Here is a 55,561-nt window from a genome sequence, read left to right on the forward strand (position 1 = left end):
ATCGACGTCGCCCGGGGCCTGAAGACCGCCGCCGTGCTCGAAGGGCCGCTGCCCGCCAAGCGGGTCGGCCTGGTCGACATGAGCACCGGAAAGGTCGCCCGCTGGATCGACCTCGGCCGTGCGGCGGGCGGTGTGGCCTGGTCCCCGCAGGGCGACAAGCTCGCCGTCACCACGTACGTGGCCAAGAAGACGGTTGAGGAGAACTGGCATTCATCAGATGCCGCAGGTTCGGATATCCCGTTCTATTGGACGTTGCGCGGGAGGTTCTGGGGCATCGAACGCACCGGCTACTACGTCGTCGACCTGGCGGGCGGGACGTCGGCGTGGCGCAGCTACCCGGTGTCGAAGGGGGCGCACGAGGCGCCGTTCGCGGCCCGGATCGAGGACGCCGAGTGGACGCGTGACGGCAGCCTGATCATGTTGAGGGACGCAGAGAAGAGACGGATCATCACGTTCTACGATGCCCAGGGACGGCAGCGTCCCGGACCTGCGGGCGAGTCCCCGATGCTCTTCGGGCCCGGCCTGTCGCCGGACGGACGGCTGACCGGCGATCCCGTGATGCCCCTTCGGCCCACGAAGGTTCTCGACGCCAGAACCGGCAAGACCGCCGGCACCCAGAGGACGGACGAACTGCTCGCCTGGGCGGACAACCATCGTGTCCTCGCCTGGGAGACGTACGGCAAGGGCTGCGCCGAGAGCCAGTTCTGTCAGCGCCTGGTCGTGGTCGACATCGACGGCAAGCACCTGAAGCCGCTGACCACCTCCCGGACGCCGCGGCCCGGCCAGGCATGGGAGCCGGTGTTCACCCGCCGTTGACTGCTCCGGCCATGCGCAGGGCGCCGAGGGCCATGACCTTGCCGCCCTGCGCATGGCTCGATGCCGAAGAGCGGTATGGCCGGCCGGGGCCGGGCGAGCACCGGGCGAAGGCGGTCGAGTGCCGCGCGCCGTTGTCGGCATGGGCGCTTCGGGACCGTGGGGCGTGTCGACCGGTTCACTGTCCTGACACTGCGCCGCGACGATAGCCGCGGCGGCCACGGCCCTCCCGGCGTCCACGGAGTGGTCCGTGGCGCCCACGGTGCGGGTGAGCACTGCCTAGTCCGGCGGCAGGGGAACGGCCGGCCCCTGCGGCGACGCGAGGAGCACGTTGTGGATGTAGTCCTCGACCGCCGCGTCCAGGCCCACGTCGCCCTGGGCCCGCTCCGACATGAGCCAGCGGTGCTCCAGCAGCTCGTGGTAGATCTGCGCGGTGTCCAGCGAGCCGCGCAGCTCGCGCGGCACGGCGCGGACCGTCGGGCGGAAGACGTCGCGCACCCACCGGTGGGCCAGCACCTCCGGGCGGGCGCCGAGCGGGTCGCCCGGGGCGTAGTCCTCCTGGCCCGCCATCCACGTCTCGAGGTCGTTGAGGAGGCTGCGGGCCTGGTTCTCCTCGGCGTCCAGGCCGGTGAGGCGGAGCAACTGGCGCTGGTGGTGCCCGGCGTCCACGACCTTGGGCAGGAAGGTGACGTCGTCCCCGTCGGGCGACTTCTGGATCTGCATCTCCGCCACGTCGAAGCCGAGCTCGTTGAGCCGCCGGATGCGCCGGTCGATGTAGTGCCGCTTCGCCACCGGGTACACCGACTCGCGGGTGAGCTCGTGCCACAGCTCCTCGTAGCGGTCCGCGATGGCCTGCCCGAAGGTGACCGGGTCCACCGACGGGTGCAGCGATCCGCCCGCCTCCAGGTCCATCAGCTCGCCCGCGATGTTCACCCGGGCCACCTCGATGTCGTACTCCCGCTGGCCGCGCGAGAGGGTGGGCTGGATCTGCCCCGTCTCCGCGTCCACCAGGTAGGCGGCGTAGGCGCCCGCGTCACGGCGGAAGAGGGTGTTCGACAGCGAGCAGTCGCCCCAGGCGAAGCCCGCCAGGTGCAGCCGGACCAGCAGCACCGCGAGCGCGTCGAGGAGCCGGTTGACCGTGCCCGGGCGCATCGTCGTCTCGAACATCGAGCGGTACGGCTGCGAGCCGCCCAGGTGGCGGGTGATCAGCACCGGCTCCAGGGGCTCGCCGCGGTCGTCGGTGCGGCCGGTGACGACGGCGAGGGCGTCGACCGCGGGTATGCCCATGCGGTCCAGGTCGCGGAGCAGACCGTACTCGCGGACGGCCGCCCACTCGCCGACCTCCTTGACCGCCACGACCTCGTCGCCGGCCAGGGCGAAGCGGACGACGTGCCGCGAGATGCCGCGCGGCAGCGCCACCAGGTGCTCCTCGGGCCACTCCTCCAGCGGCACGTCCCACGGCAGGTCGAGGAGGGTCGCCGGATGGTCCGGGGAGGTCGCGGTGATCTGCAGGTCCATGCCGCCCAGTCTGCGGCAACGGGTTGACCGGGCGGGACACCGGGGGCGGCGCATACGCTGCGGGACATGAGGGAACGGCTGGTGGTCATCGGTGGGGACGCCGCGGGGATGTCGGCGGCGTCGCAGGCGCGCAGGAGGAAGGGGCCGGACGAACTGGAGGTGATCGCCTTCGAACGCGGGCGGCGCACCTCCTACTCGGCCTGCGGTATCCCGTACTGGATCGCGGGCGACGCCGCAGGACCGGAGAAGCTGATCGCCCGCACCCCCGAGAAGCACCGCTCGCACGACATCGACGTCCGGCTCGGCACCGAGGTCGTCGAGATCGACCGGGACCGCGGGCGGGTGCGCACCCGTGACGTCCTCGGGGCCGAGGAGTGGACGGGGTACGACCAGCTCGTCATCGCCACCGGTGCCGTGCCCAAGCGCCCCCCGATCCCCGGCATCGACGCGGACGGCGTGTACGGGGTGCAGATCCTCGACGACGGCGAGGACATCATCGACGCCCTCGCCGAGAGGTCCCCGCGGAACGCCGTCGTGGTCGGCGGCGGCTACATCGGCGTGGAGATGGCCGAGGCCATGCTGCGGCACGGGCTGCAGGTCACCCTCGTGGAAGCCGCCGAGCAGCCCATGGCGACCCTCGACCCGGACATGGGCCGGCTCGTGCGGGAGGCCATGGAGGGGCTCGGCATCACCGTCGTCACCGGAGCGCCGGTGCGCGAGGTGCTCACCGGGACGGACGGACGGGTCCGCGCCGTCGCCACCGACGGGGGCGAGTACCCCGCGGACGTCGTCGTGCTCGGCCTCGGTGTCGCGCCCAGCACCGGCCTCGCCCGCGACGCGGGGCTGCCGCTCGGCGCGTACGGCGGGCTGCTCACCGACCGCGCGATGCGCGTGCGCGGCGAGGAGGCGATCTGGGCGGGCGGCGACTGCGTGGAGGTCCTCAACCTGGTCTCCGGCGCCTTGCAGCACATCCCGCTGGGCACCCACGCCAACAAGCAGGGCCGGGTCATCGGCACCAACATCGGCGGCGGTTACGCCACCTTCCCCGGCGTCGTGGGCACCGCCGTCAGCAAGGTCTGCGACCTGGAGATCGCCCGCACGGGACTGAAGGAGTCGCAGGCGCGTGCCGCCGGGCTGCAGTACGTCACCGCGGTCATCGAGTCGACCAGCAGGGCCGGCTACTACCCCGGCGCCGCCCCGATGACGGTCAAGGCCATCGCCGAGCGGCTCACCGGGCGGCTGCTCGGGCTGCAGATCGTCGGTCGCGAGGGCGCGGGCAAGCGGGTGGACATCGGCGCGGTGGCGCTCACCGCGGGCATGACGGCCGAGCAGATGACCGCGCTGGACCTGGGCTACGCCCCGCCGTTCTCGCCGGTGTGGGACCCGGTCCTGATCGCCGCGCGCAAGGTCGACGGCAAGGTCCGGGCGGACGGCCAGGGTGCCTGACGGCACGCGTGCGCGCTCAGGAGGGGCGTACGGCCAGCTTCTCCAGGGACTCCAGCAGGCCGGGGAGCTCCGGCCCCCGGCCGACCGGCAGCACCTCGCCGGGCTCCTCGTCGAGCAGCACGAAGGCGATGTCGTCCGTACGGGCCACCAGGCTCCAGTCCTCGCCGTCCACGCGCAGGGTGCGGACGCCCTCGCCGGCGGCGGTCGAGCGTATGCGGCCGGGGGGCGGGGGCGTCCGCAGGTACTCCTGGGCGGCCTCCAGTGCGCGGCGGACCCCGGGGTGGAGGCCGCCGGGCTCGGGGGCACCGGGCTCGGCGGGCGCGGGTTCGGCGGCCTTGGGCCCGGTGCCGGCGGGCCCGGTGCCGGCGGGCCCGGTGCCGGCGGGCCTCTTGCCGGAGCCCTCGGCGGAGTCCTTCCCGGACGGCTCAGGGGACCGCTCCCCGGAGTCCTTGCCGGCCTGCGCGGTCGTACCCGGCGCATCGGAACCGACGGTGCCGCCGGTGTCCTTCGCCTCGCCGTCCTCGTCCGAGACGTCCGAGGTGTCCGACTCGTCCCCCGCGTCGAGCTGTTCCCGCCAGACCCGCCAGCGGAGCGCTATCTCGTCGGCGCCGAGGCGACGCTGTGCCGGGCCCCACGTCGTGGTGTCCGGCGGCGAGAGCGGCGGGCCGCTCTCCTCCTCCGGCGGATCATGGGGGTCGGGGACGCCAGGCGCCGCCACCGCGACCGGCAGCGGCCACCCGGGCAGCGCGGCGACGACGGAGTGTGCGTCGGGGGAGAGGTCGTACTCCAGCCCGCAGTCCCACGCGGCGAGGGCGCACGCCACCATCGCCGTGTCGCTGATCGCCACCGTCCACCGGGCGCCCGCCCCGTCCTGGCCGAAGACGAGGCCGTAGCCGTCGTCCACCGGCTGCAGCCCGAGTTCGGCGCAGGCCGCCGGATAGTCGTCGGCCAGGACGCCCGGGAACTGCGCGGGCGTCAGCATCGCCGCCGTGAGCACGAACAGCGCTTCGTCGTCCGTCGCGGACACGGGCATCCCCTCTCCGGTGTGTTCGCAGTGGTGGGCGCACCCTAACCACCGGGTAACACCCGCGTCGAGACCGGGGCCGGGCCTGTGGAAAACCGTTCGGCGGCCGGATCGCCGCCTTCTAGGCTCATGGCATGGTCAACTCCCGCCCCCACCACGGCGGCCGCCCGTGAGGAAACGGCGCCGTCGCCTCCGCTTCGACGGCCGCGAGTTCGTGTGGACGGCCCGCATCGGGCACGCCGGCCAGTCCGACGGCACCTGCCGTCGTGTGGTCCTCGTCCGCGTGACGGACGCCGCCGCCCCCGGTGGCCGTGCCCTCGTCGCCGATCTCGTGTCGGCCTCCGGGCCCGGACCGTGGGGGTACTGCGTCACCGACACCGCCCATCCCACCCCGCGGGACGTGCGCCTGCTCGTGGAGCACGCGCTCTCCGCCGGCTGGGATCCCACCGTCCGCGGAGCCCCCCTCGTGCTCACCGCGGGCGACGGCGACCCCGGACTCCCGGGGTTCCGGCTGCCCGCGGACGGGAACTCCCCTGGGTGAGAGGGGTGATGCGGATGGCCACCTGGCTCCGGAGGTTCACCGACGCGCGGCCGCCCGGGAGGTCCGCGAAGCCCCCGCCGCCCGGCGCGGAGCCGTCACGCCGCGCGTCCCGCGAGCGCAACCTCTTCGAGGCGGCGGCAGCCCATGTCGCGGCCTCCGTCGAAGGGGACGAGGAGGCGGTCGAGGCCGCTTCGGCGCGTGTCGCACCGGAGGCGCTGATGTTCGGGATCAGTGAACTCGCGCGGCGCGCAGTCGTGGTGCTCGCCCAGGAGCGCGGCGTCCCGCCGCGCGTGGTCGCCCGGTCGCTGCTCGGGCTCCCCGAGGTCTGAGGCGCCCGCCGCCCGGGTGCCGGGGCCCCGGCCGGGCCGTCAGCCCCGGGCCTCCACGACGGGCGTGGCCGCGGACTCCCGGGGGCCGTACCCGGGGAGGAAGAGCCGCATGGAGCAGTGGTCCTCGGCCTCCACGCCGACCTCCGTGCCCCAGTAGGCGCTCAGCCGGTGGGCGACGTCGACCAGCCGTCGCCGCTCCTCGGGCGAGTACGCCGGGAAGCGCACCCAGCCGCGGTCGGAGACGGCGCGGCCGAGGTCGTTGAAGAGCGCGGACCGTGCCCGCTGCTCCTCCTCGTCCGTCAGCGGGGTCGGGTCCCCCTCGCGGGGCACCAGCCGGACGTTGTACAGCTCTCGGGTCACGGGCGGCCTCGCACTTCTCGTCGTTCGGACGTCCGCAGGCTACCGCCGGGGCGAGGGAAGGGGGCGGTCAGCCGAGTTCCGTGCGCGCGATGGGGCGGGCGATCGGCGGCGCGACTGTCGTGACGGTCCCGCTCCCGGTCGTCGGCGCCGGTCACGAGATCGTGGTCGGCAACCCGCCGCCTACGCCGTCGCCGTCGCCATTGCGAGGAACCGCTCGTCGGTGTCGGTGTAGGAGGTCATGGTCCATCCCGAGGACTCCAGCAGGGGCCCGAGGTTGGGCTCGGCGCGCAGGTCGTCCGGGGTCAGCTCACGGCCCTGCCGGGCGGCCAGCGCCGCCCGGCCGATCGGGTGGAAGAGGGCCAGCCGGCCGCCGGGCCGGGTGACCCGGGCCAGCTCCCGCAGGCAGGACCGAGGTTCCGGCAGGTGCCCGATCAGCCCCGCGGCGAAGACGGCGTCCATGGTGGCGTCGCGCAGCGGTAGCCGGGCGCAGTCGGCCAGCAGCAGGGCGCCGTGTTCCCGGCGCCCGGCCCGTACCGCGGCGCCCAGCATCTCGGGGGTCAGGTCGGCGCCGACGACCGTCCCTGAGGCGCCCACGGCCGCGCGCAGGAAGGGCAGCGCCCTGCCGGTGCCGCATCCCGCGTCGAGCGCCGCCTGGCCGTCCCGCAGGCCCAGTTCGGCCACGCCGGCCCGGTAGGCGGGCGCGTCGTCGGGGTAGCGCGTCTCCCAGTCGGCGGCGCGGGCGGCGAAGAACGCGCGGATCTGCGCGGGGTCGGTGTGCACAGCGGTCCACCTCCGGTTCGGGGCGCGCCCCGGGGCGCACGGGACGCGGGGCATCATGGTCGCATGATCCCGTTCCGTTCCGTCGTCCTGTTCCTCCTCGCCGCGACGCTGGAGATCGGTGGCGCCTGGCTGGTCTGGCAGGGGCTGCGGGAGCACCGGGGATGGGCGTGGATCGGGGCCGGCGTCATCGCCCTGGGCCTGTACGGGTGCGTCGCCACCCTGCAGCCGGACGCCGAGTTCGGCCGCATCCTCGCCGCCTACGGCGGGGTGTTCATCGCGGGCTCGCTCGCGTGGGGGATGGTGGCGGACGGCTTCCGGCCCGACCGTTACGACGTGACGGGCGCGCTGGTGTGCCTGGTGGGCGTCGGAATCATCATGTACGCGCCGCGGAGTGGCTGAAACACGCTTCCCTTGTGCAGGTTCGTGCCGCACGCGATCGTCGGGGACCGCATCCTGAAAGCACGCTGTCAAATAAGGCAGGGTTACGACATGGCCCGAGCGTGCGACCACCCCCGCACTAGCGTCCCGGGGCCATGGGACACATCGACCACGCCGCCTTCGGCTGGCTGACCCCGCTGCTCTCGTACGCCATGGCGTGCGTCGGCGCCGCGCTGGGGCTGCGCTGCACCGTACGGGCCCTGGCCGCGACCGGCCGTTCCCGGCGCAACTGGCTGCTCACCGCCGCGAGCGCCCTCGGCACGGGCATCTGGACGATGCACTTCGTCGCCATGCTCGGCTTCCGCGTCACCGGCACCGAGATCCGCTACAACGTCCCCCTGACCGTCCTCAGCCTCGTCGTCGCCATGGTGGTGGTCGGCCTCGGAGTCTTCGCCGTCGGTTACGGCGGCGGCCGCTTCCGGGCACTCGTGGCCGGCGGCCTCACCACGGGCGTCGGCGTGGCCAGCATGCACTACCTGGGCATGGCCGCCGTCCGGCTGCACGGAGCGGTGTCCTACGAACCGTGGCTCGTGGCGCTGTCCGTCGTCATCGCCTGGGCCGCCGCGACCGCCGCCCTGTGGGCCGCGCTCACCATCCGTCGCCCCGTGGTCGTCGCCGGCGCCTCCCTGGTGATGGGCGCCGCGGTCAGCAGCATGCACTACACCGGGATGCTGGCCGTGCAGGTCCGGGTCCGGCCCTCGGCGGAGGTGCTGCCCGGTTCCGGCGCGACCGCGTTCCTCTTCCCCCTCATCGTGGGTCTCGGCTCCTACCTCTTCCTGACCTCCGCGTTCGTCGCGCTCTCCCCGACGGCGAGGGAACGCATCGCCTCCGCGACCGCCCAGCGCGTCGGCGAGGGGGCCCTGTGACGCCGCCACGGGGCCGCAGAGCGCACGCCGGGCTCCCCGCGCACGAGGAGGCCCCGGGCATGACCGACGGCACAGGGGGCGAGGGGACGCGGGGTCGGCTGAGCCTGCGGCCGCGTAGCGTACGCGCGAAGATCGTGTCCCTCCTGATGGTGCCCGTCGTCTCCCTGATGGCGCTGTGGGCCTTCGCCGCCGTCACCACGGCCCAGGACCTCTCCGGGCGGCTGCGTGCACAGCGCATTGCAGAAACGATCCGCGAGCCGGTCGCCGACACCGTGACCGCCCTGCAGGCCGAACGCCGCGCCGCCACCCGCTACCTGGCCCGTCCCACCAGCGGGGCCGCCGCCGAACTGAGCAGACGCGCCACGGCCACCGACCGGGCCGCCGCCCTGCTGCAACTGGGCGGCGGCCACACCGTCGCCGACGGCACCGGTCTGCCGGGCACCGCGGCCGTACGGGTCCGCACCTTCGTCGGCGACCTGCGGCGCCTGCGGGCACTGCGCCCCGGCATCACCCGCGGAGCGGCGGACTGGCGGCAGACGTACCGCTCCTACACCGACGCCGTCACCGACGGCTTCGCGATCGGCGGCGCCCTTGCGACGTCCCGAGGCGAGCGCACGGCCCTGGAGATCGGCCGCGCCGCGGAACAGCTGTCCCGGGAGGACGCCCTGCTCGCCGCGGCCGCCCTCACCCGCGACCTGCCCACGGACCGCTACCGCGACCTGAGCGGCGCCGTCACCGCGCGCCGCGTCCTGCTCGCCGGCTCCGTCGCCGACCTCGGCGGCGACGCGCGAACCGCCTGGGAACGGCTGACCCGCTCCACCGCGTACACGGACCTCGAGGCCATGGAGGACGCCGTCCTCGGCGCCGGCTCCGGCAAAGCGGCCGCGGCCGGGGTGACATCCGACTCCTGGGACCAGGCCGCGGCACAGGTGCTGTCCGGACTCGGCAAGGTCGCCACCTCCGCCGCGCCCGCCGACCGGACCGTCGTCCAGGGGCTGTTGAGCACCTCGGGCATCGCCGTCCTGCTCGGCCTCCTGGGCGTCGTCGCCTCCCTCTTCATCTCCGTACGGATCGGCCGCGGCCTCGTCGTCGAACTGATCGGCCTGCGCAACACCGCGCTCGAACTCGCCCGCCGCAAACTGCCGCGGGCCATGCGGCGGCTCCGCGCCGGCGAGGAGATCGACCTCGGCAAGGAGGCGCCCCTCGGCAGGCACGGCGCCGACGAGATCGGCCAGGTGGCCGAGGCGCTGGCCACCGTGCAGCGCGCCGCGCTGCGTGCCGCCGCGGAGCGTGCCGAACTCGTCAACGGGGTCTCCGGGGTCTTCGTCAACCTCGCCCGGCGCAGCCAGGTGCTGGTGCACCGTCAGCTGGCGCTGCTGGACAGCATGGAACGGCGCACCGAGGACCCGGGCGAGCTGGAGGACCTGTTCCGGCTCGACCACCTCACCACCCGCATGCGGCGGCACGCCGAGGGCCTGATCATCCTCTCCGGCTCCGCTCCGGGCCGCGCCTGGAGCAGGCCGGTGCCCCTCACCAATGTGGTGCGCGCCGCCGTTGCGGAGGTCGAGGACTACGCCCGTGTCGAGGTACGCCGGCTGCCCCTGGCGGCGGTCGTCGGTTCCGCCGTCGCCGACCTCACCCATCTGATCGCCGAACTCGTCGAGAACGCGACCCAGTTCTCCCCGCCGCACACCAAGGTGCGCGTCTACGGCGAGCAGGTCGGCAACGGCTACGCCCTGGAGATCGAGGACCGCGGCCTCGGCATGGGCAAGGAGGCGATGGCCGAGGCCAACCGGCGCATCGCGCAGACCCAGGCGCTCGACCTGTTCGACAGCGACCGGCTGGGACTGTTCGTCGTCAGCCGGCTCGCCCGGCGGCACGACGTCAAGGTGTCCCTGCGCTCCTCCCCGTACGGCGGCACCACCGCCGTCGTCCTGCTGCCCACCGCCCTGCTCGACATGAGGGCACCCGAGGCCCGCGCCCCACGGGGTGCCGGGACGGGGGGCGCGGCGTCCGGCCCGCACGGCTCCCGCCCGGGGGCCGCGGAGGTCCCGCCCCCGGCGGCCGCCTCCTCGCGCGGCGACGGCGACGGGCTGCCGCGCCCCTCCGCGCCCCGGCCCGTCCGCCGGCCGGAGCCCGCGACGGCGTTCGTACCCGCCCCCGCCCGCGGTGGCGCGCCCGCTCCCGCCGCTGTCGGCGTCCCCGGGGCCGCGCCTGCCACGGACGGCGGACTCCCGCGCCGGGTACGCCGCGCGAGCCTCGCTCCGCAGCTCCTGGAGCCCCGCGCGCCCGAACACGTCCCCGGGCGGCAGGAGACGGGGCACGACGTCCCCGAGCGGACCGCGGAGCAGGCGCGTTCGACGATGGCCGCCTTCCGCCGCGGCTGGATCCGCGGCGGCGGTGCCGGAGCCCGCGACGCCGCCGACGGCGGGCCGGGCGGCGCGCGCCCTCCGCGGCCCGCCCCGGACCACGGCGGCACCCGGCCCGGACCCGGAGGTCCCGGCCACGGGCACGGCACGGACCGAGCGGACGGGGACGGCGAGCAGGACGCCGCCCGCACCACCGACCCGGCACCCCGCGAAGGAGAGCATGGATGATCGACGCATCGAACCGGTCCGTTGAACTGGACTGGCTGCTGGACGACCTGACCGACCGGGTGGCCCACGTCCGTCACGCCGTGGTGCTGTCGGGCGACGGCCTGGCCGTGGGCTCGTCACGCGGGCTGACCCGGGAGGATGCCGAACACCTGGCGGCCGTCGCCTCGGGCTTCCACAGCCTCGCCAAGGGCGCCGGACGCCACTTCGCGGCGGGCCGGGTCCGGCAGACCCTGGTCGAACTCGACCAGGGCTTCCTCTTCGTGGCCGCCGCGGGCGAGGGGTCGTGCCTCGCGGTGTTCACCGGTGCGGACGCCGACGTCGGGCTGATCGCCTACGAGATGGCGCGCCTGGTCAAGCGCGTGGGCGAGCACCTGCACACCCCGGCGCGCCTCGGCGCCGCCGGACCGGCCGCCGGCTGACCGGCGTACGGGTGATGGACCGCGGTTACCCACGCGGGCCGGACGGCCGCTGGTACGACGACGCGGCCGGGCCCCTGGTGCGTCCGTACGCCTTGACGGGCGGCCGCACCCGGCCCGGCACCGCGGTCGCCGCTCTGGACCTGATCGCCCTGGTGCTGGCCGAACCCGGCGCCGCCGACGATCCCGCGCTCGAACCGGAGCACAACGCGCTGCTGGCGCTGTGCCGTGACGAGCCCCTGTCGGTCGCGGAGCTGGCGGCCGACACCGACCTGCCGCTGGGGGTCGTCCGCGTCCTCCTCGGCGACCTCCTGACGCTCGGCAGCGTGCGGGTGAGCACCCCCGTGGCGCCGGCGCACCTACCCGACGAGCGCATCCTGCGAGAGGTGATCGATGGACTCCGGGCACTCTGAGACGCCGGTCATGGCACTGAAGATCCTCATCGCGGGGGGCTTCGGGGTCGGCAAGACCACCATGGTGGGCGCGGTCAGCGAGATCCGGCCGCTGCGCACCGAGGAGCAGCTGACCGAGGCCGGACGGCATGTGGACGACACCCTGGGTGTCGAGCGGAAGTCCACCACCACCGTGGCGATGGACTTCGGCAGGATCACCATTCGGGCGGGGCTGTCGCTCTACCTGTTCGGCACTCCCGGCCAGGACCGCTTCTGGTTCCTGTGGGACGAACTGTCACAAGGGGCGCTCGGCGCGGTGGTGCTGGCCGACACACGTCGCCTGGAGGACTGCTTCCCGGCCGTGGACTTCTTCGAGCATCGCAAGATCCCGTTCGCCGTCGCCGTCAACCGCTTCCCCGGAGCGCTGGAGCACCGCCCCGAGGACATCGCGCGCGCCCTCGACCTGCAGGACGGCACACCGGTCGTCCTCTGCGACGCCCGGGACCGGGCCTCGGGCAAGGAGGTGCTGATCGCCCTCGTCGAGCACGCGGGGCGGATGCACGCGGCCCGCCTCCTGGAGTCGGTGCGCTGACGCCCCCTGCACGAAGCGGGGCACCCTAGCAGAACGGGACCCGCGATGAAGGAATTCACAGTGCATTGAGAGAGGGCCGAACCGGGTGCGTACAGGTGGCCAGACGGGGCGCACGGGCCCCGACGCCCCTACCGCTCAAGGAGTCCAGATGCACAAGCGGATCGGTGCCGCAGTCGCCGGAACGGCCGCTGCCCTCCTCCTCGCCACCGCCTGCGGCGGGTCGAACGGCTACAACCAGGCCAGCAGCGTGGCGCCGGCGGCCCAGCAGCAGGACGCGGTCCAGTCCGCCCAGCCGGGCACCGGGTCCTCCTCGGGCGACTACGGGTACGACAGCGAGACCTCGGCCGACCCCTCCTCGGGCACCGGTGACGGATACGCCGGCGGCACGGACGACAGCTCCGACAGCGGCACCACGGACGCGGCCTCCGACAAGAAGTGGCCCATCCTCTCCGTCGTCAACGACGCCAAGCTCGGAGACATCCTCGTCGACGCCAAGGGCCGCACCCTGTACCGCTTCGACAAGGACACCGACTGGCCGATGGTGTCCAACTGCACCGGCGAGTGCCTGAAGAAGTGGCCGGCCGCCAAGCCCGTCACCAAGGCGCAGGCCGAGGCCGCCGGCCTCAACCCCAAGCTCGTCAGCACCTACACCCGGCCGGACGGCACCAAGCAGCTGTCGTACAACTGCTGGCCCGTCTACTGGTACGTCGGCGACACCAAGCCCGGCGACACCAACGGCCACGGCGTGGGCGGCACCTGGTGGGCGATGGGCGCCAACGGCAAGAAGGCCAACGGTGGCAAGCCGATCCGCTGACGCGGGCCGGGCTTCGGCCCGAGGGGCTCAGTCCGCCACACCGGACTCGGCGAGCACCTTGTCGATCCGCATCCGCACGAGGAGTTCACCGGGCACCCCATTGCGGGCCCCGAACGCCTCGGCGGCATCCTCGCCCATGTAGCGGGCGGCGATGCGGGTGGCCCACTCCCGCAGGGGACCGGGATGCTCGCTCACCTCGGCCCGCCCCTGCAGCACCACGTACGCGAACGGCGGCCGGTCATCGTCCACGCACAGGGCGATCCGGCCGTCGCGCGTGATGTTGCGGCCCTTGACCGTGGCCTTGCCCGTGTTGAACACGACGTCGTCGCCGTCCAGCAGGAACCAGACGGGCGCCACATGAGGCGTGCCGTCCGCCCGCGTCGTCGCGAGCTTCCCCGTGCGCGTCCCGGCGGAGACGAAGGCCCGCCACTCTTCTTCGGTCATCCTGTGTCCCATGCCCCCATCCTGCCCCGGACGGCGCCCGGCGGCCTCAGGACCCGCTGGAGGGGTGCGGAGGCTCGACCTCCTGGTAGAGCGGCACGTCCACCCGCCCGTGCCGCAGCAGCCGGCGCCAGAGCACCGGGTCGTACTCCTGCGGCGTGGTGGTGGCGAGGAAGTCCTCCAGTACGTCCACGAAGCGCGCGGGTGCGTCATGGTGCGGGAAGTGCCCCGCGTCCTCGAACAGTTCCAGCCGGCTGCCCGGCATCGCCGTGTGCGCCCGCAGCGCGTGGCGCACCGGGATCACCCCGTCGTGCTCGCCCCACATGATGAGCGTCGGCAGTCCCGCCGTCAGGTAGCTGCGGTCCATCATCGTGATGACCTGGCCCCGCACGTCGACGCCCGCGCGGAGGGTCCGCAGGAAGGCCTGACGCGCCATGGAGCTGTCCAGCATGAGGTAGCGCTCCAGGATGTAGTCGAAGTCGTGCCGGCCCAGCCCGAGCCCGCCGGTGCTCCGCAGCAGCGGTGCGAGCAGCCGCAGCGTCCTGCGCACGGGCGGTGAGGTGGCCAGCGGCAGCGTCACCTCGGAACCCGGGCCCGCCGCGAGCCGCAGCAGCGGGTGCACCTCGATCCCCAGACCGCCACCGCCCACGATCACCAGGCGTTCGCACCGCTCCGGGAACTGGTAGGCGAACTGCATGGCGACGCCCGCCCCGAGCGAGTGCCCGACGACCGACACCCGGTCGACGTCCAGCACGCCCAGCAGGTCCCGCATGCCGCACGCGTAGGCCGCCACCGCGTAGTCGGCGCGAGGCTGCTCGCTGTCGCCGTGACCCAGCAGGTCGGGCGCGATGACCGTGTGCCGGTGCCCCAGGCGGGGCAGGATGTGCTCCCACGTCGCCGACGAGTCGCCGAGGCCGTGGATCAGCAGCAGCGGCGGCCCGCTGCCGCCCAGCCGGAACGCCCGCCGGTAGCCGTGGATGTCCCGGTGGACCAGAGGGACGCCCTGTGAACCGTCCTCAGCGTCCCCGGCCGGACCGTGGACCTGGCGCAGGACCTGTCCCCGTTCCATGCGTCCAGCGTGCGGCAGCGTGGTTTCCCCCGCAATGCCGCGCCGTTAGGGCGACGTGAACGCGCTTGCTGCGGCCCTGTGGAACGCGGCAGGGTACGCCGGTCCCTCGCGTGCCGCACCTGAGAGCGCCGCAGGGAAAGGGATTGTGAGATGTCACAGTCGGCGTCACCAAGGGGGCATTCTTGGGCCAGACTGTGCCCCTCCCCATCGAACCCATGGTCGACCGAGGACCTCACGCATGCGCCTGCGCCCCCGCACCATCCGCACGCAACTCGTGGTACTTCTCCTGGTGCCGCTGATCTCGCTGGCGGGTCTGTGGACATACAGCACCCTCACCTCGGTGCGCGGGGCCTTCGCCCTCATGGGGATCGCGGACACCTACCGCTACTACGGAACCCCCGCGGACGACCTCGGACGGGCCCTGCAGGTCGAGCGGCGGCTCGCCGTCGCCTACGTGGCGTCCGACGGTGAGACCGGCGGTACGGAACTCGAGAGCGCCGAGCGCACCACCGACCGGCTGCTCGCCGTCGTCCGGGAGCACGCGCGCCGGCAGGCGCAGGGCACCGAACTGGACCTCGCCCAGCGGCAGCGGCTCAGCGAGCTGATCACCGCCGCCAAGGACCTGGAGCCGCTGCGCGAGGACGTCAGGAAGCGCGACGTCGGCTGGTCGATGACGCTCCACCGATACTCGGCTGTGATCGACCCCATCTTCCGGCTGCGCGGATCCCTTGCCGCGCTGCAGAGCGGCGAGGTGGCCCGGCAGGGCGGTTTCGTCATCGACCTCGTACGCGCCAGGGAACTGCTGTCCCGTGAGGACGCCATGCTCACTGCGGCGCAGGTCGGCCCGCCGATGACGGCCAGTCAGTACCGCGAGTTCATCGGCACCATCGACGGACGCAAGCTGCTGCACTCCATCGTCGACCCGGAGTTGACGAAGGCCGCCAAGGAGAGGCTCGACGAGTTCGAGGGCGGCAGCGTCGCCTGGACGCTGGACTCCATGGAGACCGCAGCCCGTTCGGCGGGTGCCAAGGACGTCGGCCTCGTCGTCTCCCGGGACCGCTGGCGGCAGAACGCCGACCGTGCGCTGACCGAACTGAGCGACATCAACATCGCCGCCGCCGCCAGGGTGGGCGAGCAGGCGCGTGACGACGGTATGGACGTGCTCGTGCGGACCGGCGCGGTCAGCTTCGCCGGACTGTTCCTGGTCGTGCTGTCGGTCGTCATCTCCCTGCTCATCGGGCGCGGCATCGCCCGCCGGCTCACGCTGCTGCGCAACCAGGCCCTGGAACTGTCCGGGAAGCGCCTGCCGGAGGTGCTGCGCAGGCTGCGCGCCGGCGAGGAACTCGACGACGACGCCGTCGCCCGGGCCGCCCCCGATCTGCGCTTCGGCGCCGACGAGATCGGACAGGTCGGCCGGGCCTTCAACAACGCCCAGCGGGCCGCCGTCCAGGCGGCTGTCGACCAGGAGAAGCTGCGCCGCGGCGTCTCGGCCGTCTTCACCAACCTCGCCCGCCGCAGCCAGGTGCTGTTGCACCGTCAGCTGACGCTGCTGGACGCGATGGAGCGCCGCTCCGGCGACCCGGAGGACCTGGACGACCTCTTCCGCGTCGACCACATCGCCGTCCGCATGCGCCGCCACGCCGAGGGCCTGCTGATCCTCTCCGGCAACGCACCCGGCCGCGCCTGGCGGCGCCCGGTGCGGCTCGCGGAGGTCGCGAGGGCCGCGGTCGGCGAGGTCGAGCACTACCAGCGGGTCACCGTCCGGCGCATGCCCCGGGTGGCGCTGACCGGCCCGGCCGTCGCCGACGTGCTGCACCTGCTGGCGGAACTCATCGACAACGCCACCGCCTTCTCGCCGCCCGACACCAAGGTCGAGGTACGCGGCGAGGTCGTCGCCGGCGGTTACGTCCTCGAGGTCGAGGACCGCGGTCTGGGCATGAGCGCCGAGCGGCTCGCCGAGGCCAACAACGAACTCGGTGAGGCCGGCGGCGGGACGGAGCTCCCCGAGACCGACCGTCTCGGACTATTCACCGTCGGGCGGCTCGCCGCCCGGCAGGGGGTGCGCGTCACCCTGCGCCGCGGACGGTTCGACGGCACCGTGGCGGTGGTGTTCGTCCCGCAGTCGGTGCTCGTGGACGCCTCGGGCGACGACGTCGAGACCGGCGAGCACGTGCTCCGGCCGCGAGCCGTTCCCGAACCGCCCGGGCCGGACCGCGCGGACGCGGGTCCGCGCACGCCGAGGCCCCGGCGTGGACCGACCCGGCCGCGTGAGGAAGGTCGCACGGGTACGGGGTTGCCGAAGCGCCAGCGGCAGGCGAGTCTCGTGGCCCAGTTGAGGGACGACGGGGTGCACCAGAGCCCGGCGGAGCCGCCGGGCGGGGGAGACGAAAGGGAACGATCTCCGGAAGAGGCTCGTTCCACCATCACGGCGTTCGCCCGCGGCCTGGCCCGCGGCAGGGACGCCGCAGCACCGCAAGGGACAGCGGAGACCGGGGAGAACGGGGGATGACGGTGAGCAGTGGACTCACGTGGCTGATGGACGATCTGACAGAGCGGGTGCCGCACGTCAGGCACGCGCTGGTGCTCTCCGGCGACGGTCTGGTGACCGGGGCGAGCACCAGTCTGGACCGTGCCACGGCCGAGCACCTGGCCGCCGTCTCGTCCGGGTTCCACAGCCTCGCCAAGGGCGCGGGCCGGCACTTCGACGCGGGCGGCGTACGCCAGACGATGGTGGAGTTCGACGACGGCTTCCTGTTCGTCACGGCCGCGGGCGAGGGCAGTTGCCTCTCGGTGCTCAGCGGGGTGCAGGCGGACGTCGGGCAGATCGCCTACGAGATGACCCTCATGGTCCACCGGGTCGGTGAACACCTCGGTGTCACGCCGCGCCGGCACGACGCGGCGGCACCGGGGGAGTGATGAAGCATGAACCCGAGCCCGCCGGGAGACGAGGGCGCGCTCTGGTATGACGACGAGGCCGGTCCGATGGTGCGCGCCTACACCATCACCGGCGGTCGCACCCGGCCGGACTCCGACGGTGACGTCGACCTGATAGCCGTCATGGTCCCGGCCGTCGGTACGGCCCCGGACGACGACCTCGACGAGGAGCACCTGGCCCTCCTGGACCTGTGCCGGGACGGCCCGCTCACCGTGGCCGAACTGGCCTCGGAGGCCGACCTCGCGCTCGGAGTCGTCCGCGTGCTGCTCGGGGACCTCCTCCGGGACGGCCACCTGCGGGCCATCCGGCCCGTTCCGCCGGCCGAGCTGCCCGACGTGGGGCTCCTCAAGGACGTCATCGACGGCCTGCGCGCCTTGTGAACCGGGCCGCCGGTCAGGCGGCGTTGTCGGACCCCGGACGTACGGTGACCCCATGGAGGGGATCACCTACGTCCGGGGGGACGCCACCGCGCCGCAGGGCAAGGGCGTCAAGTTGATCGTCCACGTCTGCAACGACGTGGGCGGCTGGGGCAAGGGGTTCGTCCTCGCGCTCTCCCGCCGCTGGCCGGAGCCCGAGGCCGCGTATCGGCGATGGCACCGCGAGCGTGCCGGCAACGACTTCGCGCTGGGCGCCGTCCAGTTCGTCCGGGTCGGCGAGTGGATCTGGGTGGCCAACCTCGTCGGGCAGCGCGGCATCCGCAGGGGGAGCAACGGCGTTCCCGTGCGGTACGAGGCGATCGACGCCGGGCTGGCCCTGGTGGCGCGGAAGGCCGCGGAGCTCGGCGCGTCCGTGCACATGCCCCGCATCGGGTGCGGGCTCGCGGGCGGCCGGTGGGAGCGGGTCGCGCCGTCGGTCGAGGAGCGGCTCGTGGGCCGCGGGATCCCCGTGACCGTGTACGACCACGGGGCGTGACGAGAGTTATCCACAGGCCCCGGCGGATGTCGCCGTGAGGACCTATCGTCGTGACTGTCAGTGATGAGTCGCTACGGAAGGTCAGGGGGAGTGGCATGGCTGTCAAGGAGACCGCCGCCCGCGAGGCGCTCGGCATGCAGCGCGCCCGGGAGGAACTGTGCCTGGAGGCAGAGGAGTTCGAGGTCGCGCTGCAGACCGGCGAGGTGCGTACGGCGCCGGCCGTCGGCGGACGCCGTCGCGTCGTCCGTGAGGACGTGGACCGGCTGCGGGAGGAGGAGGGCTTTCCCGACCGCCTGCGCGCACGGCTGGAACTGGTGGGCGGCATCGAGGGCGCGGCGCTGATCGGGATCAGCCGGGAGCGCTTCGCCCGGCTCGCCAGGGGCGGCTTCCTCCGCCCCGTCCGCTGGTACGTCAACCGCTACCGCGCCGTGGTGTGGCTCTACCTCGCCGAGGACGTGCGGAGGTTCGCCCGGGCCCATCCGGAGCTGCTGGAGGGCCGGTTGCCCGCCGAGCTGCGCGACGCCCTCGACGAGGGCGAGGACCACCGCGCCCGCGGCTGGCGGGCCCGACGCGTCGAGGAGCTCGTACGGGACGCCGCGGACGCCTGGGCCGAGGCGTCCGCATGGTCCGCCCTGCTGGGCCCGCAGGCGGCCGCCGACGCCGTGCCCGACGCCCGCGAACGGGCCTACCTACGCCGGCTGTGCCCGGCGCTCCCCGCCGGCAGCCCGGGCTCGTACGCGACCCGCGAGCTGATCGAGGGCCAGACGGTCGCCTCCCACCCCGACGAGGTCACCTTCGCCCAGGTCTCGCTCGCGGACGCCCTGCTCAGGGCCCGCGCCGCCCGCCCCGCCCCGCACCCTGATCGCGGCGAACCCCCCGCCCGCCCGGCCACCCCACCGCCCCCGCCCGAGCCCGCGCCCACTACCCCACCCAGCCGCTGGCGCCGCCTCCTCGGACTGGGGTGACCGGGCGTGTGTGCCGAAAAGCAGGTGCGGGCCGGCGGCGGCAAGGGTGAGACTTCTCGGGCCGGCCGGCGCCCGTCGAATGCCCGCCACCCCTCGATCCCCAAGGAGCCCGCGCTTGCAGGGTGTTGTCACCGTCTCGCCTTCCCAGGTGCCCGAGCTGCTGCTCAACCTGGCCACCGTGCGCCCGGTCTTCCTGTGGGGCGCACCCGGCATCGGGAAGTCCTCCCTGGTCAGGGAGTTCGCCGACTCGCTGGGACTGGAGTGCGTGAGCCTCATCGGAACGCAGCTGGCCCCGGAGGACCTCATCGGCGTTCCGCAGATCGTCGACGGCCGCTCGCGGTTCTGCCCGCCGGAGACCATCGCCCGCGACGAGCCGTACTGCCTCTTCCTCGACGAGCTGAACGCGGCCACCCCGGACGTGCAGAAGGCCTTCTACTCGTTGATCCTCGACCGGCGCATCGGTTCGTACGAGCTGCCGCCCGGCAGCATCGTCATCGGTGCGGGCAACCGGGCCACCGACAACGCCCTGGCGCGTCCCATGGCCTCCGCACTGGTCAACCGGCTGGCGCACATCCATCTGCAGGCGTCCGCCGCGGACTGGCTGGTGTGGTCGGCCGGCGCCGGCATCCATCCCTGGATCACCGACCATCTCACCGACCGGCCGGACCACCTGTGGTCCGCACCGCCCAAGACCGAGGAGCCGTTCTCCACCCCACGCGCCTGGCACATGCTCTCCGACGCGCTCCACTCCTTCGGACCCGCCCTGGACGAGGAGACGCTGAAGGTGCTGGCCTACGGCACGCTCACCCCCGCACACGCCACCGCCTTCTGCGGCTACGTCAAGATCGTCCGGCACTCGTACGGTCTGGAGGCCATCCTCAAGGGCGACGCCTCCTGGCCGCGCCGCATCGAGGACCGCGACCTGCTCTACTACCTCGCCGACTCCTTCCGAGGCCGACTGGTCAAGGAGTTGCCGGCGCAGCGGGAACACGCCTCCCCGGCCGTGCGGCAGATGGCCTACCGAGCCAAGGCCCTGCTGGTCCAGTTGGCCGAGATCTCGGTCGAGGTCGCCCAGACCGTGATTGCCGACGGCGACGACGGCAACCCGGTGCTGCCCTCCTGGTTCCTCCTCGAGGCCGCCCGGGACATGCCGCGGCTGGTCGAGGCACGCCGGTGAGCGGTGCGCGCGGTGACAGGTCCCGGGCCCGGTCGGTGCCCCGCAAGGATCCCGCCGGCGAGGCGTTCGCCGCCGGGGTGGAGCTGCTGCGCCGCAACACCGCCCTCGCCGCGCTCTCCGCCGTCAACGGCCGCCTGTGTCGCAGCGAGGAGTGCGAGGAGCACCCCCGCGGCGGCTGGGCGGCGGTCACCTCCAACGGCGTCGTGCACGTCGACCCCCTGCGTCACGCGGCGCCGGAGGAATGGGCGTGGGTGCTGGCGCACTGCCTCCTGCACCTCGGCTTCGGGCACCTCCCTGCCGCCAGGGGTCCACGCGAGCAAATCGACCGCTTCGACCTGGCCGCCCGCTGCGCGGTGGTCAACCGCTTCCTGGGCACCTTCCCCGTGGGCCGCGCACCCGTCACCCTCCCGCCGGACTTCCCGGACGGCGACGAGGAGCAACTCGCGGCGCGCTGGCGCCGTGAGGGCATCCCGGCTGCGTTCGCGACGTGCGGCACCGGAGGCCCGGAGCGCGATCAGGTGCTCCACCCCTGGAAACAGTCCTGGATCCCGGAGGACTGGACCGTCGCCTTCGCGAGCGCCCTCACCCGCACGATGTCGGCGGCCATGGACGTCGCCGCCGGCCGTCGCGAGGAGCTCACCGGGGCGAGGCGTCCGCTGCGCCCCTGGGAGCGTGCCCTGAGCTGGTTCGTCTCCTCCTACCCGCTGCTCGGCGGCATCGCCGCCGGGATGACCCTGGTCGCCGACGCCGAACTCGCCCGCGCGCAGCGGATCTCGGTGGCGGCGGTCAACGCCGAGGCGGGGGAGATCTACCTCAACCCGCTGTGCCGGTTCGAAGACGAGGAATGGCGGTTCATCCTCGCCCACGAGATGCTGCACGCCGCGCTGCGCCACGGCGAGCGCCAGGGCGGCCGGGACCCGTACCTGTTCAATGTCGCAGCGGATTACGTGATCAACGGCTGGTTGCTGGAAATGGGCGTCGGGCACATGCCCGAGGGCCTGCTGCACGACCCGGCCCTCGCCGGACTGTCCAGCGAGGAGGTCTACGACCGCATCGCCCGGGACCAGCGGCGGTTGCGCCGTCTCGCCACGCTGCGCGGCAAGGGCCTCGGGGACGTCCTCGGCGAGCCGCTGCCACGCCCTGGGGAGACCGCGCCCTCATGGGTGGACCTGGACGAGTTCTACCGGCGCGGGCTGCTTCAGGGGCTCGAACTGCACCGCCGTGAACGCGGCCTGCTCCCCGCCGGACTGGTCGAGGAGATCCGCGCGCTGTCCCAGCCGCCCCCGCCGTGGGACGCCAGGCTCGCCCGCTGGTTCGACGAGTACGTGCCCCGCCCCGAGGCGGTGCGCAGCTTCGCCCGTCCCGCCCGGCGGCAGGCCTCCACCCCGGACATCCCCCGGGCCGGCCGCAGCCACCCGCCTCAGGAAGTGGCCCGCTGCACCTTCGGCGTGGTGCTGGACACCTCTGCGTCCATGAGCCGCACCCTGCTCGGCAAGGCGCTCGGCGCCATCGCGTCCTACGCCACCGCCCGCGACGTGACCGCCGCGCGGGTGGTGTTCTGTGATGCCGCGCCCTTCGACGCGGGCTATGTGCCGGTCACCGAGATCGCGCACAAGGTCCGCGTCAGGGGCCGCGGCGGCACCGTGCTGCAGCCCGGTGTCGACCTGCTCCAGCGCGCTCCGGACTTCCCTCCGACGGCCCCGGTCCTGCTGATCACCGACGGCGAGTGCGACGTCCTGCGGATACGCCGCGAACACGCCTTCCTGATACCCCACGACGCCGGCCTGCCGTTCACGCCGCGAGGCCCGGTCTTCAAGATGCGCTGACGGCCGGCCCGCGGAACGACGCCCGGTGCAGCCCAGCGCCCCGGCGCGGGGGGTTCAGTCGCCGTGTTTGCGGAACAGTCCCTCCTGGACCACGGAGACCAGCAGGCGGCCCTCGCGGTCGTAGATGCGGCCGCGGGCCAGGCCGCGCGCCCCCGTCGCGACGGGGGACTCCTGGTCGTACAGGAACCACTCGTCGGTGCGGAACGGCCGGTGGAACCACATCGCGTGGTCCAGCGAGGCCATGTCGAAGCCGCGCGGCCCCCACAGCGGCTCGACCGGCACGCGCACCGCGTCCAGCAGCATCATGTCGCTGGCGTACGTCAGGGCGCAGGTGTGGACCAGGGGGTCGTCGCCGAGCGGGCCCACCGCGCGCATCCAGACCGCGCTGCGCGGCTCGGCGCCCTCGACCTCCGCGGCGGTCCAGCGCAGCCGGTCCACGTAGCGGATGTCGAACGGCTGCCGCCGTGCCATCCGCTCCAGCTGCTCGGGGAGTTCGCCGAGGTGCTCCCGCAGCTCGTCGCTCAGCTTCGGCAGGCTCTCCGGGTCCGGGACCTCGCGCATCGGCAGCTGGTGCTCGAACCCGGGCTCCGGCACATGGAAGGAGGCGGTCAGGTTGAAGATCGTCCGGCCCTGCTGCACCGCGACCACGCGCCGCGTGGTGAAGGAGCGGCCGTCGCGGATCCGCTCCACCTGGTACACGATCGGCACGCCGGGACGCCCCGGGCGCAGGAAGTACGCGTGCAGGGAGTGCACCGGACGGGTGCCGTCCGTCGTGCGTCCGGCCGCGACCAGCGCCTGGCCCGCCACCTGGCCGCCGAACACCCGCTGGAGGCGTTCCTGCGGGCTCTGCCCGCGGAAGATGTCCTCCTCGATCCGCTCCAGGTCGAGGAGGTCCACCAGCCGCTCGGCGGGGTTGGTCATCGGGTGCGCTCCTTCGTGCGGGTGGCCGGTCGCGAGTCCCCGGAGGCCCCTGAGGTCCTCCCCGAGGTCACAGTGCCCCCACCGCCGTCACCTTGACCACTGCGCGGCCCTCCTCGTCGGAGGCGGTGAGGTCGACCTCGGCGGAGATGCCCCAGTCGTGGTCGCCCTCCGGGTCCGCGAAGGTCTGGCGGACCTTCCACAGCCCCTCGCCGGGACGCTCCTCGATCTGCAGCAGCTTCGGACCGCGCGCGTCGGGCCCGGTGCCCAGGTCCTCGTACTCGTCCCAGTAGGCGTCCATCGCCTCGGCCCACGCGTCCGCGTCCCAGCCGGACGCGGCGTCCATCTCGCCGAGTTCGCCGAACCGCTCCAGCGCCGCCAGCTCCACCCGGCGGAACATGGCGTTGCGCACCAGGACCCGGAAGGCGCGGGCGTTGGCCGTGACGGGCTTGACCTGGTCGGCCCGCTCCTGGGCCTCCTCGGCCGTCATCTCGCCGGGGTTGGCGAGCTGCTCCCACTCGTCGAGCAGGCTGGAGTCGACCTGGCGGACCAGCTCGCCGAGCCAGGCGATGAGGTCCTGCAGGTCCTCGGACTTCAGGTCGTCCGGGACGGTGTGCTCCAGCGCCTTGTACGCCCCCGCCAGGTAGCGCAGCACGATGCCCTCGGTCCGGGCCAGTTCGTAGTACGAGACGAACTCGGAGAAGGTCATCGCCCGTTCGTACATGTCGCGCACGACCGACTTGGGCGACAGCGGGTGGTCGCCGACCCACGGGTGGCTCTTGCGGTAGACGCCGTAGGCGTGCGACAGCACCTCCTCCAGCGGCTTGGGGTAGGAGACGTCCTGCAGCCGCTCCATCCGCTCCTCGTACTCGACCCCGTCGGCCTTCATCGCCGCGACGGCCTCGCCGCGTGCCTTGTTCTCCTGGGCGCCGAGGATCTGCCGGGGGTCGTCGAGGGTCGACTCGATCACCGACAGCATGTCCAGTGCGTAGGAGGGGGACTCCGGTTCCAGCAGCTCGAACGCGGCCAGCGCGAAGGTGGACAGCGGCTGGTTGAGCGCGAAGTCCTGCTGCAGGTCGACCGTCAGCCGGACGATGCGCCCCTCCTCGTCGGGCTCGTCCAGCCGCTCCACGACCCCGCCCGCCAGCAGCGAGCGGTAGATCGCGATGGCCCGCCGGATGTGCCGAATCTGGGACCTGCGGTCCTCGTGGTTGTCCTCCAGCAGCCGCCGCATCGCGTCGAAGGCGTTGCCAGGGCGGGCGATGACCGACAGCAGCATCGCGTGGGTCACCCGGAAGCGGGAGGTGAGCGGCTCGGGGTCGGAGGCGATCAGCTTCTCGAAGGTGTTCTCCGTCCACGCGACGAAGCCCTCGGGCGCCTTCTTGCGGACCACCTTGCGGCGCTTCTTCGGGTCGTCGCCGGCCTTCGCGAGGGCCTTCTCGTTCTCGATCACGTGCTCCGGCGCCTGGGCCACCACGAAGCCCGAGGTGTCGAAGCCGGCGCGCCCCGCGCGGCCCGCGATCTGGTGGAACTCACGGGACCGCAGCACACGCACGCGGCTGCCGTCGTACTTGGTGAGGGCGGTGAAGAGCACGGTGCGGATCGGCACGTTCACGCCGACGCCGAGGGTGTCCGTGCCGCAGATGACCTTGAGCAGTCCCGCCTGCGCCAGCTTCTCCACCAGGCGCCGGTACTTGGGCAGCATGCCGGCGTGGTGCACACCGATGCCGTGCCGGACGAACCGGGACAGGTTGCGGCCGAACGTCGTGGTGAAGCGGAAGTTCCCGATGAGCTCGGCGATGGCGTCCTTCTCGGCGCGCGTGCACATGTTGATGCTCATCAGCGCCTGCGCCCGCTCCACGGCGGCCGCCTGCGTGAAGTGCACGATGTAGACGGGGGCCTGGCGGGTCTCGAGCAGCTCGGTCAGCGTCTCGGTCATGGGGGTGAGCCGGTACTCGTACGACAGCGGCACCGGCCGCGTCGCCGAGCGCACCACGGAGGTGGGCCGGCCGGTGCGGCGCGTGAGGTCCTTCTCGAAGCGCGTGACGTCGCCGAGCGTCGCCGACATCAGCAGGAACTGGGCCTGCGGCAGCTCCAGCAGCGGGATCTGCCACGCCCAGCCCCGGTCGGGCTCGGCGTAGAAGTGGAACTCGTCCATGACGACCTGGCCGATGTCGGCGTCCTTGCCGTCCCGGAGCGCTATCGACGCCAGCACCTCGGCCGTGCAGCAGATGACGGGCGCGTCCGGGTTCACGGAGGCGTCCCCGGTGAGCATCCCGACGTTCTCGGTGCCGAAGAGCTTGCACAGGTCGAAGAACTTCTCCGACACCAGGGCCTTGATCGGCGCGGTGTAGAAGGTGACCTCGTCCCGGGCCAGCGCCGCGAAGTGCGCACCCGCCGCGACCAGGCTCTTCCCGGAACCCGTGGGGGTCGACAGGATGACGTTCGCACCCGACACGACCTCGATCAGCGCCTCCTCCTGGGCGGGATAGAGCGTGATGCCCCGGCCCTCCGCCCAGGACGAGAAGGCCTCGAAGAGGGCGTCGGGGTCGGGCTCGGAAGGCAGCTGATCGATGAGGGTCACACCACCATCTTGCCTGCCTCCCGGACCGGGGGGTGAACCGGCGGCGCGCACGAAGATCGGCCGACGGTATGGTGTGCCGTCGACTGGGCGTCAAGTCCGCTGTCAGAGCGGGCCGAAAGGGCGGGACACACACCATGATGGGACCGGCACACTCCATCTCCGGAGCGGCAGCGTGGCTGTCCGTGGGAGCAGTCTCCGCGGGGCTCGGTCATCCGATGCCGTGGCCGACCATCGTGGTCGGCGCGCTGATCTGCGCCGGCGCGGCGCTCGCCCCCGACCTGGACCACAAGGCGGCGACGATCTCGCGGGCCTTCGGCCCCATATCGCGCGGGCTGTGCGAGATCATCGACAAGCTGTCGTTCGCCACCTACAAGAGGACCCGGAAGCCCGGTGACCCCGTACGCCAGGGCGGACACCGCACCCTCACCCACACATGGCTGTGGGCGGTCCTGATGGGCGCCGCGGCCTCCGGCCTGGCCCTGGTGGGCGGCCGGTGGGCGGTGCTCGTCATCCTCTTCGTGCACGCGGTACTGGCCGTCGAGGGGCTGCTGTGGCGGCAGGCCCGCGTCTCCAGCGACGTCCTGGTCTGGCTGCTCGGCGCGACCAGCGCCTGGGTGCTGGCGGACGCCCTGGACAGCACCGAGAGCGGCAAGGCCTGGCTGTTCACCGAGCCCGGCCAGCACTACCTGTGGATCGGCGTCCCCATTGTGCTGGGCTCCATCGTGCACTGCATCGGCGACGCCCTGACCGTGTCCGGCTGCCCCGTGCTGTGGCCCATCCCGATCGGCCGCAGGCGCTGGTACCCGCTCGGCCCGCCCAAGTTCATGCGCTTCCGCGCCGGCAGCAAGGTCGAGGTCAAGGTGTTGACGCCGGTCTTCTTCGTGATCGGTGGCGTGGGCGCGGCCGGGGCCCTGTTCTTCGGCTGAGAGCCCCTGCCACGCCACACCGCCGTGCTGTGACGCGGCGCCGTGCCGGTCCGCTCTATCCGTGCCAGGACCGCCACAGCGCCGCATAGGCACCGTCGGCCTCCACCAGCTGGTGGTGACTGCCCAGCTCGCTGATCCGGCCGTCCTCGACCACCGCGATCAGGTCGGCGTCGTGCGCGGTGTGCAGCCGGTGCGCGATGGCCACCACGGTCCTGCCGTCGAGCACCCGGGCCAGCGACCGCTCCAGATGGCGCGCCGCACGCGGGTCCAGCAGCGAGGTCGCCTCGTCCAGCACCAGGGTGTGCGGGTCGGCGAGGACCAGCCGGGCCAGCGCCACCTGCTGCGCCTGGGCCGGGGTGAGAGCGGTGCCGCCCGAGCCGACCTCGGTGTCCAGGGCGTCGTCGAGCGCCCGCGCCCACCCGTCGGCGTCGACCGCGGCGAGCGCCGCCCACAGCTCCTCGTCGCCCGCTCCCGCCCGGGCGAGCAGCAGGTTGTCCCGGAGGGTGCCGACGAAGACGTGGTGCTCCTGGTTGACCAGGGCCACGTGCTCGCGGACCCGCTCCGCGGGCATCCGGGCCAGCTGGGCGCCGCCGAGGGTGATCTCGCCGGCCCGCGGACTGTAGATCCCGGCCAGCAGCCGCCCCAGCGTCGACTTGCCCGCCCCGGACGGCCCGACCAGGGCCAGCCGGGTGCCCGGACGGACCCGCAGGCTCACCCCGTGCAGCACGTCGCTGCCGGCGCGGTAGCCGAACCGCACCTCATCGGCGTGGACGTCGCGGCCGACCGGCGTCAGCCGCTCGTCCCCGACGCCAGGCTCGACCTCCCGGACGCCGACCAGCCGGGCCAGCGACACCTGCGCCACCTGCAGCTCGTCGTACCAGCGCAGGATGAGGTTGACCGGGTCGACCAGCATCTGCGCGTACAGTGCGCCCGTCGTCAGCTCGCCCACCGTCATCCGGCCGTGCAGCACCAGCGTCCCGCCGATCAGCAGCACCGACGCGAGGATGAGCGCGTACGTCGCGTTGATCACCGGGAAGAGCACGCTGCGCAGCCACATCGTGTAGCGCTCCCACGCCACCCACTGCCGGATCCGCGTACGGGACAGCTCCTCGCGGCGGTCGCCGAGCCGGTGCGCCTCGATGGTGCGCCCGGCGTCCACCGACTCCGCGAGGACCGCCGAGACGGCCGCGTAGCCGGCCGCCTCTGAGCGGTACGCCTTCGGAGCGCGCCGGAAGTACCAGCGGCAGCCGGCGAGCAGCACCGGGACGGCCACCAGCACCGCCAGTGCCAGCGGCGGCGAGGTCGCCGTCAGCGCGCCGAGCAGCAGGCCGCTCCACACCACGGCGATCGCCAGCTGCGGGACGGCCTCGCGCATGGCGTTGGACAGCCGGTCGATGTCCGTGGTGATGCGGGACAGCAGGTCGCCCGTTCCCGCCCGCTCCAGGACCCCCGGGGGCAGCCCCACGGACCGTACGAGGAAGTCCTCGCGGAGGTCCGCCAGCATCCGCTCGCCCAGGACCGCGCCGCGCAGCCGCACCTCCCGGACGAACACGGTCTGCACGGCGAGTGCCGCGGCGAACAGCGCCATGGTGCGTCCCATGTGCAGGTCGCGGTGGCCCGCCGCCAGGTCCTCGACGAGCCGGCCCAGCAGGTAGGGGCCGACCATCGAGGCGAGGACGGCGACGGCGTTGACCGAGACGAGGACGGCGAACGCGCCCCGGTGCCGCCGGGCCAGCTCGGCGACGTAGCCGCGCACCGTGGCGGGCGAGCCCACCGGCAGGGTCGTGACGTGCCGCGGCGCGGCCGGGTCGTACTGCGGCGGTTCCACGCCGATCATGCGGTTTCCTCGGCCTTCTCCAGTGGTGCGGATTCCCCGGCCTCACGCTCGGTCTCACGGGTGACGACGGCGCGGTAACCGAGGTCGGTGCGGAGCAGTTCGCGGTGCGTGCCGGACGCGCGCACCGCGCCGTCCTCGACGAACACCACCCGGTCCGCACGGTCGAGCAGCAGGGGGCTGGAGGTGAGGACCACCGTCGTCCGCTGGGCGCGCAGCGCCTTCAGGCCCTGTGCGATCCGGGCCTCGGTGTGCGTGTCGACGGCGCTGGTCGGCTCGTCCAGCACCAGGACACCGGGATCGGCGACGAGCGACCTGGCAAGCGCCAGCCGCTGCCGCTGGCCGCCCGACAGCGAGCGTCCGCGCTCGGTGATCCGGGACCGCATCGGGTCCCCGCCGGCGTCCACCGAGGCCTGCGCGAGCGCGTCGAGCACGTCGCCGCACTGCGCGGCCGCCAGCGCCTCGGCCGGGGTGACCCGGCCGGAGGCGGGCACGTCCAGCAGCTCGGTCAGCGTCCCGGACAGCAGCACCGGGTCCTTGTCCTGGACCAGCACGGCCGCGCGGGCCGCCGCCGGCGGCAGGTCCTCCAGCGCCGTACCGCCGAGCAGCACCGAGGGGGTGTCCCCGGGCCCGTCCGGGGAGTGCCCGCCGAGCCGGTCGGCGAGCGCGCCCGCGGCGTCCGGGTCCCCGCACACCACGGCGGTCAGTTCCCCGGCGGGCGCGAACAGCCCCGTCAGCGGGTCGTGGAGGTCACCCGTGGGCAGCCCGTCCGGGTGCCTGACGGTCCCGCGGTCGCCGCCCGCGCCGTCCCTCCGCAGGGCCAGCACCCGGGCGGCGCGCGTGGCGGACGGTCGTGAGAAGGAGTACGCCATCGCGATCTCCTCGAAGCCCCGCAGCGGGAAGAGCAGGAAGACCACCGTCCCGTAGACGGTGACCAGTTCGCCCACCGCGATGCGTCCCTCCAGCGCGAGCCGGGCGCCGTACCAGGTCACCGCGAGGAGCAGCAGCCCGGGCAGGGCCACCTGCACGGCGCTGATCAGCGCCCACATCCGGGCGTTGCGGACGGCGGCGCCGCGGACCTCCTGGGAGGCCTGCCGGTAGCGGGACAGGAAGAGTTCCTCGCCGCCGATGCCGCGCAGTACGCGCAGTCCGGCCACGGTGTCGGAGGCGAGTTCGGTGGCCTTGCCCGCCTTGGCGCGCTGTTCGTCGGCGCGCCGTGTCGCGTGCGGGAGCAACGGCAGGACGGACAGGGCGAGTACGGGGACGCCCGCGGCGACGATCAGCCCGAGCTCCGGCCGGTAGACCAGCAGGGCGACGGTGACGCCCACGGTCGCCAGCACGGAGCAGGCGAAGCGGGCCAGCGCCTCGACGAACCAGCCGATCTTCTCGACGTCCCCGGTGCTCACCGCGACGACCTCGCCCGCCGCGACCCTCCGGGTGAGCAGCGAGCCCAGTTCCACGGTCTTGCGCGACAGGAGCAGCTGCACCCGGGCGGCCGCGGTGATCCAGTTGGTGACGGCGGTGCGGTGCAGCATGGTGTCGCCGACGGCGGCCACCACGCCCAGGGCGAGGATCAGGCCGCCCGCGAGCGCCAGGCGCCCGCCGGAGCCGTCGACGACGGCCTGAACGGCGATGCCGACGGCGGCCGGGAAGCAGGCGACGGCCGCCATGTGGAGGGTGCCCCACAGTGCGGCCTTGACCTGGCCGCCGATCTGGCGCCGTTCCAGCCAGAGCAGGAGACGGAAGCCGGAGCGGGCGTCGGGGACACCCGGGTCGGCATGGGGGAGAGCGCGTAGCGACATGACGTCCCGACATCGGTGCTGGAGTGGGAGCGGACGTGTCAGCGTCGCGTCACCGGCGTGACGAATTCAACCCGTTTTTTCCCGCGTCGGGTGGAACGGCCGGCGGCCCCCGTCCGTCCCCACCGGAGGGTGCGAAGATGGAACGCGACTGCACGGAAGAGGGGCGGTTCGAGTGATGCGTGGGGCGGGGACGGTCGTCGTCGCGGCGGCGCTGGTGCTGCTCGCCGGTTGCGCCGGGAGCACCGACGGGCACCAGGACGCGTCGGGGCGGACCGTGGAGAAGCAGCGGCCGCGCGCGACCCAGCCGGCCGCCACACGTACGATCCCGGGTGTCGGCGCCGCGCTGCGGGACCGTATCCCGGGCGAGGCCCGTCAGGTCGTCGCGGTGTACGGGGACGGCGCGAGCTCCGCGGACTCGACCATCGTGCTGTACACCCGGCAGGGCGACCTGTGGAAGCGCGAGCGCTCGTGGCCCGGGCACAACGGCAAGCGCGGCTGGACGACCGACCACCACGAGGGCGACAGGAAGAGCCCGGTGGGCGTCTTCACGCTGTCGGACGCGGGCGGCGTGCTGGCCGAGCCGGACTCCCGGCTCCCGTACCACCGCTCGTCCGCCTTCGCCGCGCCGCGGTCGTGGTCCCGGTCGCACTGGCACGACTTCGACCTCGTCATCGCCATCGACTACAACCGGGTCAAGGGCACCTCCCCGCTCGACCCGACCCGGCCCCAGGGCCAGTCCAAGGGCGGCAGCATCTGGCTGCACATGGACCACGGCAGTGGCACGTCGGCCTGCGTCAGCCAGTCCAAGGCCGACATGGAGTACCTGCTGCGCACGCTCGACCCGGCGCTCCACCCGGTCGTGGTGATGGGGGACCGCGCGCACCTGACGGCCTGACGGCTGATCAACAGGAGGCCCCGCAAGGGCCGGAAAGCCGGCGCAAGAGCCAAGCAGCCTGTTTCCGCAAGAAGTTGAAAGTTTTTCCACGCGACGTATTGACGCTACCCGCCCGTGGCGCCAGTCTCCTACCCGGAGTTCCCACGGGCGGGAACCCCGCCCCCACACTCGATGGCCTGGCGCGTGGCTGTCTTCGGGGCACCTTTGTGCCCGAACACGAAGGAGCCGCACCATGAGATCGCGTTTTCTGCGCGCGGGTCTCGCCGCCCTGCTCGGCACCGCCGGGCTCGTCGGCGTCTCGCAGCAGCCGGCCCACGCAGCGCCGCCCGGAAGCAAGGACGTCACGGCCACCCTCTTCGAGTGGAAGTTCGCCTCGGTCGCCAAGGAGTGCACCAGCACCCTCGGGCCGGCCGGGTACGGCTACGTCGAGGTGTCGCCGCCCCAGGAGCACGTCCAGGGCGCGCAGTGGTGGACCTCCTACCAGCCCGTCAGCTACCGCATAGCGGGCCGGCTGGGCGACAGCACGGCGTTCCGGAACATGGTCGACACCTGCCACGCCGCCGGGGTGAAGGTCGTCGCGGACGCCGTCGTCAACCACATGAGCGCCGGCTCGGGCACCGGCACCGGCGGCACGTCCTACAGCAAGTACACCTACCCGGGGTACTACCAGAACCAGGACTTCCACTCCTGCCGGACGAACATCACCGACTACACCAACCGTGACAACGTCCAGAACTGCGAACTCGTCGGGCTCTCGGACCTGAACACCGGCAGCGACTACGTGCGCTCGACGATCGCGGCGTACCTGAACAGCCTCATCGCGCTCGGCGTCGACGGATTCCGCATCGACGCCGCCAAGCACATCGCGGCCTCCGACCTGGCGGCCGTCAAGGCCAAGCTCAGCAACCCCTCCGTCTTCTGGGCGCAGGAGGTCATCTACGGCTCCGGGGAGGCCGTGCAGCCCGGCGAGTACACCGGCACCGGTGACGTCGACGCCTTCCAGGGCGCGTACGACCTCAAGCGCATCTTCACCAGTGAGAAGCTCGCCTACCTCAGCAACTGGGGCGCATCATGGGGCGCGGGCTACCTTCCGAGCGGCAGCTCCCGCACCTTCGTCGACAACTGGGACACCGAGCGCAACGGCTCGACCCTCAACTACAAGGCCGGCGCGACCTACACCCTGGCCAACGTCTACATGCTGGCCTGGCCCTACGGTTCGCCGAACGTCCACTCCGGCTACGAGTTCTCCGACAACGACGCCGGGCCCCCCAACGGCGGCTCCGTCAACGCCTGCTACAGCGACGGCTGGAAGTGCCAGCACGCATGGCCACAGATCGCCGGGATGGTCGGGTTCCGCAACGCGGTGGCCGGCACCGCGGTGACCAACTGGTGGTCCAACGGCAACAACGCCATCGCCTTCGGACGCGGCAGCAAGGGCTACGTCGCGATCAACCACGAGAGCGGCCCGCTGACGCAGAACTTCACCACCTCGCTGCCCGCCGGCACCTATTGCGACGTGCAGCACGGCGGCGCCACCTACACCGTCGGATCCGACGGCAGGTTCACCGCCACCATCGGTGCCAACGACGCGGTCGCGCTCTACGCCGGCGCCCCCTGCGGCACGGGAGGCGGCGGCACCACACCCGCGAGCGGCGCGTCCTTCTCGGCCAACGCCACCACGGTGTGGGGCCAGAACGTCTACGTGGTCGGCAACAACGCCGCGCTCGGCAACTGGAACACCGGCAGCGCGCTGCCGCTGTCCTCGGCGGCCTACCCGGTGTGGAAGCTCGACGTCTCCATGGGCGCGGGCACGTCCTTCGAGTACAAGTACGTCAAGAAGGACGGCAGCGGGAACGTCACCTGGGAATCCGGCGCCAACCGCACGGCGACCGTCCCCGCGAGCGGCAAGGTGACGCTGAACGACACCTGGCGCTCCTGAGGCCCCGGCCGGCACGCCTCCGCGCGCCGGCCCCGGTCCCGGACCTCAGCAGCGACCCGGCGCGGTGTCCAGTGCGGCGAGCAACGCCGTCAGGGCATCGCGCTGGTCCGTGTCCAGGGGGGCGAGCAGCTCCTCGGCCGCCGCCCGGCGGGCCCGGCGCAGCCGCCGTACGGCGTCGTCGCCCTCCTCGGTGAGCTCGATGCGCACCACCCTGCGGTTGGCGGGGTCGGGCGCCCGGCGGACCAGTCCCCGCTCCTCCAGGGCGTCGGTCAGGCTCGTCACCGCGCGCGGCACGACGTCCAGCCGCTCGGCGAGGTCGGCCATCCGCGGCGCGGGCCCGCTCCCCAGGATGTGTGCGACCGTGCGCAGCATGCGCGCCTGGGCGGGCGTGACGCCCACCGGCTCCAGGTGCCGCCGTTGCGCGCGGTGCAGCCGGCGGGTCAGCCACAGCAACTGGTCGGCGAGGCGCCCGGTGGTCTCGTCGCTGTCCGCGGCAGGGGTGCGGGATTCCATGGTCAGAGGGTATCAGGATGCGGTTCATTGTGAGTATAGGTAACAATGAACTACACTCTCAACGTCCTGCCCTGCCCGGACCTTTCGGAGGCCCTTTGCACCCCGATGAAGCCCCGCGGTGGACCCCGCCGCCCAAGGACCCCGCCCGCACCACCGACGTACGCCGCGTCCTGCGGCTCTTCCGTCCCTACCGCGCCCGCCTCACCCTCGTCGGGCTCCTGGTCGGCGCCGCCTCGCTCGTCTCGGTCGCCTCGCCCTTCATGCTGCGCGAGATCCTCGACACCGCGATCCCGCAGGGCCGCACCGGCCTGCTGAGCCTGCTCGCCCTCGGCATGATCGCCACCGCCGTCCTCAACAGCGTCTTCGGCGTCCTGCAGACCCTGATCTCCACCACGGTCGGCCAGCGGGTCATGCACGACCTGCGCACCGCCGTCTACGAGCGGCTGCAGCGCATGTCGCTCGCCTTCTTCACCCGGACCCGCACCGGCGAGGTGCAGTCCCGCATAGCCAACGACATCGGCGGCATGCAGGCCACCGTCACCTCCACCGCGACCTCGCTGGTCTCCAACCTCACCAGCGTCGTGGCCACCGTCGTCGCCATGATCGCCCTGGACTGGCGACTGACCATCGCCTCCCTGCTGCTGCTCCCGGTCTTCGTGTGGATCAGCCGCCGGGTCGGCACCGAACGCAAGAAGATCACCACCCAGCGCCAGAAGCAGATGGCGGCGATGTCCGCCATCGTCACCGAGTCGCTGTCGGTCAGCGGCATCCTCCTCGGCCGCACCATGGGACGCGCCGACTCCCTCACCCGCTCCTTCGCCGAGGAGTCCGACCGGCTGGTCGACCTCGAGGTGCGCTCCAACATGGCCGGCCGCTGGCGCATGTCCACCATCGGCGTCGTCATGGCCGCCATGCCCGCGCTCATCTACTGGGTCGCCGGGATCGCCGTGCACGGAGCGGGCGGCACCGTGTCCATCGGCACACTCGTCGCCTTCGTCTCGCTCCAGCAGGGTCTCTTCCGGCCCACCGTCAGCCTGTTGTCGACCGGCGTCCAGGTGCAGACCTCGCTCGCGCTCTTCCAGCGCATCTTCGAGTACCTCGACCTGCCAGTCGACATCACCGAGAAGGACGACCCCGTACGCCTGCCGCGCGTCCGCGGCGACATCCGCTTCGAAGGCGTCGGCTTCTCCTACGACGCGGCCTCGTCCGCACGCACCCTGGACGGCATCGACCTGACGGTCCCGGCCGGCGGCAGCCTCGCCGTCGTCGGCGCCACCGGCTCCGGCAAGAGCACCTTGAGCTACCTCGTGCCCCGGCTGTACGACGTCACCGAGGGGCGCGTCACGCTCGACGGCGTCGACGTACGCGACCTGACCTTCGACACGCTCGCTGCATCGGTAGGCGTCGTCTCCCAGGAGACGTACCTCTTCCACGCCTCGGTCGCCGAGAACCTGCGCTTCGCCAAGCCCGACGCCACCGACGAGGAGATCGTCGCCGCGGCGCGCGCCGCACAGATCCACGACCACATCGCGGGCCTGCCCGACGGCTACGACACCGTCGTCGGCGAGCGCGGCTACCGCTTCTCCGGCGGCGAGAAGCAGCGCCTCGCCATCGCCCGGACGATCCTGCGGGACCCGCCGGTCCTCATCCTCGACGAGGCCACCAGCGCGCTGGACACCCGTACCGAGCACGCCGTCCAGGACGCCATCGACGCCCTCTCGGCGGGCCGGACGACCATCACCATCGCCCACCGGCTGTCCACCGTCCGGGACGCCGACCAGATCGTCGTCCTCGACCACGGCCGGATCGTGGAGCGCGGCAGCCACGACGAACTGCTCGCCATGGACGGCCGCTACGCCGCCCTGGTCCGCCGTGACGCCCAACTCGTCCATACGGCATGATCCTCGGCCATGGGACCCATCGCGGGGGCGGAACTCCCCGGCTACCGGCAGATCGAGGCGGACGCCTGGACCAATGACCACGGCGACCTCGTCAGCCTGCACTGGTTCGACGTGCCGCCGGACATACCCGCGCCCCTGGAGGACCTGCCGCGCCTGCGGCACGCGCTGGCCCATTACACGGCCGCGGCGGGCGGCGGCCTCATCGAGGCCGACGTCGTCCACCTGGGGACGGTCCCGACGCTGCGCCAGGTCATCAAGGTCCCGCTGCCGGACCGCCCCACCGGGCAGGCGTTCCTGGGCAGCTACACCCTGCCCCGTGCCTCCTGCAGCGCCGTCGTGAAGGTGCAGGCCCTGGAGCAGGGCACCACCGGCGCCCGGGAGGCGCGGGTGCTCATCGAACTCGGCCCCGAGCGCTATTTCATGCCCCACCCGTACGCCACAGACCTGCGGCAGGGCCTCCCCTTCCACTGGGGCGACGCCCCCCACTACGACGCGCACTTCCCGGAGCACCCCCTCACCCGGGTCCGGGACATCCTGGCCGAGCTCGCCGTCTCGCTCCGGGTCGCACCGGAGTTCGCCGCCCTGCCGGCGTTCGCAGGACCGGCCGCCACCACCTCGTGAGCGGGCCGGCAGGCGCACCTTCGGGGCCGGGCGACCGTCCGCCCGGGACAGGACAGCGGCGCCGACGTGAGCGGCGCCGCGCAGACCGCAAGAGGCACCGATGCGCGCGTCCGACCGTTCCGCCCTGCTGCCGGCCGGACTGCTCGCCACCGCGGGCACCGCGCACTTCGTGGTGCCCCTGCCCTTCGACGCGATCGTCCCGCGCGTCCAGCCCGGGGCGCCCCGCACCTGGACCCACGTCAGCGGAGCGGCGGAACTGACGCTCGCCGTCGGCATCGCCCCCCGTACACGCCGGGCGAGCGCGCGGCCGGCGGCCGGCTTCTTCACCGCCGTGCTCCCCGCCAACGTGAAGATGGCCCGCGACCGGCGCGACCGGCCCGCGCCGCTGTGGAAGGCGGCCTGGGCCAGGCTGCCGCTGCGGGCTCCGCTCGTCCTGTGGGCCCTGAAGGCGAGCCGTGACAGCCGCCCCTGACCGGACCGCGGGCGTCGGTGCCCCATCGCTGTCAGTGCCCCGTTCTACCCTCGAACGGTGACCTCGCCCAGGACCCTGTCCGTCGCCGTCGTCGCCGATCCCCTGGGGACCGGCGGGCGGCTGCAGGCGCTGCGCGAGGACGGCACCGCGGACGGCCCAGCGCAGAGCGTCGGCGACCTGGCCGCGGCCGTCGCCGAGCGTGAGGCACGGCAGGCGCCTCGCTGGGTGTGGGCCGCGACCGACGAGATCTACCCGCCGCTGCTGGAGCGTGCCCCGGCGCGTCCGGCCCGGTGCCACGACCTCAAGCTCGTCGAGTCCCTGCTGCTGGGTTCCGAGGAGCGCTGGGGCCTGCCGCGCTCGCTCGGCGCCGCCTGGGCCCGGCTGCGCGGACTCCCCGTGCCGGACGACGCGCGCGAGGGCGGCCCCGACGACCAGCCGGTGCTCTTCGCCGCCGACCGCCACCATCTGCCGCCGGGCACCGATCCGCTGGAGGCGGTGGTCGCCGTCCACGCCGAGCAGCAGCGCCGCATCGCCCTGTCCGAGCACCCCGACCGGCTGCGCCTGCTGTCCGCCGCCGAGTCCGCCGGCGCCCTGGCCGCCGCCGAGATGACCTGGGACGGCCTGCCCTGGAGCGCCACCGCCCACGACGCGGTGCTCACCGGTCTCCTGGGCCCCCGGCCGGCCGGGGGCGTCCGCCCCAAGGTGCTGTCCGAGCTCGCCGCCGGCATCCAGGAGGCCCTGGGCCGTCCGGTCAACCCCGACTCGCCCGCGCAACTGCTGCCCGCCTTCGAGCGTGTGGGCGTGAAGATCGGCTCGACCCGCTCCCATGTGCTGCGGGAGGTCGGGCATCCGGCCGCCGCGCTGCTGCTGCGCTACAAGGAGCTCTCCCGCATCCACAGCGCCCACGGCTGGGCGTGGCGCGAACAGTGGGCGCCCACCGGGCGGTTCCACCCCGAGTACGTCGTCGGCGGAGTCGTCTCCGGCCGCTGGGCCACCCGCGGCGGCGGCGCCCTGCAGATCCCCCGGCAGATCCGTGCCGCGGTGGTCGCCGACCCCGGGCACCGGCTGGTCGTCGCCGACGCGGGCCAGCTGGAACCGCGCGTCCTGGCCGCCCTCTCCGGCGATCCCGGGCTGGCGGCGGCCGCCGCCGAGGGCGACCTCTACGCCGCCCTCGCGCGCACCGCGTTCGGCGGCGACCGCGCCCGGGCCAAACTCGGCCTGCTGGGCGCCATGTACGGCCAGACCAGCGGCGAGGTCGGGCCGTTGCTCGAGGTGCTGCGCCGCCGCTTCCCGGACGCCATGCGCCTGGTGGAGTCCGCCGCCCGCACCGGCGAGGGCGGCGGCGTCGTCCGGTCCCACCTCGGGCGCACCTCACCCGCCCCGTCAGCCGACCGGCAGGACCTCACCGACGCGCAGGCCCGCGCCTGGGGACGCTTCACCCGCAACTTCGTCATCCAGGCGACGGCCGCCGAGTGGGCGCTGGCCGTACTGGCCTCCCTGCGCCGCCGCCTGGCCGCGCTCGGAGGACGGCCGCGCCTGGTGTTCTTCCTGCACGACGAGGTCATCGTGCACACGCCGCAGGAACTCGCTCCCGAGGTGGAGCGCGCCGTCGCCGAGTCCGCGGAGGAGGCCCGGCGCCTGCTCTTCGGCCCGACGCCGGTGCCCTTCCCCCTGCAGACCCACGTGGTCGACTGCTACGCGGACGCCAAATGAGCGGCGTGCGGTCAGTCCGTCACGAGCAGGACCTCCAGGGTGCGCGGTCCGTGCACACCCTCGACCCGGTCCAGCTCGATGTCGCTGGTGGCCGAGGGCCCGGAGATCCACGTCAACGGCCGGACGGGATCCAGCCGTTCCAGCGCCTGCGGCACCGAGTCCACGACCTGTTCCGGGACGCGCACGACGACGACGTGGTGGTCCGGGACGAGGGTGATCCTGCGCCGCCCCTGGTCGGGTCCGCCGTCCAGCACGATGGTGCCGGTCTCCGCGATCGCCACCGCGCAACCGGTGACGACGCTGTCGACCGCGTCGAGTTCGCGTGCCGTCAGCCCGGCCGAGTCCGCCACCTGCTCCACGCCCTGCACGGCGGAGAGCCACTGCTCCGGCAGGCCGGGCGGCACGACGACCCGGCGGGTGCCGCGCGCCGCGAGCAGGCCCGCGAGGCGGCCGGGGAGTTCGTCGCCGGTGGCGCGGTGGACGATTGCGCGGTAGTCGGCGAGGTTCTCGGCCAGCAGGTCGGCGGTCTCCGCCGCGTCCCGTCGCCCGTGGACGCGGAGATATCCGCGGTCCACCGCGCCGCGCGCCGGTACCGTCTCGCGCTCCGTGTCGGCGAGGGCGCGGCGGATCCGCCCCAGGACCTGGTCGCGGGTGCTCACTTGGTGCCCTCCCTGCTCTCGGTGCCGGTGCCGGTGCCGGTGCCGGTACCGGTACCGGTGCCCGTGCCTGTGGCGCCCGGCCCCCGGGTGCGTCGCCACCAGTCGCGGAAGGACTCCGCCGGCACCGACGGGACGTCCCGGGTGTCGGTCCACGCCTTCCCGGGCCCCGGCAGCCGCCGGGGGTGGAACCTGCGGGTCCGCGACGCCAGCCGCTGGCCGGCGCGCAGGGCAGCCGGATGGTCCAGCGTCCAGCGTGCCGCGCGCATCGCCGCCCGCTCGGCGGCGTGTCCCTTGGCGGGCCGGAGCGTCACCTTGTTGCCCGCCCGGGTCACCTCACCGCCCTGCACCACGCGTTCCCGCAGGTGTACGAGGACCTCCGGGATGTCGATGGCGACCGGGCACACCTCGTAGCAGGCGCCGCAGAGGGAGGAGGCGTACGGCAGCGAGGCGTCGAGCGCCGTGTCCGTGCCGCGCAGTTGCGGGGTGAGGATGGCGCCGATCGGCCCCGGGTAGGCGGAGCCGTACGCGTGCCCGCCCGCCCGCTCGTACACGGGGCAGACGTTGAGGCAGGCCGAGCAGCGGATGCAGCGCAGCGCCTGGCGCCCCACCTCGTCGGCGAGGGTGTCGGTGCGGCCGTTGTCGACCAGGACGAGGTGGAAGGTGCGCGGCCCGTCCTCGTCGGTGGTGCCGGTCCAGGTGCTCGTGTACGGGTTCATCCGCTCGGCGGTGGAGGAACGCGGCAGGAGCTGCAGGAACACCTCGAGGTCCTGCCAGCGCGGCAGCACCTTCTCGATGCCGACCACCGAGATCAGGGTCTCGGGCAGCGTCAGGCACATGCGGCCATTGCCCTCGGACTCCACCACGACCAGGGTGCCGGTCTCGGCGATCATGAAGTTGGCGCCCGAGATGCCGACCTTGGCCCGCAGGAACTTCTCCCGCAGGTGGAGCCGTGCGGCCTCGGCCAGTTCCGCGGGGGAGTCCGACAGGCCCTCGGGTGCGGGACGGCCCCAGCGGCCCATGGCGTCGTTGAAGATGTCGCGGATCTCGGAGCGGTTGCGGTGGATCGCGGGCACGAGGATGTGGCTCGGCCGGTCGTCGCCGAGCTGCACGATCAGCTCGGCCAGGTCCGTCTCGTAGGCGGAGATCCCGGCCTCGGCGAGCGCCTCGTTGAGGCCGATCTCCTGGGTCGCCATGGACTTGACCTTGACGACCTCCGTCTCGCCCGTGGCGCGGACCAGGTCCGTCACGATGCGGTTGGCCTCGTCCGCGTCGGCGGCCCAGTGGACGGTGCCGCCCGCGCCGGTGACCGCCTCCTCCAACCGGACCAGGTAGTGGTCGAGATGGCGCAGGACGTCGTCCTTGATCTCCTTGCCCGCCGCCCGCAGTTGCTGCCAGTCGTCGAGTTCGGCGACGGCGCGGGCCCGCTTGTCCCGGATGGTGTGGGTGGCGTGCCTCAGGTTGTCGCGCAGCGTCGTGTCGCGCACGGCCTCGCCGGCGGCGACGGGGAAGGCGGGCATGCCCAGGTAGGTGCCGCTCATCGGATGCCTCCGTAGGGCTGCGCCTCGGTCGACGCGAGGATCTCGGCGAGGTGGACCGGCCGCACCTCGGAGCCGAGCCGGGCGAGGGTGCCGCCGATGTGCATCAGGCAGGAGTTGTCCACCGTGCACACGGCGCGCGCGCCGGTGGAGGTGACGTTGCGGGCCTTGTCCGCGCCCATGGCGGCGGAGACGGCCGCGTTCTTGACGGCGAAGGTGCCGCCGAAGCCGCAGCACTCCTCGGCGCCGGGCAGTTCGACCAGCTCCAGCCCCTTCACATGGCTGAGCAGTTCCTGCGGGCGGCGGCCCAGCCCCAGCATCCTCAGCCCATGACAGGTCGGATGATAGGTGACGGGGTGGGGGAAGTAGGCGCCGACGTCCGTCACCTTGAGCACGTCGGTGAGGAACTCGGTCAGCTCGTAGGTGCGCGGCACGACGGACGCGGCGAGCGCGGCGAGGCCCTCGCCGCGTCCCTCGGCGCGGGCCCGCTCGCCGATGCGGGGGTAGTTGTCACGCACCATCGCGGCGCAGGAGCCGGACGGTGTGACGATGTAGTCGTAGCCCTCGAAGGCCTTGGCGTACCGCTTGACCAGGGGCTCCGTCTCGTGCCGGTAGCCGGTGTTGAACTGCGGCTGGCCGCAGCAGGTCTGCGCCGCGGGGAAGTCCACGCTCACCCCCAGCCGCTCCAGCAGGGTTACGACGGCCTTCCCCGTCTCGGGGTACAGCGTGTCGTTCACGCAAGTGACGAACAGTGCTACGCGCATGCGGCCTCCTCACGGTCGGCACGGCCACCCGTGGGCTCATACTGCCGTATTCGCACCGCGTCGTGGGGTAGAGATCGGATGTCTGTGCGGCGCGGAGGGTGCCATTGACGAGCCATGTCGGGGTGTCCTAACGTCCCTGCCATCGATTGAAACCTTTCATATCAGACCCGAGAGGCCAGGGCCGAGCGTGCAGCGCGTCTGTTTCCTGTTGAAGGTCCGCAAGGACCGGCTCGCCGAGTACCGTGAGCGCCACGCCGCCGTCTGGCCCGAGATGCTGGAGGCGCTCTCCGCCGCCGGCTGGCACAACTACTCGCTCTTCCTGCGCGAGGACGGCCTGCTCGTCGGCTACCTGGAGACGGAGGACTTCGCAGCCGCGCAGGAGGCCATGGCGGCGACCGACGTGAACGCCCGCTGGCAGGCGGAGATGGGGGACTTCTTCGAAGCGCTGGACGGGGCCAGGCCCGACGAGGCCATGCGCCCGCTCGCGGAGGTCTTCCACCTGGCGTGACGTCGCCGGGCACTGCCCCGGCCGGCGATCCGCCCCGCCCCCGGAGGCCCCCGTTCCGTTCCGGAACACACGGTTCCGCTCCACCGTCACCGTTCGGCCGCCCGGACACAGTGGGCACCTACGCCGTCACGTATGCGTAGCATGAACCCGCGGCCTGCGGCGGGCCGGCGGCAGGAGGTAGGGCGGAACTCGTGACACGCATGGTGGGGATCAAGGACGTCGCCCGGCAGGCGGGTGTTTCGGTCGGCACGGTGTCGAACGTGATCAACCGGCCCGACATGGTCTCCGAGGACACGCGTGCTCGCGTGCTGTCGGTCATCGAGCAACTGGGCTATGTCCGCAGTGAGTCCGCGCGGCAGCTGAGGGCCGGGCGCAGCAGGATCATCGCGCTGCTCGTGCTCGACATGGCCAACCCCTTCTTCGTGGACGTCGCCTCGGGGGCCGAGCGGGCCGCCCGGGAGACCGGGCTCGGCGTGATGCTCTGCAACAGCGGCGAGAGCCCCTCGGAGGAGGCCGACTACCTCGGGCTCTTCGCCGAGCAGCGGGTGCGCGGCGTCCTGGTGACGCCCGCGGACACCAGCGGCCGCAACATCGCCTCCTTCCGGCGGCACGGCATCCCGTTCGTCTTCGTGGACCGCGTCGTACCGAGCGCCGAGGCCTGCTCGGTGTCCGTCGACGACATCGAGGGCGGCCGCCTGGCGGTCGACCACCTCATCGAGCGCGGCCACGAGCGCATCGTCTACGTGAGCGGTCCGATGCACCTCGCCCAGTGCCAGGACCGGCGCACCGGCGCCCTGGACGCGCTCGCCGCCGCCGGGCTCCCCGCCGGGTCCCTGGCGCACATCGAGGCGGAGCGGCTCGACGTCCCCTCCGGGCGCGACGCCGGCGCCCGTCTGCTGGGGATGGCGAACCGCCCGACCGCCGTCTTCTGCGCCAACGACCTGCTCGCGCTGGGCGTGCTGCAGGCGCTGTACGCCGCGGGCATCACGGTGCCCGAGGAGATCGCGCTGGTCGGCTACGACGACATCGAGTTCGCGGCGGCGGCCGCGGTGCCGCTCACCTCGGTGCGGCAGCCCGCGTACCGGATGGGCCGCGCGGCGGCCGACCTGCTCATCGAGGAGACCGGGGACGCGGCCGAGGAGCACGAGCACCGGCGCATCGTCTTCCAGCCGGAACTCGTCGTCCGGGCCTCCACCCTCGGCAAGGGCGGCCGTACCGCCCGCTGATCCCTCCAGGCGGGGTGCGCGGTCCGTGCGGGACCCGTGACGGGGTGCGAGCGGCCCGCCGTCAGCCCGCTGCGGCCACCGGCTCCGGCGTCCCGGGCGCGTCCAGGGCTCCGGCCTGTCGTCCCCGCAGGTAGGCGCGGATCTCGCGGACCGCGCTGCGGCCGGCCCGGTTGGCGCCGATCGTGCTCGCGGAGGGGCCGTAGCCGATGAGGTGGACGCGGGGGTCGCCGGCGACCTGGGTGAGCCCTTCCAGACGGATGCCGCCGCCGGGCCCGCGCAGGTGCAGCGGGGCCAGGTGGTCGAGGGCGGCACGGAAACCGGTGGCCCACAGGATGACGTCGGCAGCGACGTGGCGGCCGTCCGCCCAGCTCACGCCGTCCGGGGTGACCAGGTCGAACATCGGGAGGCGTTCGAGGATGCCGCGCTCGCGGGCGCGTTCCATCGCCTCGGTCATGGGGAGCCCCGTCACGCTGACGACGCTCTGGGGCGGCAGGCCCTGCTTGACGCGCTCCTCCACGAGCGCGACCGCGGCCCGTCCCTGGTCCTCCCCGAAGGGGCCGGACCGGTAGACGGGGGGCCGCCTGGTGACCCAGGTCGTCGCCGCCGCGCCGCCCGGCTCGTGGAGTTCCATCAGCAGCTGGACGGCGGAGGTGCCGCCGCCGACGACGATCACGTGCTTCCCCGCGAACTCCTCGCGCCCGCGGTACCCGGCCGTGTGCAGCTGGCGGCCGCGGAAGGTCTCCTGGCCCGGGTAGCGAGGCACGAAGGGCCGGTCCCAGGTCCCGGTGGCGTTGAGCAGCGCGCGGGCCGCCCAGGTGCCGGCGTCGGTCTCGACGAGCAGCCGCCCGTCCGGCCCCTCGTGGACCGTGGAGACGTCGACCGGGCGGTGCACGCGCAGGTCGAAGGTGCGCTCGTAGCGGTCGAAGTACTCGGCGACGACCTCCGCGGACGGCCGGTCGGGGTCGGCGCCCTCCAGCTCCATGCCGGGCAGCGAGTGCACCCCGTGCGCCCTGCCGTACGTCAGCGTCGGCCAGCGGAACTGCCAGGCGCCGCCGGGGCCGGGGGAGTGGTCGAGGACGACGAAGTCCTCGTCGGGCCGCATCCCGGCCCTGCTCAGGAAGTACGCACCGGACAGCCCGGCCTGCCCGGCCCCGATGACGGCGACGTCCACGTCCACATGGTTCACGTTTCCACCAACTACGCGCCTTCGCGGAAGCTTCCCGCGGTCACCTCGCGGCGCAGCCGGGCCACCCGCGCGGCGGCCTCCTCCAGGCGGGACAGCGGCAGGTCGCCGTCGGCGACCGCGCGGGTGGCCGCGGTACGGATGGCCTCCAGGACGCCCGTGCCGCAGCCGGGGCCGAGCTGGAGCAGGTCCACGCCCGAGAGCCAGGCGAGGACGGCGGCGCCGGGCACGCCCCAGCCCTCCACGACCTCGTCGGTGTCGAGCGGTTCGCTGATGACGACCGCGCCGTCGCCGAACTCGTCCCGCAGCAGTTCGGTGACCGCGGGCCCGCTGAGGGCGGCGGGGACCCCGATGGTGACCGCCCCGGCGCGTTCCAGTCCGCGCCGGAGCCACTCCGGCGGTCTGCGGGTCCGGCCGACGGGCAGCAGGCAGACGTCGACCAGCGCGGCGACGCGGTGCGGTGCGTACACGTGGAGTCCCCCTCTGGCGCTCGGGCGGGCGCTGCCGACCCTATCCCGAGGGGCGGCAAGTGGTCCAGACCAATCGGGGGGCGGCCGCCCGGATCAGGACAGCCGCCCCCCGTCGCGCGGCAACCGTCAGCGCCCTCCGGAGAGCAGCAGCGGCGCCCCGCCGGGTGCGGACGCCGGACGGCCGTTCGCCGCGGGGACACCCGCGAGGGGTGCGGCCGGCACCCTGTCGAGCAGGCCCCGCGCGGCCAGTTCCGGCATGACGCCCTCCCCGAACCAGTACGCCTCCTCCAGGTGCGGGTAGCCCGACAGCACGAAGTGGTCGATCCCCAGGGCGTGGTACTCCTCGATCCGGTCCGCGACCTGAGCATGGCTGCCGACCAGCGCCGTTCCGGCCCCGCCGCGCACCAGGCCCACCCCGGCCCACAGGTTCGGCGAGATCTCGAGCCCGTCGCGCGAGCCGCCGTGCAGCGCCAGCATGCGTTGCTGGCCCACCGACTCGCTGCGCCCCAGCGCCTCCTGCGCGGCTGCGACCGTGTCCTCGTCGAGGTCGTCCAGCAGCCGGTCCGCGGTGGCCCAGGCCTCCTTCGCGGAGTCACGGGAGATCACGTGCAGACGGATGCCGAAGCGGACGGTGCGTCCCTCCGCCTCGGCCAGGGCGCGGATCCAGTCGGTTTTCGCCCTGACCTGCTCCGGCGGTTCGCCCCAGGTCAGGTAGACGTCCGCGTGCCGGGCGGCGACGGGCCCGGCCGCGGGTGAGGAGCCGCCGAAGAAGACCTGCGGCAGCGGGTCGGGCGGCAGCGCGGTCAGTCCGCCCTCGACGCGGTAGTGCTCCCCGTCGAAGTCGAAGGGCAGGCCGCCCCACACCCCGCGCACCACCGAGAGGAACTCGTCGGTGCGCGCGTAGCGCGCGTCGTGGTCCAGGTGGTCGCCGAAGCGGCGCTGTTCGACGGAGTCCCCGCCGGTGACGACGTTGAGCAGCAGGCGGCCGCGGGTGATCCGCTGGTAGGTCGCCGCCATCTGCGCCGCCAGGACCGGCGAGACCACCCCGGGCCGGAACGCGACCAGGAACTTCAGCCGTTCGGTGTGCTGCGACAGCGCGACCGTGGTCAGCCACGCGTCCTCGCACCAGGTGCCGGTGGGCGTCAGGACGGCCTCGAAACCCAGTTGGTCGGCGGCCCTGGCGATCTGCGCCAGGTAGGCGACGTCGGGCGCGCGCACCCCGGAGACCGGGGTGACGCGCGAGCGCTTCACGCCGCCGTCGGTGTAGGCGTGCCGGTCCACCAGGGTGCGGCCGTCGCCGCCGGTGGGCAGGAACCAGTGCAGGTGCACGGACATGTGCGGCCCCTCTCAGTGGGTGCGTGCGGCGGTGGTGGATGCGGGCAGGCCGGCGTTGAAGCGCCGGTCGACGAAGGCGGCGAAGTCCACGTGCCGCGGGATCAGCCCCAGTTCCTCGAAGGTGTCGGCGATCTCCTGCTCGGAGGCGACGGCGGCGTCGTCCACGGCCACCGAGACGCGGGTGCCGTTGGTGCGCTTCACCGAGTCCAGGGCCACGTCGTACCGCAGCCCGGTCTCCTCGGCCCACACCTTCGCCCACTCCTCGGGGTGCCCGGCGACCCACTCCTGGGCGCGCCGCAGCCGCTGCAGGTAGTCGCCGATGGCGGCCGACTTCGCCTCGTCGGCGAGCGCCCCCGGCGCGGCGACCTGGAAGGCGAGCCCATTGACGCGCCCGGTACCGGTGGTCAGGACGCGCGCGCCGTGGCCGCGCAGCACCTGGGAGGTGTACGGGTCCCAGATCGCCCAGGCGTCGACCTTGCCGCCGCTGAAGGCCGCCAGGGCGTCGGCGGGCTGCAGATAACTGACGTCCACGTCGTCGAGGGACAACCCGGCGGCCCGCAGTGAGGTGATCAGCTGGTAGTGCGCGGAACTGCCCTGGGCGACGGCGACGCGCCGGCCCTTGAGGTCGGCGAGCCGCTTCAGCGCCGAGCCCTTCGGGACGACGACGGCCTCGCCCTCGGAGGAGCCGTGCGAGGCCGCCACGACCGTGATCCGGGAGCCGGAGCCGGCGGCGAACACCGGCGGGGTGTTGCCCACCCCGCCGATGTCCACGGCCTTGGCGTTCACTGCTTCCAGCAGGGGTGGCCCGGAGGTGAAGGTGGACCACTTGATCCGGTAGGTGAGCTCGTCGAGTTCGCCCGCGGCCCTCAGGACGGCCTCGGAACCGCCCTTCTGGTCGCCGACGTTCAAGGTGACCGTGCCCTTGCCGTCGGTGCCGTCACCGGTGCCGCCCACGGAGGTGTCGGCCGTGGAGACGCCGCAGGCGGCGAGCAGGAGGGCGAGCGGGAGCAGCAGGGCCGGCGTGACGCGCCGGATGGTGTCCGTCATGGGTTCGGCTTCCTCCTCGTGAGGGCGGTCAGGCCGCACCGGCGGACGCCGGGGCGGCGACGCCGAGTTCGGCCAGCAAGCGTGAGCGCAGGGCGGCGAGACCCGGATCGCCGGCGTCGCGGGGGCGGGGGAGCGCGACCGGTGCGTCGTGGGCGATGACCCCGTCCCGCATGACCAGGGCGCGGTCGGCCAGGAGCAGGGCCTCGTCCACGTCGTGCGTGACGAGCAGCACCGCGCAGCCGCGGCGTTGCCACAGCTCGGCGACGAGCCGCTGCGCCTGGATGCGGGTCAGCGCGTCCAGCGCGCCGAACGGCTCGTCCAGCAGCAGCAGATCGGGCTCGCGCACCAGCGCCCGGGCGAGTGAGGCACGCTGGGCCTCGCCGCCCGACAGCGTCTTCGGCCAGGCGCCGGAACGCTGTCGCAGCCCGACCTCCTCCAAGGCCGCCTCCGCCAAGGCCCGTCCGGGCCGTCCCGGCAGTCCGAGCAGGACGTTGCGCCACACCCGCTTCCACGGCATCAACCGCGGCGCCTGGAAGGCGACGGCACGCCTGTCCGGCACCAGCACGGTGCCCTCGATCTCCCGGTCGAGCCCGGCGAGGACCCGCAGCAGGGTGCTCTTGCCGCAGCCGCTGCGGCCGAGCAGCGCGGTGAACTCGCCCGGCCGCAGGGTGAGGTCGAGGCCGTCGATGACGCGCCGGCCGCCGAAGGAGCGGGTCAGCCCCGCCACGCGTACGGCCGCCGGGCCGTCCGCCGCCGGGGGCGGCGCGTCGTGGCTCACTGGCCGGTGAAGGTCGGTCGCCATTGCAGCAGCAGCCTTTCGAGAGCGCGGACGACGATGTCGGCGGTGAGGCCGAGGAAGGCGTAGACGACGAGGCAGACCACGATCACGTCGGTCCGCAGGAAGTCCCGTGCCTGCGTCATCAGGAAGCCGATGCCGTCGGAGGCGTTGATCTGCTCCCCGAAGACCAGCGCGAGCCACGCGGTCGCGAGTGAGTAGCGCAGCCCCGTCATCGCGCCGGGCAGCGCGCCCGGCAGGACGACGTGCCGGACCAGCCCCCGGCGGGACAGCCCGAGCGAGGTGCCGGCCTCGATCAGCTGCTCGTCGACGCCGCGGATCCCCGCGTAGACGTTGAGGTAGAGGTGGAAGGCGACGCCGAGGGCGATGAGGGTGACCTTCGGGGCCTCGCCGATGCCGAGCCAGATGATGAACAGCGGGATCAGGCCGACGAACGGCACCGCGCGCAGCATCTGCACGCTCGCGTCGACCAGGTCCTCGCCGAGCCGGGACAGCCCGGACACCAGGGCCAGCGTGATGCCTGCCGCGCCGCCGAGGAGCAGCCCGGACACCACCCGCTGCAGCGACACCGCCATGGCGGAGCCGAGTTGACCGCTCGTCACGAGGTCGGCGGCCGTGCCGGCGATGGTGCCCGGCGAGGCCAGCACCTCGGGCCGCAGCACACCGGTCGCGCTGAGCAGCTGCCACAGCGCGAGCAGCAGCAGCGGGCCCGTCGCGCGCCGCAGCCAGCGCGGGAGCGAACGGCGGCGGGCGGAGACGGGGACCACGGGCCGCAGTCCGGGAGCGGCCGCGGGCCGGAGGGCAGGAGGTGCGTCCGGTACGTCCGGAGGGACGTCTGCTGATACAGGGGATATGTCCGGTGGCGCTTTGCTGATGCTCATGAGAGGGCTCCACATGGGGGAGGCGGCGAGCGGGCACGCACGCCCGTCCCTACGCGCGGCCCGTCAGGCGCAGGCCGGGGTGCGGGCGCTGCGACTCGTCACGGAACGCGTACGGCGGCGGTGCGGGAAGGGCGCACAAGAGGCGCGGAGGGCACGTCGGAAGGAGAGCGTGCGAAAAGGTGGGGAAGCGTCAGCAGCCGCGGCGACAGGCGGCGGAGGCCACCCGCAGCAGGTCGATGTGACCGCGCGTGGTGAGCAGAACGGGACGCGACATGCGGACGACCGTAGCCAGGCCGTCCGGATGGCGTCAACGGCGTCTCGGTCCTCGGAACGCGCCGGAACGCGCGTCGCCACCCGCGCACGCACGGGGCCGCGGCGTGGGCCACCATGGTCACATGGCCGACGCTTTCTCCACCCGCACCATCGACGTCACCACCGGCAGCCGGGAGACGGTCCACGACCTGACCGGCGCCTGCGCCGACTTCCTCGACGACGTCGCCCACGGACGCGACGGGCTGCTCAACGTGTTCGTCCCGCACGCCACCGCCGGGATCGCCGTCATCGAGACCGGCGCGGGCAGCGACGACGACCTCCTGGCGGCGCTCCACGACCTGCTGCCGGCCGACGACCGCTGGCGCCACCGCCACGGCAGCCCCGGCCACGGCCGTGACCATGTGTTGCCCGCCGTCGTCCCGCCGCACGCCACGCTCCCGGTGATCGGCGGCCGGCTCGAACTCGGCACATGGCAGTCCGTCGTCCTCGTCGACACCAACCGCGACAACCCCCGGCGCCAGGTGCGGCTGAGCTTCCTGGGGTGACCGTTGCGAGGCCCGCGCGCGTCAGGCTGTCATGCCGTCAGCCAGGCCATGACCGCCCAGGCGTCGAAGGCGCTCTGCCCTCCCCGCACCAGCAGACCGGCCGTCGCAAAGGCGGCGTCGTCGGCCTGCGCCGTCAGGTAGGGGACGGCGACGCAGCGCATGCCCGCCCGGTACGCCGCCTCGGCGCCGGGCGGCGCGTCCTCGACGACCACGCAGTCCGCGGGGTCCACGCCGAGTCGGGCCGCCGCCTCCAGGAAGACGTCCGGGGCGGGCTTGCCGCGCTCGACCTCCTCCGCCGACACCACGGTCGTCAGCAGCACGTCCAGCCCGGTGGCCGCCAGCACCGCCCCGATAGCCTCCCGCGAGGAGCCCGAGGCCACCGCCACCGGGTGCCCGGCCTTCGCCAGCAGCTCGACGAACGCCCGCATCTGCGGGAACACGTCGGTCGCCCCGCGCGCCAGCTCCAGGTAGAGCCGGTTCTTGGCGTCGAGCAGCTCCTGCACGGACGCCGACAGGCCGTACTCCTCGCGCAGGGTCTCCAGCGTCTCCTTGGTGCCGATGCCGATGAAGCGCCGGTGCTGCTCCCAGGTGAAGTCGTCCACGCCGTGCGCGGCCAGCAGCCGGCGGCCCGCCTCGTAGTAGTTGGGCTCGCTGTCCACGAGGGTGCCGTCGAGGTCGAATATCACCGCGGGGAGCGTCATGTCCCCAGCATGCCAAGCCGGTGATCAGGGCGTGCGCCCGGCCGCCGCGTCCCGGCCGACCTCCCGGACCAGCGGCAGCATCCGCTGCGGCACCCGCTCGCGCAGCGCGACCTCGGTACGGGTGCGCACCACGCCCGGCACCTGGACCAGCCGCTGGATCACGTCCTCCAGGTGTGCGGCGTCCCGGGCCACCACCCGGGTGAGCAGGTCCCCGCCGCCGGTGATCGAGAACGCCTCGATGATCTCGGGGACGGCGGCCAGGGCCGCGCCCGTGGCGTCCAGGTGCCCCTGGGTCACCTCCAGGTGGACGAAGGCCAGGACCCGGTACCCGAGGGCCTCGGCCGACAGCCGCGGGCCGTACCCGGTGATCACCCCGTCCCGTTCCAGCCGGTCCAGCCGCGCCTGCAGGGTTCCGCGCGCCACACCCAGGACGCGGGCGTACTCGCGCACGCTGGTGCGCGGCTGTTCCAGCAGCAGCGCCAGGATCCGGGCGTCCAGCTCGTCGGCGGGCACGGGGCGCGGCCTCCTCGGGTCCGGGGCGTCACGGGAACGGGCCCGACGTATCCGCCGGCCCGTGCCCGCGCGCCGCTCAGAGCAGGTTGTCGATGGTGATCGGCAGGTCGCGGATCCGCTTCCCGGTGGCGTGGTAGACGGCGTTGGCGATGGCGGGCGCGATACCGACCAGGCCCACCTCGCCGACGCCCTTGGTGCCGGTCGGCGTGCCGCGGTCGGGCTCACCGACGAAGACCACGTCCAGCTCGGGGATGTCGGCGTTGACGGCGACGAGGTAGTCGGCGAACGTCCCGTTGGCGATGCGGCCGGTACGCGGGTCGGTGACCGTGTCCTCGAAGAGGGCCATGCCGATCCCGCCGACGGTCCCGCCGATGATCTGGCTCCTGGCCGTCTTCTCGTTGAGGATGCGACCGCCGTCGATCGCGGACACCACCCGGGCGACGCGGACGAGTCCGAGGTCGGCGTCGACGCGTACCTCCACGAACTTCGCGCCGTACGCCCCGGCCAGGGACATGCCGATGTCGGCCGGCTTCGGGGGCGTGCTGCTCCCGGTCGCCGTGAGCTGGGGCAGCTCGTGCCGGGAGAGGATGTCGGCGTACGACTCCCCGCGGTCCGGGCGGCCGATGAGCTGGACCCGGCCGCCGGAGGCCTCGACGTCCTCGGGGGAGGCACCCAGCAGCGGTGAGTCGGCGTCCCCGCGGGCGAGTTCCGCGAACAGCCCCACGAGCCTGCGGCAGGCGTCGTGCACGGCGTTGCCGAGCGCACCGGTCAGGCCCGAGCCGCCGGCCATCATGGAGTCGGGCATGTCCGAGTCGCCGAGGTCGAACCGGACCTTGTCCAGGGGCAGGCCCAGTTCCTCGGCGGACAGCTGCGCCATCACGGTGTACGTACCGGTGCCGATGTCGGTCGCCGCGCTGCGCACGAAGGCGCTGCCGTCGCGGTTGACGGTGGCCTCGGCCATGCAGGGCGTCGCGAAGTACGGGAACATCGCGCTCGCCATGCCGAAGCCGACCAGCCAGTTCCCGTCGCGCATGGACCGCGGCTCCGGGTTCCGGTCGGCCCAGCCGAAGCGCCGCGCGCCCACCTCGTAGCACTCCATGAGCGCCTTGCCGGACCACGGCAACCCGTTGCGCGGGTCGACCTCTGTGTGGTTGCGCATCCGCAGGTCCAGCGGGTCCATGCGCAGGGTGTAGGCCAGTTCGTCGAGGGACGACTCCAGCGCGTGGCAGCCCTGCGCCTCCGCGGGGGCGCGCATCGAGGTCGGCACGGCGATGTTCAGCTTGGCCTGCTCGTCCCGGGTGACCACGTTCGGGCAGCGGTAGGCGAACGCGGTCCCGTGGGAGAAGGGTTCGTAGTCGTTGTCCTCCATGCTCAGCGAGCTGAGGCTGCGGTGGTCGAGGCCGACCAGCTCGCCGTCGCGCGTCGCGCCCACGCTGAGCCACTGCACCCCGCTGGGACGGTGCCCGACGGAGGTGAACATCTGCGGCCGGGTCAGCACCAGCTTCACCGGGCGCTTGGTCGTCCGGGCCGCCATGGCGGTGAGGATCACGTGCGGCCACGCCCGCAGCCCGGCGCCGAAGCCGCCGCCCACGTAGGGCACCAGCACCCGTACCGAGCTCTCGGGGATGCCGAACACCATGGCGAGCGTGGTGCGCACCATCGAGGGCCACTGGCTGGTGTCGTGGACGGTGAGGGTGTCCCCCTCCCACACGGCGAGGGTGGCGAACAGCCCGAGCGGGTTGTTGGTGTTGTCCGCCGTGAAGTACGTCCCGCGCACGACGACGTCCGCGGACTCCAGGGCGGCGGCGACGTCCCCGCGCGAGTGGTCCATCTCCCACGGGTCCACCAGATGCTGCGCCCTAGGGTCCTGCAGGTCCAGCAGCGGCTCGGCGGCCTCGTACTCGGCGTGCACCAACCGTGCGGCCGCGGCGGCCTGTTCCGGCGTCTCGGCCACCACGAAGCCGATGTGCTGCCCGTGGTGCATGACCCGGTCGTTGCGCAAGGGTGCGGGCGGTGACTCGCCGAGCACCGACGCGGGCCCCGTTCCTACCTGGGGGGCGTTCTCGTGGGTGAGCACGGAGATCACGCCCGGTGCGCGTTCGGCCTCCTCGGTGTCCATGCGGACGATCCGGCCCGCGGCGACGGTGCTCTGCACCAGGGCGCCGTAGGCCTGGCCGGGGACGCTGAAGTCCATCGGGTAGGGGGCGGTGCCGGTGACCTTGCGCGGTCCGTCGACCCGGTTGACGCCGGCGCCGACCAGTGGCCTGCTCTCGACCGTGCTCATGCCGTCACCCCTGACACTGTCTGCAGCTCGCGGACGAGGGTCCGGCGGGCCAACGGCACCTTGAACGCCGTGCCGGGCACGGTCCACGCGTCGCGCATCGTCGCCTCGGAGGCGTCCTGGAACGTGGCCGTCGTCGCGGGAGCGCCGGTCAGCACGTGCTCGGCCTCGTACGCCCGCCACGGCTTCGAGCCCACGCCGCCCAGCCCGGCCCGGGCCTGACGGATCGTGCCGTCCTCCACGACCAGCACCACGGCGGCCGAGGTCAGCGCGAACTCGTACGACACACGGTCGCGGACCTTGAGGTACCCCGACCGGGCGGAGGGCGGCGGGAGCGGGATCTCGACCTCGGTGATCAGCTCGGCGTGCTGCAGGACGTTCTCCCGCTCGGGACTCTCGTCGGCCGTCACGTAGAACTCCGTCAGCGGGACGCTGCGCCGGCCCGACAGCCCCTGGACGTGCACGACCGCGTCCAGTGCCACGAGTGCGACGGCGAGGTCGGAGGCGTGCAGCGCGATGCAGTTCTCGTTCACGCCCAGCACGGCGTGCATCCTGGCCGCGCCCTGCACGGCCGCGCAGCCGGTGCCCGGTGCGCGCTTGTTGCACTCGAGGACGGCCGGGTCGCGGAAGTACCGGCAGCGGGTGCGCTGCAGCAGGTTGCCGCCGATGGTGGCCATGTTCCGCAGTTGCACCGACGCGGCCAGCAGGAGGGCCTCGCGTACGACCGGCAGCCGCTCGGCGACCGTGGCGTCGGCGGCCAGTTCCTCCATCGTGGCCAGCGCCCCCACGTGGAGCGACTCGCCGCGGCGCTCGATGCCGTGCAGCGGGAGGCGGGTGATGTCGATCAGAGTCGGCGGCCCGAGGACGCCGTCCTTCATCAGGTCCAGCTGGGTCGTGCCGCCCGCGAGGCAGGACGCCGACGGGTCCTCCGCCAGCATCCGCACGACCTCCTGGGTGTCGGTGGCCCGTACGTACTCAAAGGTGCGCATCGTAACCTCCCCCGGCCGCCGCCGCCTCTCGTATCGCGGCCACGATGTTGGGATAGGCGCCGCAACGGCACAGGTTGCCGCTCATGAACTCCCTGATGTCCGCGTCGGAGCCGGTCCGGCCCTCGGCCATGAGCGCCACCGCGGACATGATCTGCCCGGGGGTGCAGAAGCCGCACTGGAAGCCGTCGTGGTCCATGAAGGCCTGCTGCACCGGATGCGGTCCCTCCGGGCCCGCGACGCCCTCGATGGTGGTGATCGCGCGGCCCTCGGCCTGGGCCGCCAGCGTCAGGCAGGACAGCACTCTCCTGCCGTCGAGATGCACGGTGCACGCCCCGCACGCGCCCTGGTCGCACCCCTTCTTGGTGCCCGTCAGGCCCAGCCGGTCCCGCAGGGCGTCCAGCAGCGTGACCCGCGTGTCCAGGCGCAGGGTGTAGGACCGGCCGTTGACGTCGAGTGTCACGACCCGCTCGATGGTTCCGGGACGGTCCACGTCCCGCTCGCTCGCAACGTCCCTCATCGCGTCCTCCTCCGGACGGGTCGGATACGACTCGAGCCCCTCCTGGGGCGGATCCGGTGAGTTTGGTTCGTCAGGCGCCGTTAAAGGCGGGATCGACTTTTATGTGTCAATGCGTCCGCCTTTCTCCTCAATATACGCCGAATGGGCGTTCCGGCATGGGCCAGTGGTCCGGCCCGGCCCAGGCCGCGCACGCGGCGGCCGGGCCAATGGCCCAGTCGAAACGCATCCGGTTGAGCCATGGGCCCGGAGGATGTTCTCCTGGGAGCGACGATGGCGTTGCGGCAGGCAAGGGTCCCCGCAGCGCCTTTTCCATGCGTGGACATGCGCCGCGACACGACGAGGGGGCAGGGCGGGCACGTGGTGAGGCGGATGTTCATCGCACCGGACCCGGGGCGCGCGCGCCTGCGCGCCGCCTCGCGCGCGGTCCTGGGCATCGCGGCCGCCGTCGCCGCCGTGACGGCGGCCGGGCTGCCGCTGCCCGCCGTCGTGACCGGCGGCCTGGCCGCACTGCTCGCGCTGTTCGTCGTCGCCGACCCGGGCCCGGCCCGCCAGGCCGTGACGACCGCCCTGATGCCCGCCGCGGGCCTCCCCGTCCTCGCGCTGGCCGCGTGGCTGCACCCGTACCCCGGCGCACGGGACGCGACCTTCCTCGCGGTCGTCTTCGCGGGGGTCTACGCCCGTCGCTGGGGGCCGCGCGGCCACGCACTGGGCGTCTTCGCCTTCATGATGTTCTTCGTCGCCCAGTTCCTGCGGGCCTCTCCCGCCCTGCTGCCCGGGCTGTACGCGGCCGTGGGCCTCGGACTGGGCTGCGCGGCCCTCGTCCGCTTCGGCCTGTGGTGCTACGAGCGCGGTGCCGTCCCGGCGCGGGCCGTCGTCCTGCCCCAGCCGCGGGGGTTGCGCCGCCCGACGACCCGGCAGGCGTTCCAGGCGGCGCTCGCGGGCGGCATCGCGGTGGCGGTGGGCCAGGCG

General features: G+C 73.3%; 54 protein-coding genes and 1 pseudogene (1 of these 55 cut by a window edge). 29 read left to right on the forward strand and 26 right to left on the reverse strand.

Features of this window, described 5'->3' with window-relative positions:
* Window positions 1–816 (forward strand): annotated as a pseudogene (locus tag ABZ479_RS35430) (hypothetical protein); the annotation flags it as partial.
* Window positions 817–1,092: 276 nt separating this feature from the next.
* Here ABZ479_RS35430 and ABZ479_RS35435 read toward each other — a convergent pair.
* Window positions 1,093–2,331: a DUF4032 domain-containing protein gene (locus ABZ479_RS35435; protein ID WP_500465385.1), complete on the reverse strand. Its 1,239-nt coding sequence runs from the start codon at window positions 2,329–2,331 to the stop codon at window positions 1,093–1,095.
* Window positions 2,332–2,397: 66 nt separating this feature from the next.
* Here ABZ479_RS35435 and ABZ479_RS35440 point away from each other — a divergent pair, with 66 nt between their 5' ends.
* A complete protein-coding gene (locus ABZ479_RS35440) occupies window positions 2,398–3,777 on the forward strand; it encodes an FAD-dependent oxidoreductase (RefSeq protein ID WP_500465386.1) in 1,380 nt (459 codons plus the stop codon).
* 16 nt (window positions 3,778–3,793) lie between these two features.
* On the opposite strand, the gene ABZ479_RS35445 is transcribed toward ABZ479_RS35440, so the two are convergent.
* Window positions 3,794–4,810, reverse strand: a complete 1,017-nt coding sequence (locus tag ABZ479_RS35445; protein ID WP_500465387.1) for a hypothetical protein — start codon at window positions 4,808–4,810, stop codon at window positions 3,794–3,796.
* 160 nt (window positions 4,811–4,970) lie between these two features.
* On the opposite strand from ABZ479_RS35445, the gene ABZ479_RS35450 reads away from it, so the two are divergent.
* Both ABZ479_RS35450 and ABZ479_RS35455 read left to right on the forward strand, forming a co-directional pair.
* On the forward strand, window positions 4,971–5,342 hold the full coding sequence (locus tag ABZ479_RS35450) for a hypothetical protein (RefSeq protein WP_500465388.1): 372 nt from the start codon (window positions 4,971–4,973) through the stop codon (window positions 5,340–5,342).
* 8 nt (window positions 5,343–5,350) lie between these two features.
* Window positions 5,351–5,671: a hypothetical protein gene (locus ABZ479_RS35455; protein WP_500465389.1), complete on the forward strand. Its 321-nt coding sequence runs from the start codon at window positions 5,351–5,353 to the stop codon at window positions 5,669–5,671.
* A 39-nt stretch (window positions 5,672–5,710) separates the two neighbouring features.
* Here the strand turns inward: ABZ479_RS35455 and ABZ479_RS35460 are convergent, their stop codons facing one another.
* Window positions 5,711–6,031: a hypothetical protein gene (locus ABZ479_RS35460; protein ID WP_500465390.1), complete on the reverse strand. Its 321-nt coding sequence runs from the start codon at window positions 6,029–6,031 to the stop codon at window positions 5,711–5,713.
* Window positions 6,032–6,211: 180 nt separating this feature from the next.
* The gene (locus ABZ479_RS35465; protein ID WP_500465391.1) at window positions 6,212–6,868 is read right to left on the reverse strand and encodes a class I SAM-dependent methyltransferase; all 657 of its coding nucleotides are present in this window, start codon (window positions 6,866–6,868) and stop codon (window positions 6,212–6,214) included.
* Between the two features lie 6 nt (window positions 6,869–6,874).
* On the opposite strand from ABZ479_RS35465, the gene ABZ479_RS35470 reads away from it, so the two are divergent.
* The 7 genes from ABZ479_RS35470 to ABZ479_RS35500 all read left to right on the forward strand — a co-directional run bounded on the left by ABZ479_RS35470 (window position 6,875) and on the right by ABZ479_RS35500 (window position 12,926).
* A complete protein-coding gene (locus ABZ479_RS35470; protein WP_500465392.1) occupies window positions 6,875–7,210 on the forward strand; it encodes a YnfA family protein in 336 nt (111 codons plus the stop codon).
* Window positions 7,211–7,344: 134 nt separating this feature from the next.
* Complete coding sequence (locus tag ABZ479_RS35475; protein ID WP_499603140.1) at window positions 7,345–8,115, forward strand: MHYT domain-containing protein; 771 nt, start codon at window positions 7,345–7,347, stop codon at window positions 8,113–8,115.
* Between the two features lie 59 nt (window positions 8,116–8,174).
* Window positions 8,175–10,712, forward strand: a complete 2,538-nt coding sequence (locus ABZ479_RS35480) for a sensor histidine kinase (protein ID WP_500465393.1) — start codon at window positions 8,175–8,177, stop codon at window positions 10,710–10,712.
* Window positions 10,709–11,131 (forward strand): roadblock/LC7 domain-containing protein, encoded by a 423-nt coding sequence (locus ABZ479_RS35485; protein WP_499603138.1) that lies wholly within the window; start codon window positions 10,709–10,711, stop codon window positions 11,129–11,131. Before ABZ479_RS35480 ends, ABZ479_RS35485 begins: the two co-directional genes overlap by 4 nt.
* A 14-nt stretch (window positions 11,132–11,145) precedes the next feature.
* Window positions 11,146–11,541 (forward strand): DUF742 domain-containing protein, encoded by a 396-nt coding sequence (locus ABZ479_RS35490; protein WP_499603137.1) that lies wholly within the window; start codon window positions 11,146–11,148, stop codon window positions 11,539–11,541.
* Entirely contained in the window at window positions 11,522–12,112 is a 591-nt protein-coding gene (locus ABZ479_RS35495; protein WP_500465394.1) for a GTP-binding protein, read from the forward strand. The genes ABZ479_RS35490 and ABZ479_RS35495 overlap by 20 nt, the downstream gene beginning before the upstream one ends.
* Window positions 12,113–12,260: 148 nt before the next feature.
* Window positions 12,261–12,926 (forward strand): hypothetical protein, encoded by a 666-nt coding sequence (locus tag ABZ479_RS35500; protein ID WP_499603136.1) that lies wholly within the window; start codon window positions 12,261–12,263, stop codon window positions 12,924–12,926.
* Window positions 12,927–12,953: 27 nt separating this feature from the next.
* On the opposite strand, the gene ABZ479_RS35505 is transcribed toward ABZ479_RS35500, so the two are convergent.
* Complete coding sequence (locus ABZ479_RS35505; RefSeq protein ID WP_500465395.1) at window positions 12,954–13,382, reverse strand: PPOX class F420-dependent oxidoreductase; 429 nt, start codon at window positions 13,380–13,382, stop codon at window positions 12,954–12,956.
* A gap of 34 nt (window positions 13,383–13,416) precedes the next feature.
* Entirely contained in the window at window positions 13,417–14,436 is a 1,020-nt protein-coding gene (locus tag ABZ479_RS35510) for an alpha/beta fold hydrolase (protein WP_500465396.1), read from the reverse strand.
* Window positions 14,437–14,674: 238 nt separating this feature from the next.
* Here ABZ479_RS35510 and ABZ479_RS35515 point away from each other — a divergent pair, with 238 nt between their 5' ends.
* The 7 genes from ABZ479_RS35515 to ABZ479_RS35545 all read left to right on the forward strand — a co-directional run bounded on the left by ABZ479_RS35515 (window position 14,675) and on the right by ABZ479_RS35545 (window position 22,251).
* Window positions 14,675–16,945, forward strand: coding sequence for a sensor histidine kinase (locus ABZ479_RS35515; protein ID WP_500465397.1), 2,271 nt, complete (start codon window positions 14,675–14,677; stop codon window positions 16,943–16,945).
* Window positions 16,942–17,352 (forward strand): roadblock/LC7 domain-containing protein, encoded by a 411-nt coding sequence (locus tag ABZ479_RS35520; RefSeq protein WP_018562311.1) that lies wholly within the window; start codon window positions 16,942–16,944, stop codon window positions 17,350–17,352. Before ABZ479_RS35515 ends, ABZ479_RS35520 begins: the two co-directional genes overlap by 4 nt.
* Before the next feature lie 6 nt (window positions 17,353–17,358).
* Complete coding sequence (locus ABZ479_RS35525; protein ID WP_499603132.1) at window positions 17,359–17,751, forward strand: DUF742 domain-containing protein; 393 nt, start codon at window positions 17,359–17,361, stop codon at window positions 17,749–17,751.
* Between the two features lie 52 nt (window positions 17,752–17,803).
* Complete coding sequence (locus ABZ479_RS35530; RefSeq protein ID WP_500465398.1) at window positions 17,804–18,283, forward strand: macro domain-containing protein; 480 nt, start codon at window positions 17,804–17,806, stop codon at window positions 18,281–18,283.
* Window positions 18,284–18,378: 95 nt separating this feature from the next.
* A complete protein-coding gene (locus ABZ479_RS35535; RefSeq protein ID WP_500465399.1) occupies window positions 18,379–19,248 on the forward strand; it encodes a DUF6397 family protein in 870 nt (289 codons plus the stop codon).
* A 115-nt stretch (window positions 19,249–19,363) separates the two neighbouring features.
* Window positions 19,364–20,425, forward strand: a complete 1,062-nt coding sequence (locus tag ABZ479_RS35540; RefSeq protein ID WP_500465400.1) for an ATP-binding protein — start codon at window positions 19,364–19,366, stop codon at window positions 20,423–20,425.
* The gene (locus ABZ479_RS35545) at window positions 20,422–22,251 is read left to right on the forward strand and encodes a vWA domain-containing protein (protein WP_500465401.1); all 1,830 of its coding nucleotides are present in this window, start codon (window positions 20,422–20,424) and stop codon (window positions 22,249–22,251) included. The genes ABZ479_RS35540 and ABZ479_RS35545 overlap by 4 nt, the downstream gene beginning before the upstream one ends.
* A gap of 54 nt (window positions 22,252–22,305) precedes the next feature.
* Here ABZ479_RS35545 and ABZ479_RS35550 read toward each other — a convergent pair whose 3' ends face one another.
* Entirely contained in the window at window positions 22,306–23,172 is an 867-nt protein-coding gene (locus tag ABZ479_RS35550; protein ID WP_499603127.1) for an acyl-CoA thioesterase, read from the reverse strand.
* Window positions 23,173–23,239: 67 nt separating this feature from the next.
* Window positions 23,240–25,753, reverse strand: a complete 2,514-nt coding sequence (locus ABZ479_RS35555) for a DEAD/DEAH box helicase (RefSeq protein ID WP_500465402.1) — start codon at window positions 25,751–25,753, stop codon at window positions 23,240–23,242.
* Window positions 25,754–25,887: 134 nt separating this feature from the next.
* On the opposite strand from ABZ479_RS35555, the gene ABZ479_RS35560 reads away from it, so the two are divergent.
* Entirely contained in the window at window positions 25,888–26,679 is a 792-nt protein-coding gene (locus tag ABZ479_RS35560) for a metal-dependent hydrolase (protein WP_500465403.1), read from the forward strand.
* Between the two features lie 55 nt (window positions 26,680–26,734).
* Here ABZ479_RS35560 and ABZ479_RS35565 read toward each other — a convergent pair whose 3' ends face one another.
* Both ABZ479_RS35565 and ABZ479_RS35570 read right to left on the reverse strand, forming a co-directional pair.
* The gene (locus ABZ479_RS35565; RefSeq protein WP_500465404.1) at window positions 26,735–28,516 is read right to left on the reverse strand and encodes an ABC transporter ATP-binding protein; all 1,782 of its coding nucleotides are present in this window, start codon (window positions 28,514–28,516) and stop codon (window positions 26,735–26,737) included.
* Entirely contained in the window at window positions 28,513–30,315 is a 1,803-nt protein-coding gene (locus ABZ479_RS35570; protein WP_500465405.1) for an ABC transporter transmembrane domain-containing protein, read from the reverse strand. The genes ABZ479_RS35565 and ABZ479_RS35570 overlap by 4 nt, the downstream gene beginning before the upstream one ends.
* Before the next feature lie 175 nt (window positions 30,316–30,490).
* Between ABZ479_RS35570 and ABZ479_RS35575 the strand changes: the two genes are divergently transcribed.
* Together ABZ479_RS35575 and ABZ479_RS35580 are read left to right on the forward strand one after the other, a co-directional pair.
* Complete coding sequence (locus tag ABZ479_RS35575; protein ID WP_500465406.1) at window positions 30,491–31,210, forward strand: hypothetical protein; 720 nt, start codon at window positions 30,491–30,493, stop codon at window positions 31,208–31,210.
* Between the two features lie 232 nt (window positions 31,211–31,442).
* Window positions 31,443–33,149 (forward strand): carbohydrate-binding module family 20 domain-containing protein, encoded by a 1,707-nt coding sequence (locus tag ABZ479_RS35580; protein ID WP_500465407.1) that lies wholly within the window; start codon window positions 31,443–31,445, stop codon window positions 33,147–33,149.
* 45 nt (window positions 33,150–33,194) lie between these two features.
* Here ABZ479_RS35580 and ABZ479_RS35585 read toward each other — a convergent pair whose 3' ends face one another.
* On the reverse strand, window positions 33,195–33,662 hold the full coding sequence (locus ABZ479_RS35585) for a MarR family winged helix-turn-helix transcriptional regulator (protein WP_499603120.1): 468 nt from the start codon (window positions 33,660–33,662) through the stop codon (window positions 33,195–33,197).
* Between the two features lie 170 nt (window positions 33,663–33,832).
* On the opposite strand from ABZ479_RS35585, the gene ABZ479_RS35590 reads away from it, so the two are divergent.
* From ABZ479_RS35590 to ABZ479_RS35605, 4 genes are all read left to right on the forward strand, one after another.
* Window positions 33,833–35,563 carry an ABC transporter ATP-binding protein gene (locus tag ABZ479_RS35590; RefSeq protein ID WP_500465426.1) on the forward strand — a complete coding sequence of 577 codons (1,731 nt, stop codon included), beginning with the start codon at window positions 33,833–33,835 and terminating at the stop codon, window positions 35,561–35,563.
* 9 nt (window positions 35,564–35,572) lie between these two features.
* Window positions 35,573–36,184, forward strand: a complete 612-nt coding sequence (locus ABZ479_RS35595; protein WP_500465408.1) for a hypothetical protein — start codon at window positions 35,573–35,575, stop codon at window positions 36,182–36,184.
* A 100-nt stretch (window positions 36,185–36,284) separates the two neighbouring features.
* Window positions 36,285–36,656 carry a DoxX family protein gene (locus ABZ479_RS35600; RefSeq protein WP_500465409.1) on the forward strand — a complete coding sequence of 124 codons (372 nt, stop codon included), beginning with the start codon at window positions 36,285–36,287 and terminating at the stop codon, window positions 36,654–36,656.
* Window positions 36,657–36,713: 57 nt separating this feature from the next.
* The gene (locus tag ABZ479_RS35605) at window positions 36,714–38,369 is read left to right on the forward strand and encodes a bifunctional 3'-5' exonuclease/DNA polymerase (protein WP_500465410.1); all 1,656 of its coding nucleotides are present in this window, start codon (window positions 36,714–36,716) and stop codon (window positions 38,367–38,369) included.
* Between the two features lie 11 nt (window positions 38,370–38,380).
* Here ABZ479_RS35605 and ABZ479_RS35610 read toward each other — a convergent pair whose 3' ends face one another.
* Genes ABZ479_RS35610 through ABZ479_RS35620 form a run of 3 tightly spaced genes read right to left on the reverse strand, consistent with a single transcriptional unit; the run spans window position 38,381 to window position 41,327 of the window.
* Window positions 38,381–39,028: a LutC/YkgG family protein gene (locus ABZ479_RS35610; protein ID WP_500465411.1), complete on the reverse strand. Its 648-nt coding sequence runs from the start codon at window positions 39,026–39,028 to the stop codon at window positions 38,381–38,383.
* Entirely contained in the window at window positions 39,025–40,566 is a 1,542-nt protein-coding gene (locus ABZ479_RS35615; protein ID WP_500465412.1) for a LutB/LldF family L-lactate oxidation iron-sulfur protein, read from the reverse strand. Before ABZ479_RS35615 ends, ABZ479_RS35610 begins: the two co-directional genes overlap by 4 nt.
* The gene (locus tag ABZ479_RS35620) at window positions 40,563–41,327 is read right to left on the reverse strand and encodes a (Fe-S)-binding protein (RefSeq protein WP_500465413.1); all 765 of its coding nucleotides are present in this window, start codon (window positions 41,325–41,327) and stop codon (window positions 40,563–40,565) included. Before ABZ479_RS35620 ends, ABZ479_RS35615 begins: the two co-directional genes overlap by 4 nt.
* 187 nt (window positions 41,328–41,514) lie before the next feature.
* Between ABZ479_RS35620 and ABZ479_RS35625 the strand changes: the two genes are divergently transcribed.
* Both ABZ479_RS35625 and ABZ479_RS35630 read left to right on the forward strand, forming a co-directional pair.
* Window positions 41,515–41,835 carry an L-rhamnose mutarotase gene (locus tag ABZ479_RS35625; protein WP_500465414.1) on the forward strand — a complete coding sequence of 107 codons (321 nt, stop codon included), beginning with the start codon at window positions 41,515–41,517 and terminating at the stop codon, window positions 41,833–41,835.
* 200 nt (window positions 41,836–42,035) lie between these two features.
* Complete coding sequence (locus ABZ479_RS35630; protein WP_500465428.1) at window positions 42,036–43,061, forward strand: LacI family DNA-binding transcriptional regulator; 1,026 nt, start codon at window positions 42,036–42,038, stop codon at window positions 43,059–43,061.
* 61 nt (window positions 43,062–43,122) lie between these two features.
* Here ABZ479_RS35630 and ABZ479_RS35635 read toward each other — a convergent pair whose 3' ends face one another.
* The 7 genes from ABZ479_RS35635 to ABZ479_RS35665 form a co-directional block, all read right to left on the reverse strand.
* Window positions 43,123–44,238 (reverse strand): NAD(P)-binding domain-containing protein, encoded by a 1,116-nt coding sequence (locus ABZ479_RS35635; protein WP_500465429.1) that lies wholly within the window; start codon window positions 44,236–44,238, stop codon window positions 43,123–43,125.
* A 20-nt stretch (window positions 44,239–44,258) separates the two neighbouring features.
* The gene (locus ABZ479_RS35640; protein WP_499603111.1) at window positions 44,259–44,714 is read right to left on the reverse strand and encodes a hypothetical protein; all 456 of its coding nucleotides are present in this window, start codon (window positions 44,712–44,714) and stop codon (window positions 44,259–44,261) included.
* 126 nt (window positions 44,715–44,840) lie between these two features.
* Window positions 44,841–46,049 carry an LLM class flavin-dependent oxidoreductase gene (locus ABZ479_RS35645; RefSeq protein WP_500465415.1) on the reverse strand — a complete coding sequence of 403 codons (1,209 nt, stop codon included), beginning with the start codon at window positions 46,047–46,049 and terminating at the stop codon, window positions 44,841–44,843.
* Between the two features lie 12 nt (window positions 46,050–46,061).
* Window positions 46,062–47,096, reverse strand: a complete 1,035-nt coding sequence (locus ABZ479_RS35650; RefSeq protein ID WP_500465416.1) for an ABC transporter substrate-binding protein — start codon at window positions 47,094–47,096, stop codon at window positions 46,062–46,064.
* Between the two features lie 28 nt (window positions 47,097–47,124).
* On the reverse strand, window positions 47,125–47,898 hold the full coding sequence (locus ABZ479_RS35655; RefSeq protein WP_500465417.1) for an ABC transporter ATP-binding protein: 774 nt from the start codon (window positions 47,896–47,898) through the stop codon (window positions 47,125–47,127).
* A complete protein-coding gene (locus ABZ479_RS35660) occupies window positions 47,871–48,773 on the reverse strand; it encodes an ABC transporter permease (RefSeq protein ID WP_500465418.1) in 903 nt (300 codons plus the stop codon). The genes ABZ479_RS35655 and ABZ479_RS35660 overlap by 28 nt, the downstream gene beginning before the upstream one ends.
* A 190-nt stretch (window positions 48,774–48,963) precedes the next feature.
* Window positions 48,964–49,047 (reverse strand): putative leader peptide, encoded by an 84-nt coding sequence (locus tag ABZ479_RS35665; RefSeq protein ID WP_354795648.1) that lies wholly within the window; start codon window positions 49,045–49,047, stop codon window positions 48,964–48,966.
* A gap of 121 nt (window positions 49,048–49,168) precedes the next feature.
* Here ABZ479_RS35665 and ABZ479_RS35670 point away from each other — a divergent pair, with 121 nt between their 5' ends.
* On the forward strand, window positions 49,169–49,591 hold the full coding sequence (locus ABZ479_RS35670; RefSeq protein ID WP_499603106.1) for a secondary thiamine-phosphate synthase enzyme YjbQ: 423 nt from the start codon (window positions 49,169–49,171) through the stop codon (window positions 49,589–49,591).
* A 29-nt stretch (window positions 49,592–49,620) separates the two neighbouring features.
* Here the strand turns inward: ABZ479_RS35670 and ABZ479_RS35675 are convergent, their stop codons facing one another.
* From ABZ479_RS35675 to ABZ479_RS35695, 5 genes are all read right to left on the reverse strand, one after another.
* Window positions 49,621–50,292 carry an HAD family hydrolase gene (locus ABZ479_RS35675; protein ID WP_500465419.1) on the reverse strand — a complete coding sequence of 224 codons (672 nt, stop codon included), beginning with the start codon at window positions 50,290–50,292 and terminating at the stop codon, window positions 49,621–49,623.
* Window positions 50,293–50,316: 24 nt separating this feature from the next.
* Entirely contained in the window at window positions 50,317–50,805 is a 489-nt protein-coding gene (locus tag ABZ479_RS35680) for an Lrp/AsnC family transcriptional regulator (protein ID WP_500465420.1), read from the reverse strand.
* A gap of 76 nt (window positions 50,806–50,881) precedes the next feature.
* Window positions 50,882–53,089 (reverse strand): xanthine dehydrogenase family protein molybdopterin-binding subunit, encoded by a 2,208-nt coding sequence (locus ABZ479_RS35685; protein WP_500465421.1) that lies wholly within the window; start codon window positions 53,087–53,089, stop codon window positions 50,882–50,884.
* Window positions 53,086–54,075, reverse strand: a complete 990-nt coding sequence (locus tag ABZ479_RS35690) for an FAD binding domain-containing protein (RefSeq protein ID WP_500465422.1) — start codon at window positions 54,073–54,075, stop codon at window positions 53,086–53,088. Before ABZ479_RS35690 ends, ABZ479_RS35685 begins: the two co-directional genes overlap by 4 nt.
* On the reverse strand, window positions 54,062–54,592 hold the full coding sequence (locus tag ABZ479_RS35695; protein WP_500465423.1) for a (2Fe-2S)-binding protein: 531 nt from the start codon (window positions 54,590–54,592) through the stop codon (window positions 54,062–54,064). Before ABZ479_RS35695 ends, ABZ479_RS35690 begins: the two co-directional genes overlap by 14 nt.
* 369 nt (window positions 54,593–54,961) lie before the next feature.
* On the opposite strand from ABZ479_RS35695, the gene ABZ479_RS35700 reads away from it, so the two are divergent.
* Window positions 54,962–55,561 carry the start of an FUSC family protein gene (locus ABZ479_RS35700; protein ID WP_500465424.1) on the forward strand. It continues 915 nt past the right edge of the window, so only the first 600 of its 1,515 coding nucleotides appear in the window; it begins with the start codon at window positions 54,962–54,964; its stop codon lies off the right edge, out of view.

The organism is Streptomyces sp. NPDC005722 (genome assembly GCF_040630935.1).
GTDB lineage: Bacteria > Actinomycetota > Actinomycetes > Streptomycetales > Streptomycetaceae > Actinacidiphila.

Coding starts and splice junctions, on each gene's coding strand:
- ABZ479_RS35470 (WP_500465392.1), top strand. CDS start 6,875: ATGATCCCGTTCCGTTCCGTCGTCCTGTTCCTCCTCGCCGCGACGCTG.
- ABZ479_RS35505 (WP_500465395.1), bottom strand. CDS start 13,382: ATGGGACACAGGATGACCGAAGAAGAGTGGCGGGCCTTCGTCTCCGCC.
- ABZ479_RS35675 (WP_500465419.1), bottom strand. CDS start 50,292: ATGACGCTCCCCGCGGTGATATTCGACCTCGACGGCACCCTCGTGGAC.
- ABZ479_RS35480 (WP_500465393.1), top strand. CDS start 8,175: ATGACCGACGGCACAGGGGGCGAGGGGACGCGGGGTCGGCTGAGCCTG.
- ABZ479_RS35550 (WP_499603127.1), bottom strand. CDS start 23,172: ATGACCAACCCCGCCGAGCGGCTGGTGGACCTCCTCGACCTGGAGCGG.
- ABZ479_RS35485 (WP_499603138.1), top strand. CDS start 10,709: ATGATCGACGCATCGAACCGGTCCGTTGAACTGGACTGGCTGCTGGAC.
- ABZ479_RS35645 (WP_500465415.1), bottom strand. CDS start 46,049: ATGTCCGTGCACCTGCACTGGTTCCTGCCCACCGGCGGCGACGGCCGC.
- ABZ479_RS35565 (WP_500465404.1), bottom strand. CDS start 28,516: ATGATCGGCGTGGAACCGCCGCAGTACGACCCGGCCGCGCCGCGGCAC.
- ABZ479_RS35515 (WP_500465397.1), top strand. CDS start 14,675: ATGCGCCTGCGCCCCCGCACCATCCGCACGCAACTCGTGGTACTTCTC.
- ABZ479_RS35595 (WP_500465408.1), top strand. CDS start 35,573: ATGGGACCCATCGCGGGGGCGGAACTCCCCGGCTACCGGCAGATCGAG.
- ABZ479_RS35695 (WP_500465423.1), bottom strand. CDS start 54,592: ATGAGGGACGTTGCGAGCGAGCGGGACGTGGACCGTCCCGGAACCATC.
- ABZ479_RS35495 (WP_500465394.1), top strand. CDS start 11,522: ATGGACTCCGGGCACTCTGAGACGCCGGTCATGGCACTGAAGATCCTC.
- ABZ479_RS35660 (WP_500465418.1), bottom strand. CDS start 48,773: ATGAGCATCAGCAAAGCGCCACCGGACATATCCCCTGTATCAGCAGAC.
- ABZ479_RS35630 (WP_500465428.1), top strand. CDS start 42,036: ATGGTGGGGATCAAGGACGTCGCCCGGCAGGCGGGTGTTTCGGTCGGC.
- ABZ479_RS35690 (WP_500465422.1), bottom strand. CDS start 54,075: ATGCGCACCTTTGAGTACGTACGGGCCACCGACACCCAGGAGGTCGTG.
- ABZ479_RS35655 (WP_500465417.1), bottom strand. CDS start 47,898: ATGGCGACCGACCTTCACCGGCCAGTGAGCCACGACGCGCCGCCCCCG.
- ABZ479_RS35615 (WP_500465412.1), bottom strand. CDS start 40,566: ATGAGCGGCACCTACCTGGGCATGCCCGCCTTCCCCGTCGCCGCCGGC.
- ABZ479_RS35620 (WP_500465413.1), bottom strand. CDS start 41,327: ATGCGCGTAGCACTGTTCGTCACTTGCGTGAACGACACGCTGTACCCC.
- ABZ479_RS35465 (WP_500465391.1), bottom strand. CDS start 6,868: ATGATGCCCCGCGTCCCGTGCGCCCCGGGGCGCGCCCCGAACCGGAGG.
- ABZ479_RS35585 (WP_499603120.1), bottom strand. CDS start 33,662: ATGGAATCCCGCACCCCTGCCGCGGACAGCGACGAGACCACCGGGCGC.
- ABZ479_RS35475 (WP_499603140.1), top strand. CDS start 7,345: ATGGGACACATCGACCACGCCGCCTTCGGCTGGCTGACCCCGCTGCTC.
- ABZ479_RS35575 (WP_500465406.1), top strand. CDS start 30,491: ATGCGTGGGGCGGGGACGGTCGTCGTCGCGGCGGCGCTGGTGCTGCTC.
- ABZ479_RS35685 (WP_500465421.1), bottom strand. CDS start 53,089: ATGAGCACGGTCGAGAGCAGGCCACTGGTCGGCGCCGGCGTCAACCGG.
- ABZ479_RS35580 (WP_500465407.1), top strand. CDS start 31,443: ATGAGATCGCGTTTTCTGCGCGCGGGTCTCGCCGCCCTGCTCGGCACC.
- ABZ479_RS35510 (WP_500465396.1), bottom strand. CDS start 14,436: ATGGAACGGGGACAGGTCCTGCGCCAGGTCCACGGTCCGGCCGGGGAC.
- ABZ479_RS35535 (WP_500465399.1), top strand. CDS start 18,379: ATGGCTGTCAAGGAGACCGCCGCCCGCGAGGCGCTCGGCATGCAGCGC.
- ABZ479_RS35500 (WP_499603136.1), top strand. CDS start 12,261: ATGCACAAGCGGATCGGTGCCGCAGTCGCCGGAACGGCCGCTGCCCTC.
- ABZ479_RS35455 (WP_500465389.1), top strand. CDS start 5,351: ATGCGGATGGCCACCTGGCTCCGGAGGTTCACCGACGCGCGGCCGCCC.
- ABZ479_RS35665 (WP_354795648.1), bottom strand. CDS start 49,047: ATGTCGCGTCCCGTTCTGCTCACCACGCGCGGTCACATCGACCTGCTG.
- ABZ479_RS35560 (WP_500465403.1), top strand. CDS start 25,888: ATGATGGGACCGGCACACTCCATCTCCGGAGCGGCAGCGTGGCTGTCC.
- ABZ479_RS35525 (WP_499603132.1), top strand. CDS start 17,359: ATGAACCCGAGCCCGCCGGGAGACGAGGGCGCGCTCTGGTATGACGAC.
- ABZ479_RS35600 (WP_500465409.1), top strand. CDS start 36,285: ATGCGCGCGTCCGACCGTTCCGCCCTGCTGCCGGCCGGACTGCTCGCC.
- ABZ479_RS35520 (WP_018562311.1), top strand. CDS start 16,942: ATGACGGTGAGCAGTGGACTCACGTGGCTGATGGACGATCTGACAGAG.
- ABZ479_RS35530 (WP_500465398.1), top strand. CDS start 17,804: ATGGAGGGGATCACCTACGTCCGGGGGGACGCCACCGCGCCGCAGGGC.
- ABZ479_RS35445 (WP_500465387.1), bottom strand. CDS start 4,810: ATGCCCGTGTCCGCGACGGACGACGAAGCGCTGTTCGTGCTCACGGCG.
- ABZ479_RS35570 (WP_500465405.1), bottom strand. CDS start 30,315: ATGTCGCTACGCGCTCTCCCCCATGCCGACCCGGGTGTCCCCGACGCC.
- ABZ479_RS35490 (WP_499603137.1), top strand. CDS start 11,146: ATGGACCGCGGTTACCCACGCGGGCCGGACGGCCGCTGGTACGACGAC.
- ABZ479_RS35670 (WP_499603106.1), top strand. CDS start 49,169: ATGGCCGACGCTTTCTCCACCCGCACCATCGACGTCACCACCGGCAGC.
- ABZ479_RS35650 (WP_500465416.1), bottom strand. CDS start 47,096: ATGACGGACACCATCCGGCGCGTCACGCCGGCCCTGCTGCTCCCGCTC.
- ABZ479_RS35435 (WP_500465385.1), bottom strand. CDS start 2,331: ATGGACCTGCAGATCACCGCGACCTCCCCGGACCATCCGGCGACCCTC.
- ABZ479_RS35440 (WP_500465386.1), top strand. CDS start 2,398: ATGAGGGAACGGCTGGTGGTCATCGGTGGGGACGCCGCGGGGATGTCG.